Genomic DNA, 45,933 nt, shown 5'->3' on the forward strand with positions numbered 1-45,933 from the left:
GTCAGCGTCGCGTAGTGACAACGGAAACGGACAGAATGCTATCGCTTCACCGCTGAGCAGTAATGCTCAGCAGTGTTCAGCGTAAATGTATCAGCGCGCCGTTGTCAAACTAGCTAAAACCCAAGGCTCTCCATCCGAACGCCCTGCTTCGAACATCAACGGGATCTCCTACCTTTTGTCCGAAGTACCTCTGGAGGAAACCCTTGCCCGCAGCAAAACCCGATCCTCCCTCCCAGCAGGCCGCTGCTGCCGTCAGGCAAGAGGCGGTGGATTGGCAGTTTGCGTTTGAGCGCTCGGAGGTGATGCGCGCCTTTCAGCAGGAGCTGCTCGTCAGCATTGGCCACGAGCTGCGCAACCCCCTCAGCAGCCAGATGGGATCCCTGCAGTTGGTGCTGTCCGATCTGTGCGATTCCCGCGAAGAAGAGCGGGAGTACCTTCAAAGTGCCAAAGAAGCGGTGGAGCGCCTGATCCAGTTGCTCGAGGAGTACAGCCGCCTGGCCCGCCACGACCTGCCCATTCAACCCTTGCAACCGAAGCCGACCCGACTCCGTCCCCTCCTTCAGGATGTGTACAGCCTAACTCGCCTACAGGCCCAGGATCAGGGCATTCGCTACGAATGGCCGATCCTACAACCGCCTTCTGCCTCTGAGCTGCCCGCCCTCCCGGACAGCCTTATGGTTTGGGCGGATCCCCACGGTTTGGTGCAGGCTCTGCTGGGGGTGTGTCGCTGGGGTATTCGCACCCTACGCTATGGTTCGATGGCTCTACACCTCTATCCCATCGCAGCAGCGGAGGGGCGCCTGTGCCTGGAGTGGAATCTGGAAGGGCGGTGCCATGTGCCCATCCAAACAAAGGGTTGCGCTGCTTGGCGGGTGAGCGAACGGCTCCTGAGAGAAATGGGGGGCGATCTGGAGCTTGGCGAAAGCAGCCTCCACCGGGTTGTCATCAAGGTAATCCTGCGCCTCGCCCAGTGATTTGGATCTGGGAGATCTGAAAAGCTTAACCTTCGCGGCGCAAGGCCAGCTCAGCGCGATCCAGTTGCATCAGCACCCGCTCCACCTTCTCTGGGTCAAGAGGCCGCTTGGAGGTGCGGTAGTGGGAGGCCACGGTGTTGAACACGGTGCGCAGAGTCGTAAAGGATTGCAGCTTGTCGTAGCGATGGCCATGGTAGCGCCCTGCAAATTCTTGAATGGCCTCCATCGCTTGCACCTGCGCCTCCTCTGGATTCATCACGGGATCGGCTTCCGAGAGAACGGTGCGCAGGGTTTGGATCAGGGTCATGCTGTCTTCGTAGTACTTGCCGGTGAGGCGGGCCGCCTGAGCGCTTGCGGTCGCCCAGCCCAGCATCAGGGTGACCGAGAGGAGCAGGCCGAGAAAACGTAGAAAAAAAGGTTTCAGCATCGGAAGGTTGCCCAATGTAACTTATCTTTAAGCATAAGTCACAGCGACACCGGAAGAGGAGCCATCGAAAAGATGCTGTCCACTTTCTTCAACCACTTGCTGCCGGAGCTCGCCCGGTACAGATCCCACGCGATCATGTTGGGCATGATCTTGGGGTTTGCCTGTGCTCACAGTGGGCTGGCCCACTTGCGCCCCTGGGGGGAAGCTTGGCTGGGATCCCGTCTGTACCGCCTTCTTTTTGCGCTGGTCAGCCTCAGCTTGGCTCCGCTGTTGCTGATCTACTTTTTGAACCATCGCTACGACGGGGTGATCCTCTGGGATCTCCATGCTGTCCCCGGCATTCACACCACCGTTGTTCTTTTGTCGGCGCTCTCGTTTTTCTTTTTGTATCCGGCTACCTTCAACTTACTGGAGATTGCTGCCATTCACAAGCCGGAGATTCACCTGTTTGAGACCGGGATCATCCGCATCACCCGCCACCCCCAAATGGTGGGCCAGGTGATCTGGTGTGTGGCCCATTCCCTTTGGATTGGCTCCAGTTTTATGCTGGTCACTTCCCTGGGGCTGGTGGCCTACCACCTGTTCGCCGTCTGGCACGGGGATCACCGTCTGGAGCGGAAATACGGCCAGGCCTTCCGCGATCTCAAGGCCCGTACTTCTGTGATCCCCGGCTTGGCCATTCTGCAGCGGCGACAACACCTGCAACCGCGAGAGTTTCTGCGCTGGGCCTATCTGGGGGTGTTCAGCTTTGTTGTGATTCTTTATGCCTTTCATCCGCAAATGGTTTCTGCAGCCAGCGGGGTTGCCTGGTAGCATGATCCCAAACAACTTCTTTAGTCTGGGAGTGATGAACTTGCAAGTTGCTTTAGATGCTTTTAATCAAGAACTTTTGACAAGTGACGGGTTGGTGTTGGTGGATTTTGGTGCCCCTTGGTGTGGCCTGTGTCGCTTCATTCAGCCGATTACCGACCGTCTCGCAGCAGAGTGGGGCGGCGCGGTCAAGGTGCTGCGGGTGAATGTGGACGACAATTTTTGGCTGCCGCGCCGCTATCGGGTGCGCTCGCTGCCGACCTTAATTTTGTTTGAGAAGGGTCAAGAAGTGCAAAGGCTGGAGCACTTCGCCAGCCGCGATGATGTGCTCCGCCGCTGCGAGCAGTTGTTTCTCGCTCGCCTGCGCTATGTGGGTTCGGGTGCCTGCTCCTCCTCGCTGGACCCCCAAGCCCCGCCGCCAGGGGTGTAGAGGGTGAGCACATCGCCGGCTTTCAGGGGGCGGCTGATCTTGCTGGGCAAGGGATCCCCGTTGACGAGGTTGATCCCCAGCTGGCCAGGTTCGCCGCCTTCTTCCCCTTGCGGGGCATGGTGGCGCCGGTCGGTGAGCAGGGAGAGGGTGCAATCTTGCAAGGTCTGGATGGAGCGGATCAGCCCCCACCCGCCCCGCTGGCGGCCATGGCCGCCGGAATCTGGGCGCAACTCGTAGCGCAGCACCCGCAGGGGATACTCCAGCTCCAGGGCTTCGATGGGGGTGTTGAGGGTATTGCTCATGCCCACGTGCACCCCATCCAGGCCTGGTCGCTGCTGGCTGGCCCCCTGGCCGCCCCCCAGGGTTTCGTAGTAGGTGAAGTGGCGGTTGCCCAGCACGCAGTTGTTCATGGTGCCCTGCCCCTGGGCGATGGCACGGGATCCGGCCACCGGGGCCAGGGCTTTGAACACCACATCGGCAATGCGCTGCGAGGTTTCCACGTTGCCGGCCACCACCGCCGCCGGAAATTGGGCATTGACCAGGCAGCCGGGCGGGGCCACAATCTCGATGGGATCCTCCAGGCCGACATTGCTGGGGGCAGTGGGATCCAACAGGCAGCGCAGGGCAAAGAGCACCGCCGAGCGGGTCACGGCCAGAGGCGCGTTCAGGTTCCCCGCGGTGGCCGGGGCTGTGCCGGCGAAGTCCACCCGCAGCCTCTCCCCCTTGACCTCTACCTGCACCCGGATCTCAATGGGCTCAGGCGGATCCCCGTAGCCCTCCAGGTAGTCGCAGGCGGTGTAGATCCCATCGGGCAGAGCGCGGATCTGGGCCTGCATCCGCCGTCGGCTGTAGGCGATCACCCCGGCAATCAACTGCCAGGCCTCCTCTTCCCCGAACCGGGCCAGCAGCTCGCCAAACCGGCTCACCCCCACGGCGCTGGCCCCCACCTGGGCCTGCAAATCTCCCCGCCGCTGCTCAGGGTTGCGCACATTGGCCAGGATCAGGCGCAGCAGATCCTCCTGCCAGCGCAGCTCCCCTGTCGAGGTCATCTGGGCCAGCCGTAGCGGCGGGATCACCAGCCCCTCCTGCCAGATTTCCGTAGAGTCGGCGGGCATGGAGCCGGGGCGCATCCCCCCAATATCGGCATGGTGGGCGCGGTTCACCGCATAGGCACAGACCTGTTCTGGATCCCGCAGGCCGGGGATGGCCGTAACCACCGTGATATCCGGCAGATGGGATCCCCCCTGGTAGGGATCGTTGAGGACGAACACATCGCCGGGCCGCGGGCCGGCTGCCACCACCGCCCGCACCGCCTCCGAGAGAGCTCCCAGGTGAACTGGAATGTGGGCCGCCTGGGCAATACAGGCCCCTTGGGCGTCGAACAGGGCTGTCGAGCAATCCCGCCGTTCCTTGATGTTGGCCGAGTAAGAACCGCGGATGAGGCGCGCCCCCATCTCCTCGGCGATCCCCGCCAGCGCATTGGCCATCACCTGCAGCCGGATGGGATGGGTATCCATGCCCCTCACAGCCTGCGCCCCAGCCAAACAGCCACCCTGCGGATCCCTTGCCAAAACTGCAGACGGCGCTGCCAGCGGTCGAGGGTATGGCGATTCTCCCGCAGCCGATCCCGCAGGCGCAGCAACTCAGCCGGCGTGGGAGCCAAAGCCCGCTCAGCGGCTTCCCGCCAATCAGCCATAGCCCGCTCCGTAACCCAGAGCGCCGACCGCAGGTTCAAGAGGACAGGAATCAGGGCAAGCAAGGCTAAAAACAGCAGCCCATTGAGGCCGCAAACCGCCCAAACTGCCCACTCTGTCCCTAGTGCAGCAGTCACAGAGAGCTCAGCAAGGGATCCCTGGCAACACTCACTGCTGCTGCAGCATCAAGGGGCGCAACACACGGCCATCGCCGACCACAACCACCGTCGATAGCACTTGTCCGCCGCGCCGGAAGGTAATGGGTACCCGCTGGCCCACGGGGGTGTTTTGGATAATTTGCTGCACATGTTGCACCGAGGTGACCCGCTGCCCGTCCACCCCAATCAAAATATCCCCCTGGGCCAGACCCGCTCGTTGAGCCGGGCCATCCTGGAGCAGGCCAACCACCTGCACCCCTTGAACTCGAGGCGCAGGGCCGAACAGGCGACGGCTGATAGCGCCTTGAGCCGGCTGTCCATCCACCGTTTCGATGGCAACCCCGATGAAACCGTTGCCTACGACAGCAGGCGACACCTGAGCCCCGAAACTGTCAACCTGAACCGTGGGGCTGTAGAAGTTGTAAGCTTCACCCCCAACCGAGTCACAGGGGTAGGCCACAACAGCATCTGCCAGCAGGAGGGAGGCGGGCAGGGCGAGGGCAAGCTTGAACAGAGTGTTCGGTTTCTGCATAGTTCGAGCCTGGAAACGGCGAAGAATAACAAGTTGAGATGCGCAAAAGCATTGGGATGGATCGACCAGCCCGAGAGAGACAGCGGAAGCCATCAACCGGGCAGCTTGCACCGCCCTTCCCTCAGTGATAAACCCAAAATCGCCAACTGTCGATAGGCTTGGCCGTGCTTTGGGGCTAGATCCCAAGGTTTTGCCGGCATTTCTGTAGCAATTCTTCAAGCTCTTGGGATCCTCAACCCGGCCTATCTCAGCGGCTCACAGACCAACGCAGCGATCGGTGGCCTGCAGCAGGGCGGTGCGGATCCCGGGCTCGGTGATGGAATGGCCGGCATCGGGAATGAGATGAAACTCCGCCTCTGGCCAGGCCTGGTGCAGTTCCCAGGCGGAAATGGGGGGGCAGACCACATCGTAGCGCCCCTGGACAATGACAGCCGGCAGATGGCGCAGGCGCTCCACCCCCCTGAGGAGCTGATCTTCAGGATCCAGAAAGCCGCCGTGGACGAAGTAATGGCACTCGATGCGGGCAAAGGCCTCGGCAAACTCTTCCCGGCCAAAGCGCTCGATGAGCTCAGGGCTGGGGATCAACTTGCTGGTGCTGGCCTCCCAGATGGCCCAGGCGCGGGCCGCCCTCAGGCGCACCTGGGGATCGGGGTCGTTGAGGCGGCGGTGGTAGGCTGCCAGCAGGTCATCCCGCTCGTTGGGGGGGATGGGATCCAGGTAATGTTCCCAAGCATCGGGGAACAGGTAGCTGGCCCCCGACTGGTAGAACCAGCGGATCTCAAACGAGCGCAGCAGAAAAATGCCCCGCAAGATAAACCCCAGGCAGGATTGGGGGTGGGTTTGCCCATAGGCCAAGGCGAGGGCGCTGCCCCAACTGCCCCCGAACACCCACCAGCGCTCAATGCCCAGGTGCCGGCGCAGCTTTTCGATATCGGCCACCAGATCCCAGGTGGTGTTCTCCCGCAGCTCGGCGTAGGGGCGGCTCTTGCCGCAGCCGCGTTGATCGAACAGCACCACCCGCCAGCGGCTGGGCTCGAAGTACTGCCGGTAAAGGGGATCGATGCCGCCGCCGGGCCCTCCGTGCAAAAACACCACCGGCTTCCCGTCTGGGTTGCCGCACTGCTCGTAGTAGAGGGTGTGCAGGGAAGAGACGGGGAGAAAGCCGTGATCGTAAGGCTCGATGGGCGGGTAGAGGTCGCGCTGCATAACCAGAGATTCTAAGGATCAACGGCCAGCCGCTCAAGGCCTGCGCAGGGCGATGGTGGCCTTGGGCGGGATCCCTTCCTGGAAGGTCTCGCCATCGGCGGCCACGATGACGAACTGCAGCTCTTGTCCCGGCTGGGCGCCCAGATTGCTCCAAGGAATAGCCACCTCCAAACAGGCATCCACCACCGCTTTCACTTGGTGGCTGATGGCGTGCCAGGTGTGGTACTCCCCTGCCTGCAAGAGCTGAGCCTCGACAGGGGCGGGATGCTGGCCGGTGCCGGGGGGCGGCAGCGATAGCTTCAACAGGTGGCGGTAGTGGTAGTTGAGGGGGGCTTCTGCCGGCAACCCTTGGAGGGGAATGGGGCTGTTGACGGTGACGCAGTTGGGGTAAAACCACAGCACCTGCAGTTGCTTGGGCCGCTGCACCACCGAGTTAAAATCCAGCCGCAGGTAGAGGTTGAAGTGATCGAACCCGTACCAGAGGCGGCGGACGACGCTGTTGCGGTGCATGGTGCCGCGGGCGGCGCCGATCTCCACCCGCCCGGCTTGGCTCCACTCCCGTTCGGCGGGGCGGCCGTTGATGGCCGGGTGGATAAATCCTTGCGGCAGGCGATCCCCCAGCCCATCGTGATCCTCGAGAGGGAACTGCAGCACTGCCGGTACGGCCTCTCCCAAAGCGGTGTAGAGGGCCTGCAGATGTTCCCGAAACAACTGGTCGAAAACGGCATCGTGGGCCGAGGAATGGCCCGCCCCAAACCACCAGAACCAGTCTGATCCCTCGGCGGCCCAGAGGGCTTCCCAGGCTTCGGGATTGGCGTGAGGGTGATCCTGAATGACCTGGCGGGCTTGGGCCAGGAGCTCCCAGGCGCGGTTTTTGACGGGATCCCCGATCCAAGTGGTAAAGTCAGCTTCAATCCAGGAGCCGCTGTGCAGTTGTTCGGCTGGCAGAAACTCCGTAGGGGGAAACTGGTCCAAAAACTCCGAAACCGTCACCAAGCGCAGCGCCGGGTGCTGGCTGAGGCGGGCATAGAGGTTCTCCAGGAAGGGCCGGCCATCTTGGGGGTAGTACTCCCAGCAATTTTCCCCATCTAGGGCGATGGTGACCAGCCAGGGCTGTTCCTGGGGCAGGCGGTTGCGGATGCTCTCCAGGTGGCCGATGAGATCCTTGGCGGCAGCATCGGCGGGCATGGCGCTGTAGCTGAAGCCGATCAAATCGGAGAGGCGGTGATCCCGAAAGACAATGGCCAGATCCCCTGCCTCGCTCTCCAGACGGTAGGGCCGATAGAGCTTTTCCGGCTCGAGGATATGGCCCTGCCCGTCGCGATGAAAGGGTTGGCCCAGGCTCCAGCCCAGCACGCCCTCGTCGGAGATGATCCACTCAAAACCCTGCTTTTGCACGATGGGGACAATGGCCGGGCTCACGGATTGCTCCGAAGGCCACAGACCCCGCGGCTCGCGGCCAAAGCGCTCCCGGTAGATCTGCTTGGCCCGCTCCAGTTGGCTGTGGACATCCTGCTCCCAGTGGAAGGGGTAGCGGGGCAGGGGCAAGCCGGGCCGAGCCACCCGCGCCGAGCGCTCGCTCACCAGCAGGGGCAAGATGGGATGGGTGTAGGGGCTGGTGGTCAGCTCCAGTTGGCCGCTCTCTTGCAGCTTGGCGTGCTGGGGCAAGATGGCGGCCAGGATCTGCTGCTGCTTGGCATAGATCCGCTGCCGATCCGCCAGGGTAAAGCCGGATCCCATCTTGATCCAGCCCTCGATCTCGGGATCCTCGTGGAAGAGGGGATCGAACCAGGAGAGGTTGTGCCAGGCCAGCAGGTCGCTGAAGTCTTGCGGTGTCCAGTACTGTAGGCACCAGTTGATCCCCTGCGATTCCCGCTGTTCGTAGAGCTGGCGGTAGCGGGGATAGGGCTCAATCATGGTGGGGTAATGGCTGTCGAAGAAACGCTCGACAATGAAGCGCCGCTGCTCCGGGGTCAGCTTTTCGACAGGAGATAAAGTCAGCTCCAAATAGGGATCGAAGGCGGAGCCGGCCACGTAGTCTTCGATTTGCACAATCAGAGAGGGCACCAGGTTGACCGTTTGGTGCAGGCGAGGATAGCGCTCCAGCAGCAGAACCAAGTCGAGGTAGTCTTTGATCCCGTGTAGGCGCACCCAAGGCATGCGATATTTACCCGCTATCGGACTTTTGTAGAGGGGCTGGTGTTGGTGCCAAACCAAGGCGATATGCAGCGGGTAGGTCATGGGAGGCACGGGATCCGACCATCACCCGGATACTAGCCCATCTGTCCGGCTCCCGATCGTCAGAAACTCTGGAATGTTGAACGGTGGGGATCCGCCTGGATGGTGCCCACTGCGGGAAAACCTTGTCATTCGCCGGATTTCTCAGGACAATGGCGGCAAATGGAAGAGCTAAGTCATGACTGCTGCTACCCACGTCCTGGAACAGTCGATCGTTGTCTTCTCCCAAAACTACTTGCCCATTAGCCGGGTCAACATTAGGCGGGCGATTGTGCTGCTGCTGACGGGCAAGGCAGAGCCGCTGGCGATGATGAATGTGCCGGTATGGAAAGTGCGCTCCCCCAGCCAGGTGATCGAGGTGCCCGAGCACATCCGCCTGACCATCAAGGGCAAAGAGCGGGCCTGGCGAGTGCCCCCTGTTAACCGGCGGGAGGTTCTGCGGCGGGATCACCACACCTGTCAGTACTGTGGCAGCACCCACAACCTAACCCTGGATCATGTCGTGCCTCTTTCTCGCGGGGGATCCCACACTTGGGACAATGTGGTGACTGCCTGCGAGCGCTGCAACCAGCGCAAGGGCAACCGCACGCCCGAAGAGGCGGGCATGGTTCTGCGCAGCAAACCCCGCGCCCCCCTCCACCCGACGGTGGCTTTTGCCGAGCAGTTTTGGCGCGAACAGCAGAGCCGGCAAGAGCCAATCTACGGCTACAGCGCAAGTTAGAATCGGCAAATTTCGGTTGTTATCGAGGAGGATCCGCGTCGGCCATGATGACCGTAATGGAGTTTTTTGCCCTCAGCGCTGGCGAGTGGATGTGTCAGCGTACCAGCCATCACTTGGCCTTTCGCCGCTCTGAGGGGGGGAGATCGCGGATGCAAATTGCTACCCTTTCGCCCGCCGATCCGGCAGTTATCCAGGTTTGTGAGCTGTTCAAGGTGGATCCACGGCGGGCTGTGGGGGCGGCGCGAGTGCAGTGGAATGGGGAGCAGGAGTGGGACAACGAAGAGTACAAAGGCGATGTGGTGCTGGTTCCCATTCCCGATCCCGACAACCCCATGCGGGGGCAACTGTTGCGGGATCAGGGCTATGCCGAGAAAGTGCCGGTGGCCGGCACCTACGTCATGGGATCGGACGGCGCCCTCACCCTCTACACCGAGTACGAGATGACCGAGTCGGAGGAGCGCATCTGGTTTGCCAGCCCCAACCTGCGCCTGCGGGCCAGCACCGTCAAGCGCTTCGGCGGCTTCAGCATGGCCTCTTTCTGCTCCGAGGTGCGCAAGCTCTCCGCCAGCCCTTCCCCCATCTCGGCTGTGGCTGAATCCCGCTCTCTCTAGGCTGTGGGCTGACCAGAAAGCTTGCCGGCGCCGGATCCCTGGCTTACTGGGGAGAGCCTCAGCCGGCAAGGGATGGGCTAAAACCTCTGTTGGTGGGTCATTTGTAGACGGAAAACCCGGGCTGTGGCGGATCTAAGCGACTTTATCCAGGGTATTGAGCAGCTCATCGAGCTAGCCCAGAAGCTGGACGAGAAAAAAAACACGGGGGGGCTGCGAACCGAAGTGCGCATCCAGGCCCGATCCCTGGGCAGCTCCATCCCCCCTTCTGGTTCTATCCCCCGCCGCCGCAGTGCCCAGACGGGGGATCCCTCCTGGAGCAGCGAGCCTCAGGTGATGTCCACGTCAGGCTGGCGCGAGCCGCCCAAGGCTGACCCTACGCCTGAGGCCACTGTCGCCGACCCCCCCGGCAGCCCAGACACCTGGCCGGGACCGCGCCTCAAGGATGTGGGGGGGTTGAAGGAACAACTGCAAGCTTTGCGGGAGCTGGTGGAGATCCCCCTCAAGCGGCCCGATCTGCTGGCCAAGTTGGGTTTGGAGCCGCCCCGTGGCGTGCTGTTGGTTGGCCCCCCTGGCACTGGCAAGACCCTGACGGCCCGCGCTTTGGCCGAGAGCCTGGGGGTGAACTACATTGCCCTCGTCGGCCCGGAGCTGATCGGCAAGTACTATGGGGAGGCGGAGGCGCGCCTGCGGCAGGTATTTGAAAAGGCGGCCAAGTCGGCCCCCTGTCTGGTGTTCATCGACGAAATCGACGCCCTTGTGCCCAACCGCGCCGCCGTCGAGGGAGAGGTGGAAAAGCGCCTGGTGGCTCAAATGCTGGGGCTGATGGACGGCTTTGTGGCCCAAAAAGGTGTTGTGGTGCTGGCGGCCACCAACCGGCCCGAGGCCCTGGATCCGGCGCTGCGGCGACCGGGCCGCTTCGACCGCGAGGTCATTTTCAAGGTGCCGGATCGGGAGGGGCGGCGGGAGATCTTGGCCATCCACACCCGCGGCATGCCGCTGGCAGAAGATGTGGACTTGGACAGACTGGCGGATCAGACGCTGGGCTTTGTGGGGGCAGATCTGCGCGGCCTGTGCCAGACGGCAGCCTATGCGGCCTTGCGGCGGCAGGTGCCGGATCTGGGATCCCCCATCCCCGACTCCTTGACAGTTTCGGCGGCGGACTTTCAGCAGGCCCTGCAACAGGTGAAGCCGGCGGTGTTGCGCTCAGTGGAAATCGAGTCGCCCCAGGTGAGCTGGGATCAGATCGGCGGCCTGGAGCAGGCCAAGCAGGTTCTGCAGGAGGCCATCGAGGGATCCCTGCTGCACCCGGAGCTGTACGAGCAGGCCCAGGCGCAAGCGCCCAAAGGGATCCTCCTCAGCGGCCCTCCCGGCACCGGCAAGACCCTGCTGGCCAAGGCGATTGCCTCCCAGGCCAAGGCCAACTTCATCGCCGTCTCCGGCCCAGAGCTCTTGAGCAAATGGGTGGGATCCTCCGAGCAGGCGGTGCGAGAGCTCTTTGCCCGTGCCCGCCAGTGCGCTCCTTGCGTGATTTTCATCGACGAGATCGACACCCTGGCGCCGGCGCGGGGCAGCTACTCCGGCGATAGCGGCGTCAGCGACCGCGTCCTGGGGCAACTGCTGGCCGAACTGGACGGGATCCGCCCCAGCCAGGGAGTCTTGGTGGTGGCCGCCACCAACCGCAAAGCCAGCTTGGATCCCGCCCTCACCCGCGCCGGCCGGCTGGAGCTGCACCTGAGTGTGGAGCTGCCGGATCGGGCCGGGCGGCGGGAAATCCTGGCCGTGCACAACCGCAGGCGGCCCCTAGGGCCAGATGTGGATCTGGAGGTGTGGGCCGAGCGCACGGAAGGCTGGAGTGGGGCCGATCTGGCTCTCTTGAGCAACCGGGCGGCAATTGCCGCCATTCGCCGCCACCGGGCCACTGCCGAGTCGGTGGATCCCAAGACCCTGGTCATCCGCCAGGAGGACTTTGCCCAGGCCTTTGCCGAGCTGCAGCAGCAGCGCCAGGCCACCTAGAAGACCGGGATCCCTTGCCATTCCGGCTGCCGGTGGGCGTGGGCCGCCTCGCCGCAGGTGCGGGGGGTGGGAAAGATCTTGTCGGGATTGGCGATGTGCTGCGGGTCGAGCACCTGCCGCACCCACTGCATGCTCTCCAAATCCGTGGGCGTAAACATCTCCGACATGTAGCAGCGCTTGTCGGCCCCGATGCCATGCTCGCCAGAGATGCTGCCTCCCAGACGCACGCAGAGCTTGAGGATCTCGCCCCCCAGTTTTTCCACCTGCTCTAGGGATCCCGGCACCGACTCGTCGTAGAGGATTAAGGGGTGCAGATTGCCGTCGCCGGCATGAAACACGTTGGCCACCGGGTAGCCGTACTCGCGGCTGAGGCGCTCGATTTCCTTCAGGACATAGGCTAGCTGGCTGCGGGGGATCACCCCATCTTGGACGTAGTAGTTGGGGCTGAGCTTGCCCATGGCGGCAAAGGCTGCCTTGCGCCCCTTCCACAGACGCGCCCGCTCTTCTGGGCTGGAGGCAACTTGCACCTGGCGCGCCCCGTTTTTTAGGCACAGGGCCTTTACCTGCTGGCTGGCTTCCTCCACCTCCAGCTCCAGGCCGTCCACCTCCACCAGCAAGATGGCCGCCGCATCCCGTGGGTAGCAGCCCGACTGCACCACATCCTCAACGGCGTTGATGCTGAAGTTGTCCATGATCTCCAGGCCAGCAGGGATGATCCCGGCGGCGATGATGTCGGAAACGGCAGCTCCTGCTGCCTCGACACTGTTAAAATCCGCCAGCAAAACCTGCACCTGGGCCGGCGCCTTGAGCAAGCGCAGGGTAATCTCGGTAGCAATCCCCAGGGTGCCCTCGGAGCCGACAAACAGGCCCACCCAGTCGTAGCCGGGCATCTCCGGGATCTTGCCCCCCCAGCGCACCACCTCCCCATCCGGCAGCACCACCGTCAGGCCGAGAATGTGATTGGCTGTTACACCGTATTTGAGGCAGTGGACGCCGCCGGAGTTTTCCGCCACATTGCCGCCGATGGAGCAGACTGACTGGCTAGAGGGATCCGGGGCATAGAAATAGCCTTGGGCAGCCACTGCCTGGGTAATCCAGGCGTTAATCACCCCCGGCTGCACCACCATGCAGCGGTTCTCCAAGTCGATTTCCAGGATTTGCTTCATCAGGGTGGTAGCGATGACGACGCTGTTTTCCACAGGCAGCGCTCCCCCCGATAGCCCAGTGCCGGATCCCCGCGCCACGAAGGGCACCTGGTAGCGGCTGCACAGCTTCACCACCTGCGCCACCTCCTCCGTGGTGCGCGGCAACACCACCAGAGCCGGCCTTTGCCGGTAGCTGGTCAGCCCGTCGCACTCGTAAACCAGCAGCTCCTCCGGCCTGCTGATCACCCGCCGGGGATCGAGAATTTTTTTGAGCTCAGCCCTCAGTTTGAGCCAATCGAAGGTGAGGCCAGCTTGCAACGGGTGAGAGGAGCGAACAGCCATAGGGGGCGGCAGAACATCTCGTGAGGGGGATATCGTCACTATAGTCTGGATAGTCTGGCCGGAGAGCCTATGCAGTCCCGCAACGCCGAACAGATCCTTGAGCAAGTGCGGCAGCTCTACGACCTCTACCCCTTCCCACCACAGCCCATCGGCACCGTTCCCCCGCCGGGGTGGAACTGGCGCTGGAGCTGGCCCCAGGCCTATGCTTTTTGCACCGGATCCCATCCGGGCCGGCGCAAGGTGCGCATCCTGGATGCCGGCTGCGGCTCTGGGGTAGGGACAGAATACATCGCCCACCAAAACCCGGAAGCGGAGATCTGGGCCTTTGACCTAAGCGGCCGCGCCCTGGAGATTGCCAAGGCCCGCTGCCGGGCTTCCCAGGCGCCGCCGGTGCAGTTTTGCCAGCTCAACGTTTACGACATCGACCAACTGCCGGGGCAGTTCGACTTCATCAACTGCGTGGGCATGCTCCACCACCTGCCGGATCCGCTGGCGGGGCTGCAGGCGCTGGCGAGCAAATTGGCCCCTGGCGGGATCCTGCATTTGTTTGTCTATGGCGAGCTGGGCCGCCACGAAATTCGCCTGATGCAAAAGGCCATCCGCCTACTGGTCGCCGGCTCCGAACACCAGCCCCTGGCTTCCGCAGAACACCTGCAACAAGGGCTACAGGTAGGCCGCCGCCTCTTCCGGATTTTGCCGGAGAGCAACCGCATCCAGCAGCAGGAACGCGCCCGCTGGGCCGTTGAGAACGTGGACGACGAATGCTTTGCCGACATGTACCTGCACCCGCAGGAAGTGGACTACAACATTGAGACCCTGTTTGAGCTGATCCGCGCCTCCGGGCTGCAGTTTTTGCGCTTTTCCAACCCCGAGTTCTGGCGGCTGGAACGGGTGTTGGGCCAGGATGAGGCCCTGCTGGCCCAGGCGGCTCAACTGCCAGAGCCGGAGCGCTACCGCCTGATCGAGCTGCTGGATCCGGTGGTGGCCCACTACGAGCTCTTCCTCGGCAAGCCTCCCCTCCCCCGCTGGGAATGGACCAGTCCGGAGGCGGTGGCCTCGGCTGTTGCCCACCTCAGCCCATGTCTAGGCCTGTGGCCGGGCCGGAGCATCTTCAACTACGCCTACGAGGCAATCTCCCTCAGCGAGGAAGCCTTCGCCTTCCTGCAGCAGGTGGACGGGATCCGCACCGTCCAAGCCCTTCAAGACAGCCTGGAGTCTCCCCTGGGCTGGCCGCAGTTGCAGCAGTTGCTGCGCTGGCAAGTGCTGCTCTTGGAGCCACGGGAGGGCTGTCTTTGAGTGCCTCTGAGCAAATGTGGGCAGCCAAGACCGGTGGCAGCATTTGCCTTCTTGGACTTTCCTGCTCTATGCTGGGAGGCTGTGACCTTTTCTCCAGCCCCACCCATTCTGGGGGTACTGCCATGCCCAAAATCAAAACTCGCAAGGCAGCCGCCAAGCGCTTTCGCCTCACCGGCAGCGGCAAGTTTATGCGCCGCCGGGCCGGGCACAACCACCTACTTGAGCACAAAACCAGCAACCGTAAGCGCAAGCTGGCGGGTGTAGCCCTGGTAAGCAAGCAGGATCTGGCCAATGTGCGCCTGATGCTGCCCAACACCCACTAGCTGGGTCCTGTTCGCGCTACGCGCCGCTTCCCCGACGCCTCGGCACGTTGGGGACGGGTTGAAGTCTCAAGGTTTGCCGGGGGCTCGCCAACTTCTATATCCGTCTGTATTGGGTTACTGCCATGAGAGTCAAACGCGGCAATGTTGCCCGCAAGCGTCGTAAGAAGATCCTCAAGCTAGCCAAAGGCTTTCGAGGAGCCGGCTCCAAGCTGTTCCGCACTGCCAACCAGCAGGTGATGAAGGCTCTGCGCAGCGCCTACCGGGATCGCCGGCGCAAGAAGCGGGATTTTCGCCGCCTGTGGATTGCCCGCATCAACGCGGCCACCCGCGCCCAGGGCCTGCGCTACAGCGAGTTCATCGACGGCCTCAAAAAAGGCAATATCCAACTGAACCGCAAAATGCTGGCCCGCTTGGCCTTCCTGGATCCAGAAGCCTTTACCCAAGTGGTGGAAGCAGCTCGCCAGGCCCGCGCCTCCTAAAGAGATGGGGTCTCGGTCTCCGTTGGCCGCAGCAATCCAGAGGTCTTGCATGGCAGCCGGCCTGGCCTTGGCTTGCTTGGGGAGGGGGATCCCTGCGGCTGCCCGCCCCTGGCCAGAGATTGTGCGTTCGGGTCAGGTGCGAATTGCGGTCAAAGACAACCTGAGGCCGTTGGGCTTTCGCGATCCCATGGGCAAGCTGCAGGGGTTTGAGATCGAGCTGGCCCGCGAGCTGGGATCCCGGCTCTTGGGATCCGCGGAGGCGGTGGAGCTGGTGCCGGTAGCCAACGTGAAGCGGCTGCAGGCAGTGGCCGCTGGGGAGGTAGATCTGGCTATTGCCCAGCTTGGCATTACGCCGGATCGGGCGCGACAAGTGGAGTTTACCTCGCCCTACTATCAGGATGGCCCCAGCTTGGTTGTGGCCCGTTCCCACAACTGGGAAAGGTGGTCGGATGTGGGCGGCGCGCGGATTGCCGTCCTGCGCGGATCGGCTGCTATTCCTTACCTCCAGCGCTACCTCCCAGGGGTTGAGTTGGTGGCGGTGGATTCCTACCGGGAAGGGGCGGAATTGCTCCTAAAGGGAGCGGTGCAGGCCTGGGCAGCGGATCGCTCGGTGCTGGCAGGGTGGCTGGCGGAGCACCCCCAGTTTCAGTTTTTGGGATCCCCGTTGGCGGCGGTGGGGCTGGGCATTGCCCTGCCCAAGGGGCTGGAGCATGCTGAATTGCGGCTGCGGGTGCGCCGCGAGCTGGAGAACCTGCGCGCTGAGGGCTGGCTGGCGGAGCGGGCCAGAGCCTGGGGTCTGCCCTAGTGCAAAAAGTGACGGATGCCAGTGCAGACCATGGCGATCCCAGCAGCATTGGCAGCAGCAATGGAATCGGCATCGCGGAGACTGCCTCCCGGCTGGATGATGGCGCGGATCCCAGCACGGGCTGCCGCCTCCACACTGTCGGCAAAGGGGAAAAAGCCGTCGCTGGCCAAAACCGCTCCTGCTGCCTGCGAGCCGGCCTGGCGAAGGGCAATCTCGACGGCGCCTACCCGGTTCATCTGGCCTGCGCCAATGCCGAGGGTCTGCCCCTGCCGGGCAACGACGATGGCGTTGGATTTCACGTGTTTGCAGACCGTCCAGGCAAACTCCAGATCCGCCCACTCTTCCGGTGTCGGCTGGCGCTCGCTCACCACCCGCCAGGACGGGCGGCGGTCGGATCCCTGGGCCAAGTCAGCCTCCTGCACCAGGAAGCCCCCAGCCAGGGTGCGAACGGTTTGGGCCGGCCCAACCGCAAAGTCCGGCAGAACCAAAAGCCGCAAGTTCTTTTTGGCTGCCAGTTGCTCAGCCGCTTCAGGCGTGCAGCCCGGGACGACCACGCACTCCAAAAAAGGCTCCGCCAGCCGCCGGGCAGCCTCCCCATCCAAGGTTTGGTTGAGGGCGACAATGCCCCCGAAGGCGGAAACGGGATCGGCGGCCAAAGCCGCCTCAAAAGCGGCAGCCAGAGTTGGGCGAACGGCTACCCCACAGGGGTTGTTGTGCTTGACAATCACCGCCACCGCTGGCCTAGGGCCGTTGGCCAGCCCTAGGCTCAGTTCTGCCGCCAGGGCGCGGGCCGCCTCTAGATCCAGCAGGTTGTTGTAGCTGAGCTCCTTCCCCTGCAACTGTTTGGCCCGATGCCAGCCGGGAGCAGCCGCATCCACCACATACCAGGTGGCGGCTTGGTGGGGATTTTCCCCGTAGCGCAGGCGTTGCCAAGGGATCCCTTGCAGTTGAAAAACCTGCTCGGCAGCGGTTGCAGGAGCTGGAGCTTGAGAGGGGCGGGACAGCTCTGAGCGAGTTAGGTAGTCGACAATGGCGCGGTCGTAGGCCAGTACCTGCTCGAAGGCGCGGCGGGCACACTGGAAGCGAAAGGCCAGCCGCTCCGCCTCGCTGGAGGGGCTAGAGAGCAATTGCAAATACTGAGGGTACTGGCTGGGATCGGTGAGCACGGTAACGTGGGGATAATTCTTGGCTGCCGCCCGCGCCAGCGTCGGCCCGCCGATGTCGATCTGTTCAAAAGCCTCCTCCAGCGACACCCCTGCCCGGGCCACCGTCTGCTCGAAAGGATAGAAATTGACCACCACCAACTGGATGGGAGGGATCCCCAGCGCCTCCAGATCCGCCCGGTCTTCGCGGCGCTCCAGGCGGGCCAGAATGCCCCCGTGAATGCGGGGGTGCAGCGTTTTTACCCGTCCCCCCAAGATCTCCGGCGCGCCGGTATGCTCCGAAACAGGGGTGACCGGGATCCCAGCTTCTGACAGCGCCTTGGCTGTGCCTCCGCTGCTGAGCAGCTGAAAGCCGTGCTCCTGCACGAGGGCCTGGGCCAGCGGGATCAGGCCGGTCTTATCGGAGACACTTAGGAGAGCCAAAGGTGGGAAGGGCTGAGCAGACATCGGTTGTTAGCGATCTCAAGAGAGCAGAGTTGCCTGGGAGATCCCAACAGGTGGAGATCCCACGCCCCAGCATAGCGCCCCTGCCGGGAGGGGGATAGGAGGTTGTTGCCACTACTGAGAGGTCGGAGAGGTGGCTGGGGTTCACGTGGGATGATCCAGGATGCCAGAAGGTGCAATTCCAGCCACTCAAAAGGGATCCCAGCCCTGCCGAGAAAGTGCTATGACAAGATGAGCGTGAATTGCCGCTAGAAGGGGGTAACTAGGATCGTATGGATAGAGTCTTGCAGCTCCTGATCCAGGGTTGGTACTATTCCATCCCCCTGTTGACGTTCTCAGTCTTCTCGGTGGCCTGTTGCATCGAGCGGGCCTTGTTTTGGTGGAAAGTCACCCACCGGCAGGAGGAGGTGGTGCGGCAAGCCCTGAGCCAGTACCGCCGCAACCCACGCGCTGCCCAGTACCTGCTGGAGCAAAATGCGGATCTCCCCATTGCCCGCATCTTTTTGGCCGGCCTGGAGCTGAACGAAGCCAGCCCCGAAGATTTTAAGCTGGCCCTGGAGACAGCCTTGGCGGCAGAGGTGCCCCTGCTGAAGCGCTTCAATACGGTCTTCGACACCGTCATTACCGTTGCCCCCTTCCTGGGCCTGCTGGGCACCGTTACCGGCATCATCCAGATCCTCAGCTCCATCCAACTGGGGGATATCGGCGGCACCGATACGCAAGGGGTAGGGCAGGGGATCGCCGAAGCCCTCTACTCGACCGCTTTTGGGCTGATCGTGGCCATTCCCACCTTGCTAATCTCCAACGTCTTCCGCTCTCTGTACCTGCGGCAGCTCTCCAAGATCCAGGAGTACGGCGGCGAGCTGGAGTTGCTGCATCGCCAGCGGCAAGAGATGCAAGCCCAACAGCTTTCCCAGTATTCTTACGCCAAGCCCAGCCCCAGCGGCAGCTCCACTCTTCCTCCCTACTCCCCCCTTGAGCCCTCCTAGCCTATGCGCATCCCCGAAGAAAACTTTCGATCCGGCGAGATCAACATCGTGCCCCTGATCGATGTCATCTTCTCGATCTTGGTGTTTTTCGTCATCGCCAGCCTGGTGCTTACCCGCTCGGAGGCCCTCGATGTCAATTTGCCAGAGGCCTCCACAGCCGAAGCCCGCCGCCAGCCAGACGTTACGGTGAGCATCACCGCTGAAGGCCAAATTGCCGTCAACCGCAAGGCGATTGCCAATCTTGCCGCCCTGATCCCAGAGGTGGAACGCGTCCTGGCCGAGAAGCCGGCTGAAGGGCGCCGCCTGGTGGTGATCAACGCCGATTTGGCTCTCTCCCACGGCAAGGTGGTGGAGGTGATGGATACCCTGCAGCGACTGCCCAACGTCAGCCTGGCCATCGCTGCCCGCCGCCCTGCCAATAACCGTTGACAGGCTCCCCTCTGGGGCCGGGGGTAAGGGCCATCACCCTGCCCCCAGCAGTTGGATCAGGAGCGCTTTTTGCACGTGGAGGCGATTTTCTGCTTGATCCCACACCCGGGACTGGGATCCCTCCAAGACCTCGGCGGTGATCTCCTCTTCCCGGTGCGCGGGCAGGCAGTGGAGCACAATGGCCTCGCGAGCCGCCTGTTTCAGCAGCTTAGCATTGACCTGGTAGGGCAGGAAGTCGGCTTTGCGCGCCTCGGCCTGGTCTTCTTGGCCCATGCTGGCCCACACGTCGGTATAGACCACCTGGGCTCCCGCGACCGCTTCGTAGGGATCCCGCAACACCCACACCTGCGATCCCTGGGCCAAGGCTTGCGCTTCTGCTACTACTGCCGCATCTGGCTCGTAGCCGGGGGGGGTGGCGACGCGGATGTGGATCCCGCTCATGGCACAGCCCAGCAGCAGGGAATGGGCAACATTATTGCCGTCGCCGCAATAGGCCAAGGTCAGGCCCGCCAGTTGGCCGAAGTTCTCCTGGATGGTGAGCAGATCGGCCAAAACTTGGCAGGGGTGAAACTGATCCGTGAGGGCGTTGATCACGGGGATCTCGGCATATTCGGCAAAGATTTCCAGCTCCCGCTGGTTGTAGGTGCGAATGGCAATGGCGTCCAGGTAGCGGGAGAGAACGCGGGCCGTATCCTGCAGAGGCTCGCCGCGGCTCATCTGCATCGCCGTCGGCACCAGATCTAGGGTGCTGCCCCCGCACTGGGCCATGGCAGCGGTAAAGCTGACGCGGGTGCGGGTAGAAGCCTTCTGAAACAACAGCCCCAGCACCCGGCCGCGCAGATCCACCCGATAGGGATCCCGCTTCAGTTGCGCCGCTTGGACCAGCAAGGCCGCTAGCTCCGCCGGGCTCAGGTCGCTGAGTTTGAGCAGATCCCGCCCGGCTAAGTTGATGGATCCTACAGCTTGCAACCCCGCCATCGCGCTTCACCGCCTCCGCAAACAACTTCCGGCCCGCGCTGCTGCCTGCTCGCCAGCGCAAGGCCGCTACTCAGCAAGGTCTCGCAGCCTGGGCCCCAACGCTGGCTAGAGGGAAGAGGAACGCATTGGCTCCTTGGCCTGTTGCTGGCGGGCCGAGATCTGCGCCTGGAGGGCCTGGATAGCGGCGGTATATTGCGGGTCGGCGGGAGTCGCCACCAACTCGCGATCCCGGCTGAGGCGATTGAGATCTTCTTCGGACAGTTCCACGACAATGTCAGGGGTGATGCCTTTGTGATCGATATCGGTGCCTTTGGGGGTGCGATAGCGGGCGATGGTCACCGCCAGGCCCGACCCATCGGAGAGGGGATGCACCGACTGCACTAGGCCCTTGCCAAAGGTTTGCGTGCCCACGATCACGGCGCGCCGGTTATCCTGCAAAGCCCCCGACAAGATCTCGCTGGCGCTGGCGGATCCTCCATCCACCAAGACAGCCAAAGGCTTATCGGTGAGGGCGCTGTTGTTGGCCGTGAGGCGATCCTGCTCCCCTTGCCGGTTCACCGTCGAGACAATGCTGCCCTGGTCGATCCACATGCGGGCGATCTCGGCGCTGGAGTAGAGCAGCCCCCCCGGATTGGCCCTCAGATCCAGCACATAGGCGGCCACCCCTTGTTTCTCCAGCTCGCGAATGGCCTGGCGCACCTTGTCGGCGGCATTGCCGGAAAACTGGGTGATGCGGATGTAGCCAATGGGCAGGCCATTTTCCTGGTGAACCGCATAGCGCACGGTGGCCAGCTCAATTCTCTCCCGCACCAGGTCGAACACCTTCAGCCCTTCCCCCTCGCGGCGGATGGTCAGCCGCACCCGTGTGCCCGGCTCGCCGCGAATGAGGCTGACGGCGGTGTTGGTGTCCATCCCTTCGGTGGATTTGTCGTCGATGCGCACGATTACATCTTTGGACTTGATCCCGGCCCGGTCGGCGGGGGATCCTTCGATGGGGGAGATCACCACCAGCTCGTTGGTCTCTTGATCCATGCCCAGCGTGATCCCCACCCCGGTCAGCTCACCGGATGTGTCAATTTGCATGCTGGCGAACTGGTCGGGATCCAAGAAGCGGGTGTAGGGATCGTTCAGTTTCTTCAGGGCTTCGCGAATGGCTGCATAGGCATCTTCTCGGGTGGCATATTCTCGGCTGAGCAGATCCCGCCGCACCGCCTCCCAGTCGACGGAGTTGAAGGAAGGGTCGACGTATTCGCGATTAACAATCTGCCAAACTTCGTCCACCACTTCCTTGGGATCCCGGCGAAACCCTGCCCAACCCGGCATGGATAGCTGCACCCCGACAAGCGACACGGCTGTGACCACTGCAGCCGTTGCACTCACCACAAACCCACGCTTTCTCATTGGCTCTCCTGGAAGACAAGGTCTAAAAGTCGAGGTTAATCTCCAGCTTTTGGGGGTTTCGCCCAGAGGCTCTTCCCTGCCCCAACTTTATCTCAGGGACAAAGCAGTGCTGCCTGCCCCAGCCGGTGGTATCCAAAGTTTGGTAGGCTGCAAATGGTACAGCCCAACTGTGCCCAACGTAGCACAGGGATCCCTGCAAAGGTGCTCTCGCGATCACATTTGCAAAGGCGCTTTTTCTTCTGGAGTCCATGTCTCTTGTAACCGACTCTCCCAGCCTGCCGGAAGCTGCTGCTGACTCGCCCCTGCTGGCCCAGGTGCAGTTGGCTCGCGCTGCCGCTCGACGCACGGCTACCTTGCCCACTGCCATTAAAAATGCCGCCCTAGAGGCCATGGCCACCGCTTTGCTGGAACACCAAGAGGCCATCTTGGCAGCCAACCAGGCGGATTTGGAGCAGGCAGCGGAGCAGGTCAAGGCCGGTGAGCTGTCCGCCTCGGCCTACGCCCGCTTGAAGTTGGACGCCCAGAAATTGGCCGACGCGGTGGCCGGGGTGCGGCAGGTGCTGCGGCTGCCGGATCCGGTGGGGCAGGCCTTGCTGATCTGGGAACTGGATGAGGGGCTGGTGCTGGAGCGGCGCACCTACCCTCTGGGAGTGCTGGGGGTGATCTTCGAGTCGCGGCCCGATGCTCTGGTGCAAATTGCCGCCCTGGCGGTGAAAACCGGCAACAGCGTCCTGCTCAAGGGTGGCTCGGAGGCGCTCTGCTCCTGCCAGGCATTGATGGCGGCCATCCAGGCGGGGCTGCAGCAGATCCCCGAGTTTCCCCAGGGATCTTTGCAGTTGCTCACCAGCCGTGCCGAGGTCAAGGCCCTGCTGCAACTGGAAGGGCTGGTGGATCTCATCATCCCCCGCGGCTCCAGCAGCTTTGTCCGCTACATCATGGAAAATACCCGCATCCCGGTGCTGGGCCATGCCGATGGCCTCTGCCACTTGTACGTAGATCGGGCTGCCGATGTGGACATGGCGGTGAGGCTAACCCTGGACAGCAAAACCCAGTACCCCGCCGCCTGCAACGCCATCGAAACCCTGCTGGTGCACGCAGAGATCGCCCCCCGGTTTTTGCCCCTGGCCGTGCAGGCGCTGCGCGAGAAGGGGGTGGAGTTGCGCGGGGATCCCCGCTGCCGCCAACTGGTGCCCGATCTGATCCCGGCCAGCGAGGCCGACTGGCGCACGGAGTACGCCGACCTGATTCTGGCCATCAAAATGGTGGATTCTCTCGACGAAGCCATTGCCCACATCGAGCGGTACGGATCCCGCCATACCGAGGCCATCGTGACCGAAGATGCCGCCGCTGCCCAGCGCTTCCTCGACGAAGTGGACGCAGCAGGGGTCTTTCACAATGCCTCCACCCGCTTTGCCGATGGCTTTCGCTACGGCTTGGGGGCAGAAGTGGGCATCAGCACCCAAAAGCTGCCGCCGCGCGGCCCGGTGGGTTTGGAGGGCTTGGTGACCTACCGCTACCAACTGCGAGGGCGAGGCCATCTTGTAGCCGACTATACAGGCCCCCAGGCCCGACCTTTTCAACATCGAGATCGCCTGAACACCACCGGTTTGTCTTAGGGATCAGGGCCTGCTGCAGCGGCCGACTGTACAAAGCAATCCATGACGGAAACCGTTCTGCTCGTCTGGGTGGCTCCAAGTTAAGGTAAATTAGAAGATAGCCTTGTGATTTGCAAAGGTTGTGCTTTGTGCCCCGCTGTGGTGCAACAATAGACCACCGAAGGCTACTGGGTTTTGAAATTTGCTGTCGGCTTGAGCGCCTTTGACCTAGCACCTTGCTTTTTGGCTGCCTTTTGTTATTTCGATAGGAGCTTCGCTGCATCATGCCCGTTCGTCTGTATGTCGGAAATCTGCCGGAAGAGGTGGATCGTCAGGCATTGGAGAAGCTCTTTAGCTCTGCAGGTGAGGTCATTTCCACCAAGGTGATTCGGGATCGGCGGACCGGCAAATGTCGCGGCTTCGGGTTTGTAACCGTGAGCACCGAAGAGCAGGCGCAGCAGTACATCGAAAAGTTCAACGGCCACAGCTTTGGCGATGTCAACCTGCGCATCGAGATTGCCCAGCGGCGGGAGAAACGGGAAGACGCCGAAGCCAGGGCAGCAGCCTCCAGCTCCCCAGCTAAGGAGTCTGCCAAAGATGCTGGCAAGGATTCTAGGGCGCCCGGGGATCCTGAGCCCCGAGGTTCTTCCAAAGACTCCAAAGAGTCTGGGGAAAAGTCCGCTCCCAGCAAAAAGCAACGCCAGCGGGGCAACAAAGGGAGTGGAGGCAATGTCGTTGCCGAGACTGAAGGGGCCTTTGAGCCGGATCCCCGTTGGGCCAGTCAGTTGCAGCGGATTAAGGAGCAGCTTCTCCAAGCGACCAACTCCTGATCCCCCCAAAAGCGTGGTGGACATCGCCGCCATCTGGCGTTAGCCTGGTTGAGCTGTACAGCTCTGGGCATACTCGAGAGGGGGTTTTGGGATGGATAGTCTGGCAAGGGTTTTTCGCGCGTGGGGACAGTGCTTGGCCAAAGCTGGGTTCCTCGGCGCGCTGCTGGTTTGGCTGGGGATGAGCAGCGTTGTCCAAGTTGCCCTCGCAGCTCCAGCCGATTTGGAGGAGCAGGTGCTGCAGATCATTCGCAAGCACCCCCAGGTGATCCTGGAGGCGGTGCAGGAGTACCAGCAGCGGCAGTACCAAGAGCAGCAGCAACAACAGCAGAAGTTGGCGGAAGAATTTGGCCGGCAGTTGCGGGAGAACCCGCGTGCCGTCATCGGAGACTCTCCTCAACTGGGATCCGACGCTTTGCGGTTGGTGTTGGTGGAGTTTTCCGATTTTCAATGTCCCTTCTGCGCCCGCGCCCACGACACCCTCAAACAGTTCATGGCCGAGCACGGGAATGAGGTGACCTTGGTGTACAAGCACCTGCCCTTGACCAGCATCCACCCGGAGGCGATGGCGGCGGCTCGCGCGGCCTGGGCTGCCCACCGTCAGGGCAAGTTCTGGGAGTTCCACGACGAGCTGTTTGCCAACCAATCCCAGCTTGGGGATGAATTTTATGTAGCTACCGCCGAGAAGTTGGGCCTAAATGTGGAGAAATTCAATCGGGATCGGCGCAGCCGGGCGGCGGAGCGCGCCATTCAGCGAGATATGGATCTGGCCTCTCAACTGGGCATCGGCGGCACCCCTCATTTCATCTTGAACGGCCTTTCTTTTTCGGGGGCGCAGCCTTTGGAGGTGTTTGAGCAGACGCTGCAACAGGCCAAGCAAGCCCTCTAGCCCGGTTAGAGCCTCAAGTCCAGATGTCGAGTCCCTATCGTTGCCCAGAGTGCGGAGATAGTTTCCTGTTTCGGCCGGATCCCTGCCCCACCTGTGCCAGCCGAGAACGCCAGAAACAGAAGGCTGCCCGCGCCAGGGAAAAACGGGGCAGCTACGACCTGACGGGCCAGGTGGCCGCCGCCGAGTTCTGGCAACTGTTGCGTTGGTACCCCTGCTGCCCTTGCTGTGGCAAGCCCTGGCCGGAGGTGGGATCCGCCCCTGTCCAGGATCACATCATCCCCCTTAGCCGTGGGGGGCCCAACACGGCTGCCAACCTGCAGCCTCTTTGTCCAGCCTGCAACGGCTGGAAGGCGGATTTTCTCATTTGTTTTGACAGAGCCGTGCCGGGGCGGGTGCGACCCTTGCCTCAGCACCTTTGGCCCAGCTTTCGGCGTTGGCTCGGCCTCGGCGGCGTCGAGGAAAAGCAAGCCCGCGAGCGGCAGTTGGATTGGTTGGATCCCGGCCTAGATCTTGGCGGCGGGGATCGCCCCCAACTGGTGCAACAGTTGGCCTATCCCTTGGCCAGCCCAGCCCAATTGCAGGCGGAAACCTTGCGCCTCACGCTGGCGGCGATCTCACTGGAAGAAGGATCCCTGGCGATTCCAACCAGTGGTGCAAAGGGCAGCGAGGCCCAAGCAGCCCGATGGAGCTATTCCCAACAGCCGCGAAACGGTTCCTAATCTCCCCTCTCCCTGAGGGAGAGGGGCTGGGGGTGAGGGAATCCCTGAGGGAGAGGGGCTGAATCCGGCTGCCGCTACTCGACGGGCAGGATGCGGGCGTCAAACCCTGCTTCAGCCAGAGCACGCCGCGCCTGTTCGGCATTGGCCCGTTGCCGGTAGGTGCCCACCTGAATCACTGAGCCGCGCACAAAAGCGTCAGGGGCAAACTGCTGGAGCTTGGGCAGCGCCTCTGCCCCGGCGGATACCACCACCCAAAATCCGCCCGTGCCTTCTGCGCGCAGGGATGCGGCAGAGGGGGTGGGATCCTGAACCAGAAGCGGTCGAGAGCGGCGCAGATCGGCGGGGAAGATCCCGGCTTCGTAGCCTTGGTCGGCCAAGTACCGCACCTGTTCGGCGGCAGCAGCGGGGTCGGCAAACCCGCCGGTGCGCACCACCCGCAGGTCGTCGTAGATCAAGGGCAGGGATCCCTCTAGCAGTTGTTGGAGTGCAGGCCATTTTTCACCGCTGGGATCGGCCACCAACACCCAGTAGCGCTCCCCCTGAGGTGGGTTGGAGTCGGGATCCCCCACAGCTTCCTCTCCTGCCAACGACACCGCCACCGCCGGCAGGCCCTGGGCGGTCAGCCAGCGGGCCTGATCCTGCGCCAGCGACAGGCGGGAGAAGGTGCCCGTCTGCAAAGCCGCCTGGCCGCGGTATTGCACCACAGCAGCCCCTGGAAAGAAGCGGCGCACCCGCTCTTCCAGCCGGGGATCCCCAGTAGGGTTGGGCACTTGGGTGGCAAAGGGCCGCTGCGGATCGAAGGGGGGAGCCGTTGGCGCTGGCGGGGCAGGACTGGGGGAGGGAGCGGGAAAAGCGGGCGGCAGGGGCGGATCCGTCTCTTGGCGGCTCACCACCCGCACCGGCAACCCCAGCCGTTCCAATTCCGCTTGGCGGCGTTGGGCGTGGTTGCGGTTGATGAACGTCCCCGCTAAGATGAACACTTGTCCATCCCCTTGCACGAAATAGGCGTCCGGCACCTGGGCGCGCACCTTGGCCAGCTCGGCTGCCCCATCGGCCAACACGTGAACTTGGTAACGCGTCAGCGCCAGAGCAGCAGGCAGGGCGAGGGCAAAAGCTGCCAGAGATCCGGCCACGAGCGCCGTCGCCATCGCCGGTCGCAGCCAAGGGACGCATGGAAGGAGGCCTGTACAAGTCGTCCCCCCTGAGGCAAGCCACAGGCGAGCAATCCATCTGCGGCGGTTACGCAGCCCAGCGTTCACGGGAGAAGCGCAGATTTAGTGTACCTCTAGTATAGACACGCCGCTGGCCGAGGAGGGTTTGACAACCCCTGTCACCTGCGGTCTTCAGAAGCGACGGCGACGATAGCGCTGGCGACTCGGTCGGCGGAGGGCCGGGGATCCCCCCAGAGCAAAGCGGATGATCTCCGTCTTGTACTGCTGTGAGCCCTCCGTGTAGCGGGCAAGCTGGATGGCGGATCCCTGGCCGGAGGGGAGGGCTGGCAGAGACTGCTCCGGCGTTGCGGCTTCGATGGCGATGAAAAACCGCAAGCGCAGCAGCACCTCCAATTTAGACAGTCGCTCGGTCTGTTCGGGCACGAGGCGGCCCAGAGAGATTTGGAGGCGCGGCCCGCGTCGCCGGGATCCGGGGCGGCTCCAGAGCTGTTGGGCCAACGTCCACAGAGAGGCCTGCTCAGGAGATTTGACCAACAGCTTCAGTCCCGCCAAGGGGTTGAGGCCATAGGTAAGCAGCAGAGAATACATGGGCAGCGGACTGAGGAGCAGAGAGGCGTTTTTGGGTTAGGGTCAAAAGATAGCTCATAGGCCAACTGTAGCACTGCTACCCGCTATCTGAAGACCGATGGCCATGGCCGGGATCCCTGACCAACGCTGGCTGTTTCAGCCTGTGAACCCACTGGCTGTCCAGAGCTTGGCTGAGGCGGTGGGGGTCTCGCCCGTCTTGGCTCAGATCTTGCTCAATCGCGGCCTCTCCAGCCCTGCTGCCGTGCAGCAGTATTTGCAGCCGGATCCCGTCCACCTGCCCCCGCCCAGCCAAGATTTTGCCGATTTGCCGCTGGCGGTGGAATTGCTGGAGGGGGCGATTCGCCGACAAGAGCCCATTGCCATCTGCGGCGATTACGATGCCGACGGCATGACCAGCACGGCTCTGCTGCTGCGGGCGCTGCGGGGCGCTCCAGTGTATTACCGCATCCCCAGCCGCCTCAGGGAGGGCTATGGCCTCAACAACCGCATGGTGCAGGAGCTGCACCGCGAGGGGGTACGCCTCATCCTCACCGTGGACAACGGCATTGCCGCCCATGCGCCCATCCAACTGGCCAAAGAGCTGGGCTTGACGGTGATCGTGACGGATCACCACGACTTGCCCCCCCAGTTGCCCCCTGCCGACGCCATCCTCAATCCCAAACAGCTCCCCCTCTCTTCTCCCTATCGGGGGATGGCCGGGGTGGGGGTGGCCTACCTCCTGGCCCAGGCCTTGGCAGAGCGCCGCGGGGACGAACATTTGGAGCGGGTGGCGCTGGAACTGTTTACGGTGGGCACCATTGCCGATTTGGCGCCGCTGACGGGAGTTAACCGCCTTTGGGTGCGGCAGGGGCTGGCTCTCTTGCCCACTTCCCAGGTGGCCGGGATCCGCGCCCTCTTGGCGGTGATGGGAATGACGGGATCCCCAGAGGAGCTGCGGCCAGAGTGGGTAGGGTTTGGCCTGGGGCCGCGCATCAACGCCATTGGGCGGATTGGCCGACCGGAGCTGGGGATCCAGTTGCTGACCACCGACGATCCGCAGCAGGCAGAAAAACTGGCCCGCCGCTGCGAACGCCTCAACCAGGTGCGGCAGCAGATGTGTGGGCGCATCGAGGCGGAGGCCCTGGAGCAAATCGCCCGGCAAGGGCGGGATCTGCAGCAAGAGCGAGTGTTGACGATTTTGGGATCCCCGCAGCAGCGCTGGCACAAAGGGGTAATTGGCCTGGTGGCCTCGCGGCTGGCGGAGCGTTTTGGCTGTCCGGTGTTTATCGGCAGCCAGTCGCCCCAGGGGGAGATTACCGGCTCGGCGCGGCAGGGGATCCCGGAGTTCGACGTGTTTCAGGCGTTGGAGTTTTGCAAAGATTTGTTCAGCAAACACGGCGGCCACCCGGCGGCGGGGGGATTTAGCCTGAGGGCGGAAAACTGGCCTCTTTTGGAAGAGCGGCTTCGGCAATTTGCCCAACAGCGGTTGCAGCCGGAACAAATCCGTCCCCTGGTGCAGATCGACGCGGAGGTGGCACTGGCGGATCTCACCTTCGACCTCTACCGCGAGCTGCAGCGGTTGCAGCCCTGTGGCATCGGCAATCCGGAGCCGGTCTTTTGCAGCCGCAACCTGCAGGTGTTGCAACAGCAGCGATTTTGCCCACAGCCTGCCCAAAGGGGGGAGGATACCCCCGGCCACCTGAAGCTGCTGCTCCGGGATCCCGTCAGCCGGGGCCTAGACGGGGCAGGATCCTCACTTGCTGCCCCAGCCAAAGCCCGCAGCCGTCCCCTGTGGGCCATTTGGTGGCGAGGGGCCGCCGCCTATCCCCTGCCGGCGCAGATTGACATCGCCTACACCCTCAAGGCCAAAAGGTGGGGGGAAGAAACCCAACTGGAGCTGGAGATTCTTGGGATCCGGCCTGCCGCAGAAGCCAGCTCTGCCGATCTTTCGCCCGCCGCCGTCGCTCCCACCCTCTCCGATGCCAAAGCTGGCGCCCAGGCAGCACCCTCCCCCCTGCTGATCTACCGCCCTGCCCCCAAGCCCACCCAACCGCTGCGTTGGCAGGCTGTATCTCGATTTTCTGCCCTCCTGCCCCAGGCGCGGGGAACGATCCTCCTCTACGGCTTCCGGCGCCCTACGTTTGTCCTGCCACCGAAGCAGCATCCCTCCCTGACCCTCCACTACGACCGCCCCCAAGCTGGCCATCGCTACAACCAACTGTGGCTGTGGAGTTGGCCTCCCTCTTTGGATCACCTCAAGTGGTTGCTCTCCTGCACTCCCGGCGACGCGCTGCTGATTGTCCTGCACCACCAGGCGGTGCCTCTGCCCTCCGCCGCTGCCTTACAACGGCAATTGCGCCACTACCTGCAAAACCAAGCCCAGGTGGATCTGTTACGCTTGGCCCAGCAATGGTGGCTGTCGCCAGCGCTGTTAGTGGCCGGCCTGCGCTCCCTGGGGTATGCCTGTCCAGAGTTTGGCCCGACAGGATCTTTGGAAGAGGAGCTGGAGGCCCAGCGGGCCTGGTACCGCAGCTCTTGGCAACAAGTGGCTGCCCTGCTGCAGGGATCTCGTCCGCAATAGACCCCTCGCTTCCCGCCAGCCTATGGGAATTAAACTGCTCCTCGGCTCCGACTACCACGGCAACGACCGGCTGATCCGGCAGGCCCTTGACCATCTGCCCCAAGTGGATGCTTACATCAACTGCGGCGATTTCTGTTCCAAGGCCGGCAAGCCCTCCTGCAAAGCCACTCAAGGCTTTCACCCCACAGCCCAAGCCGAGGTGGCCCAGTTGCAATCTTTTCTGGCGGCGGTGGACAGTCTGGGCAAGCCCTGGCTCTTTTTGCCCGGCAACCACGATCCGGCAGCCTCTGTTCTGGAGCCGCTGGCTGGCAGTTGGGGGCGGGCGATTACCCAGTCCTGTTGCTTTGAGTGGCTGGGGCTCCAAGTGCTGGCGGTGCCCTGGACTCCCCCCTGTGGTTGGAGCTGGACCCTCACCCGCAGCCATCTGCAGGAGCTGCTCACCCTCTACGGTCAACCTCCTCGCCCCATTGACCTGTTGCTCAGCCACGCGCCGCCGCGGGGCCTGTTGGACGAAGGCGGAAAATGGTACCACCGCCGCATGCCCACCTTGCGCCCCTTGGTGGATCACCTGCAGCCGCGCTACTACATCTGCGGCCACATGCACTGGGACGGGGGCAAGGTGGAGCGGTGCGGATCCACCCTGGTGATCAACACGGCGCTGCACAACATGGTTCTGGAAATCCCCTGAGCCCCTGGGCAGCCCCCCCACTGTCTGCTGGTTTCCCCTAAGATACCCTTATGGCACGCCCCTTGATCTTGGCCAGCAGCAACTCCGGCAAATGGCGGGAGTTCAGCACCTTTTTTCAGCTCCATGCCCCTGCCTGGGAGCTGCGCCCCCTGCCTGCCGAGCTGACTATGGAAGAGAGCGGCAGCACCTTTGCCGAAAATGCCCTTCTCAAGGCCAAGGCCGTGGCAGAATCGCTGGGGGAGTGGGCCATTGCTGATGACTCCGGCCTGGCGGTGGCAGCCCTTGGCGGCGCCCCCGGGATCCACTCCGCTCGCTATGCCCCCGACGATGCCGCCCGCATCCAGCGGCTGCTGCGGGAGATGGAAGGGATCCCCAACCGCCAAGCCAGCTTTCACTGCGCCATTGCCCTTGTCGATCCCCAGGGCCAGGTGCGGGCCTTGGTGGAGGGCATCTGCCACGGGGAGATCCTGGCTCAGCCGCGGGGCAAGGGAGGGTTTGGCTACGACCCCCTCTTTTGGGTGCCCGAAGTGGGGCTGACCTTCGCCGAGATGAGCCCGGCGCAAAAAGAAGCGGTCGGCCACCGCGGCCAGGCCCTGAGAGCCCTGAAAGAACAGCTCCTCATCTTGGAGCGCAGTCTAGGCTAGCTTGAAGGTACGGCTGCATTCTCCACGAGGGGGGCCGAGACAATGGCAGCAGCCTGGGCCAGAAAAGGTTTCACGAGGCCGCGGGGGGGATCCCTTGAACCCTAAGGCTGCAGCTCTGTGGATCCTACCTGTCAAAAGGTTTCCTCGGTACAGGAAGATGGGAGTGCCAGTTTTGCGTTGGGAGCCTGAAGAATGACCTTCTCTGAGGAGCGCGATCCAAGCCGGGATCCAAACCGTATTCCAGACTCAACGGCTGCTGCCGGCGAGGGAAGCCGCGGCCAAGCTCCCAACAGCCCAGAGTCCCAAGGCCGGCGTTCCCCGCCCCCCTTGCCGGAGGACGGCTCTACTCCCTCCACTGGAGGTGCCGAAGACTGGCTAGAGGATGAGGAGAGGCAAAACGATGGCAAGACGTCCGCTGCTCGTCTCTCTGGGCGCGGAGGACAGAGGGCCAGCTCAGCCCGAGAAGCTGCCGCCGGATCTTCGCGGGGTGCCGAGACGGAGTCCTCTCGGCCCCGGCCCAGCCGTGCCGGACAAGCCTTGGTTCCCCGGCACCCTATCTCCAGCAACTGGGGTTACGACGGATCCGCCCGCTCTGCCGCCTATGCCGGCTCCTACCGGAGCGACTCCAGCCGTTCTGCAGCTTACGGCTACACCCCCAGCTACGGGGGCAGGGGGGGATATGGAGGGGGAGGACGCAGCAGCAGCTCTTCAGGGGGAGTCTCCTCCTCAGATCTGACCATCCTGCTGGTGGTGGCCCTGCTGGCCTTCTTCGGCGGGTTTGCCATCCGCAACATCTTTGCCGAGTCGGGCGGCTTTGACGATGAGCGCCCCATCCGCGCTGCCAATGTGCCGGCGGCCTTCCGGGATTTTTGCTTTGCCTACAACGGCACGGCTTCCTTTACCGTGGTGCAACTGACCAGCGTCTCTGCCCTCACCATGGCTTCGGTGCCCATTTACAAGATGGACACCTGCACCATCCCTGTCAGCCAAACGGCCAATGCCCTCCAAGCTTTGGGCATCCGCGGGCGGGCAAACACCTTGGGCCCGCAACTGGGCGGATCCAACCTCACCCTGATCCAGATCCCCTTGGCCAGCAGCTTGGCCCGCGCCGTCTACAACCAGTTTCCCAGCTTAGCCACTCAGGGTAATGAGGCCCAGGTTTTGTCCCAACTGGAAACCGCCGTCAACAACGCGCTCCGCTCCAACGTGGAGGGGCTGGCCCTGCAAAACCTGGAGCCCACCAACATCCCCGACGTGTACGTGATGGTGCCGGGCCACTCCTTTGATTTGCAACCGCAGCTTAATCTGCGCTAGCCCCCTGACGGCGCCGTGTTCATTACTCTAGAAGGCGGGGAGGGGGTGGGCAAAACCACCCAGCAAGCCCTCTTGGCCGAGCGGCTGCAAAGAGAAGGCTACGCCTGCGTGTCTACCCGCGAGCCGGGAGGGACAGCGCTAGGCCGGGCGCTGCGGGAGATCTTGTTGCATGGGGATCCCCTGACACCGCTGGCAGAGTTGTTTCTGTACGCGGCAGACCGGGCTGAGCATGTGCAAAAGTGTATTCTTCCGGCTTTGGCAGCCGGCCAGGTGGTGGTTTGCGATCGCTTCACCGATTCCACCCTGGCCTACCAGGGCTACGGACGGGGGCTGGACCTGGAGAAGATCCGCCAGCTCAACCACTTGGCCACCGGCGGTCTGCAGCCGCATCTCACCCTATGGCTGGATCTCCCGCCTGAGGTGGGGCTAGCTAGGTCTGGGCTTGCCGACAGGCTCGAACAGGAGCGCCTGGAGTTTCACCGCCGCGTCCACCAGGGCTTCCAGACGCTGGCTGCCGCCGAGCCGCAGCGGATTGTCCGCATTGACGCCGGGGGATCCCCCCTGGAGGTGGCTGCCCGCATCTGGTCGGTGGTCCAGCCTCGCCTGCTGGCAGCAGTCCCAAGGCCCTAGACGAAAGGTTAAGATTTGGTTAAAAAGGGGGGAGCAGGGGGCGGCTCAAGCTAGCCTAGGTAGGCTAGGGCAGGGGGGTTTGCCGCTCTTTGGAGTTGTTGTCGTGGGTAGAGGAGACTTGCGGTGGACCTCATTGCTGCTGAATCGGAAACTGAGAGCCTCGGCAAGACGGAGTCCTCGGAGTCACTCTTGCTCTCGTCTTCAAGCTTGCCTCCGCTGGCTGCTTTGGCCCACCAACTGCTGAGCCAGCAATGGCAGCGGCTGCAGAAGCATGTGGGGAGAGTGCTCAAGCACCACCCGGAGGCGGCAGAATCCCTTCATCAGATCCGGGTGAGCTTGCGCCGCATCGGCACCTGGGCGGAAGTGTTTCAGGGATCCCTGCGCCTGCCCAAGCCGCTCAGGCCCAAACGTTTGCGAAAGTTGATCAAGACGCTGGGCCCGCAGCGGGATCTGGACGTGTTGCTGGAAATCCTCCACGAACCCTGTTGGCAAGGGATCCCGGCAGACCAGCAGGCGGAGCTAGAGGAGCTGAAGGAAAAGCTGCAGCGGCGCCAAGCTCAAGCCGAGAAACACTCCCGCCGCATTCTGGCAGAGGAGGACTTCCGGAAGTTCCAGGCTGCTTGCGAAGAGTGGCTGGTTTCTCCTCGCTACCGGCCTGCGGCCCAGCTTCCTGTGCAGGAGAGCTTGCGCCATCTTTTGGCGCCGCTAGTAGCGGCGTGGTTCCTGCAGCCGGGTTGGCGGATCCCGGCCTTCCCCGAAACCGAAGCTCAGGCTGAACAACTGCATGACCTGCGCAAAGCCACCAAACGCCTGCGCTACCAGCTAGAGTTTTTTGCCCCCTTCTACGGAGAGACCCTCCAAAGCTGGGTGAAGGCCCTCAAGCGTCTGCAGGAACAGTTGGGCCGCTTTAACGACTTGCAAGTTCTCCAGGCCCAGCTACCTGCCGACTCAAGCTTGCAGAACTGGCTGCAGGAACAACAGAAGCTGGCTCTCCAAGATTGGCCCACGCAGCAACAGCGTTACTGTAACCCTGCCGAGCAGCAGCGGCTATATCAGTTGCTCTTCTTGGTTGGGGAGAACAGCAACGGGGAAGTCCAGGTGGTAGGCTAGAGCAGGGGTTTGAACCGCAGTTGGCTGGACAGGATCGCTCCAGATCCACGGCTAGGTGTAAGGGCGACGTCCAGCTCCACTAGGTGTGAAAATGCCCATGAAAAAGAGAATTGCCACGGCCGTTGCTTTGCTCTGCTGTCTACTGGCCCTACTTTTCTTTTGGCGCTTAGGAACTGCTGCCCGAAAACCAACCCTCCAACTCTACATCTGGTCGGAATACATTGACCCAGCCATTCTCACGGCCTTTGAGAAAGCCACTAACAGCCGCGTAGTGGTGAGTGTGTACGAGTCCAACGAGGACATGATTGCCAAGCTGCGGGGGGGCGGCGTCAGCCAGTACGACATTGTCGTGCCCACCGACTACGTTGTGCCCAACATGGTGGAGCTGGGCCTGCTGCAGCCTCTCAACAAAAACCTCATTCCCAATCTCCGCAACCTGGACGAGAAGTTTGTCGGCTTGCCCTTTGACCCAGAAAACACCTACACCGTTCCCTACCAGTGGGGCACCACCGGCATTGGCTACCGCAAAGACCGCCTGCCGGAAAACTTTGAGCGTTCCTGGGGGCTGATCTTTGATCCTAAGCAGCAGTACGGCCCCTTTGTGATGATCGACGAGATGCGCTCTATGCTTGCGGCTGCCGCCTTCTACCTGGGCTTTGACCCCAGTACTACCGTTCCCGCAGAGCTGCAGCAGATTCAGGAGCTGTTGATTCAAGCCAAACGCCGCAGCGCCGGTCTCATTGGCGGGGTGGGCGGCAAAAATCAACTGGTCTCCGGGACAGCCAATGTGGCGGTTGTCTACAGCGGTGATGCCCTGCAAGCTGCCGAAGAAAATCCCAACATTGGCTACTTTGTCCCCCGCGAGGGCGCCCACATTTGGCTTGACGTGATGGCTATCCCTGCCAAAGCTCCTAACCCGGAGCTGGCCAACCGCTTCATCAACTTCATTCTGGAGCCGGAAATTGGCGCTCAACTGAGCAACTACAACCGCTTTGCCACCCCCAACGCTGCTGCCCTACCCAGGATCAACCCCCGGGATCGCCAAAACCCAGCTATCTATCCCGATGAGGCGACCTTTGCCAGGCTAAAGTACCTCAAAGTGCTGTCGCAGGAGCAGCTACGTCTGGTTGACGCTGTCTGGACTGCTGTTAAAAGCAGCTAGGGATCCACTGCCTGCGGCTTGTTAGCTCTCGACACAAAACTTGACACTTTTTAATATCTGAGCCACATTGGGAATGTCACCTACTGACGGAGTTGCAGCCATGGAAAACCAAGAAGCTAAGTTTGGCTTTACGCCCTTTGCCGAAAAATGGAATGGCCGGCTGGCGATGCTGGGCTTTGTAATCGGCGTTTTGACCGAGCTGCTCACGGGCCAAGGGATCCTCTCTCAAATCGGCCTGATGTAATCCCAAGCCCTGGCCCAGACCCTTTCTGCTCGGCTGGCAGCCGAGCTTTTGCTTTGCTGAGGCTCTACCCCCTACAAATTCTGCAAGTACTGGCAAATGTCGGCTAGGATGCGCTCCAGCTCCTCCAGGCCCTGGGAAGCCCTGGCCCATTCTGGTGCAGCACTGTCCAGGGATCCCTGCTGGGCCAGTTGCACCCCCAGGTGCTCGAGCTCGCGGGCTGCTTGAGAAAAGGCATGGGCCCCCACGTTGGCGCTGGCTCCCTTGAGGCGGTGGGCAATTTTCCTCAAGTCTTCAGCATTACCCGCTGCAACGGCTTGGCGCAGCCGCGGCAACTGGTTCTGGCAATCCTGGACGAACACCTGCAGCAGCTCCCGCTGAAACTGGCTGTCGCCGCCCGTAACCCGCTCCAAGTAAGCCGAGTCGATGGGATAGGGCAGCGTGGGATCAGAGTTGCCGCTGGCACCCTTAGGAGAAGGCGGAGCGGGCGAAGCCACCTCGGAGGTAGGCCCATTGGCTGCTCCTAGTGCGGAGGAGGCGATCTTGCGGCTCCAGTAGTTGATCACTCTCTCCAAATCCTCCTTTAGCACCGGCTTACTGAGATAGTCGTCCATCCCTGCTTGCAGGCAGCGCTCCCTATCCTCCTGCATAGCGTTGGCCGTGATGGCAATCACCACTGTGCGGTGGCCAGATCCCCGCTCCCGCTGGCGCAGACGGCGGGTGGCCTCGTAGCCGTCCATCACCGGCATTTGGCAATCCATGAGAATAAGGTCATATCTGACCTGCTGTAGGAGATCCAATACCTCCTGACCATTGGCCACCACATCGGCCTTGTAGCCCAAACTCTCGAGCTGGCGCAAAGCCACCTTTTGGTTGACGGGGTTATCCTCTGCCAGCAAAATGCGCAGCGATTGACGGGGACGATCCTCCCTGGGGGTCGTCTGAGGGAGGACGGGCCTCATTCCCAAGAGCGAAGTGGATAAACCAGAAGATTTCCCCAGGGCCATGACCAACGCTTCCTGCAGGCGGCTTTGTTTTACCGGCTTAACCAAGTAGGCGGCAAAGCCGATTTCGGCAGCGCGGCGGGAGTGCTCCCCCAGTCCCAGTGAAGTCATCATCACCAGTTGCGTCTCGGCCAGTTGCGGATCTGCCTTGATCCAGCGGCCCAGAGTCTCCCCATCCACCTCCGGCATCTGCATATCCAAAACGGCCAGGGGGAAGGGTCTGCCTTCCCGAACGGCTTGGCGCAGCTTGTCCATAGCCTGATAGGCATTCTCAGCCTCTTCCACCACCATTCCCCAAGCCGTGGCCTGGCAGCGCAGGATCTTGCGATTGGTGGCGTTGTCGTCCACCACCAACAGCCGCTTGCCCTGCAAATCCACCGGGATGCGAACAGCAGGCTGGGAAAGCTGCTGGGCATAGGGCTGCCGCTCCAGAGTCAGCTCGACGCTGAAGGTGCTGCCGCGGCCCTCCTCGCTCTCCAGGAAGATCCGACCTCCCATCAGCTCTGTCAGTTGCTTGCAAATGGCCAGGCCCAGCCCTGTGCCCCCGTATTTGCGGGTGGTGGAAGCATCCACCTGGGTAAAGGGCTGAAATAGCTTGGTTTGAGCATCCTTGGGGATCCCGATCCCTGTATCCCTGACCGAGAGCCGCAGTTGGACGTGGGTGGCTGTTTTTTGCAGCAGCTCGGCCTGGATGACCACCTCCCCTTGGTGGGTGAACTTGATGGCGTTGCTGACCAAATTGTTGAGGATTTGGCGCAGCCGCGACGCATCCCCCCGCAGATAGTGGGGCACTTCCGGCGGCATGAGCACCGCCAGCTCCAGGCCCTTGGCGTGGGCAGTGGGGGCAAACAGATCCGCCACCTCTTCTAGACACGAGCGGAGATCGAAATCCAGGATCTCCAGCTCCATTTCCCCGGCCTCCAATTTGGAGAAGTCCAGGATGTCGTTGATGAGAGTCAGCAGCGCGTCGCCACTGACGCGGATAGTCTCCACAAAATCCCGCTGCTCTGGGGTAAGGGGCGTCTCCAGCAACAGGCCCGTCATCCCCAACACCGCGTTCATGGGGGTGCGGATCTCGTGGCTCATGGTGGCTAAGAAGCTGCTTTTGGCCTGTGCAGCCTGCTCAGCTGCTTTGCGGGCCTGCTCCAGCTCCAGGCTGCGCTTTCTCTCCCGTTCCAAAAGGGCTGCCTGGGTGAGGGCAATGCCAATTTGGTTGGCCAACTGCGACAGCAGCTCCATCTCAAACGGCTGCCACTGACGCGGGCCAGAGCACTGGTGGGCCAGCAACAACCCCCACAACTGCTGCTCCAAAAACAGCGGCACCACCAAGTTGGCCCTGACCTGCATTTTTTGCAGCAGCTCTAGGTAACAAGGCTCCAGTCCTTCACTTTCCACATCGCTAACAACGCGAACGCGGCCCTGGCTGTAGAGCTGGGCGTACTTTTCCTGAAAACAGGGATCCTCGATCACCTCTCCCAGCAAGGAGGGGATCCCCGGCTGAGTTTTCTCTTTGGAGATGATCCCAGAACCATCCGGCTGGAAGCGGTAGACCAAGACTCGGTCGGCTTTGAGCAGGGCTTGGATTTCTGTTACCGTCGTCTCTAGGATCTCGGCGATATCCAAAGATTCGCGGATCTTCAAGCTGAGATTGGCTAGCAACTGAGCCCGGCGGTTTTGCCGCTCCAATTCCTCTGCCGCTTTCTTCTGCTCAGTAATGTTGCGGAAGATGCCTCGCGTAGCCACCATCACTCCATCTTCAAAGCGGCAGTTGACATTGCCCTCCAACCAAACAGTTTCACCAGTGGCCGTGAGGAAAGCTGTCTCTACCCTCTCCAGTTTCTCCCCCGATAGAAGCTTCTGGAAAAGAGCCTGGCAGTGCTCCCGGCAGTCGGGATGGAGAATGTCGAAGAGGGTCATTTGATAAACTTGAGCTTCGTCATAGCCCAAGGTCTCTTTCCAAGCGCGGTTGACATATAAAAAGTGCCCTTCAGCATCCACGCTCTGGATGAGGTCGCTGGCATTTTCAAAGAGATCCCGGTAGCGCTCTTCGCTTTCTTTCAAGGCCAGCTCCGCCAGCTTGCGGTCGGTGATGTCGATGCCGGTGCTCATGAGAAACTCTGCCTCACCGTTGGCACCGATTAAGGCGGTATTGGTCCAGTCAATCAGCCGCAGTGCCCCTTGCTTGGTGCGCCAAAAATTCTCATGGCGATTCAAAAAGAGGGAATAGTTGCCCTTGAGCTGTTCAAAAGCTTGCTTTACACTGGGCACGTCCTCCGGTGGGATCAAACCTAAGTCCCATAGCAGCCGGCCCTTGACCTCTGCCAGCGAGTAGCCAGAAAGCTGCTCGGCAGCGCGGTTGAAGCGCAAAATGTGTCCCTCAGGATCCAGAACCACCACCAGCGCCCCTGCCGTATCGATAACCGCGTTGGTAAAATCTCGCTCTTGCTTGAGGGATCGCTCTGCCTTTTCCCGCTCAGCACTTTCTCGGCGAATGAGGGAGTAAACAGCAGCCAAGATGCAGTAGGTAAACGTTAGACCCGCTAGCAGGATGGCATTGGTGCGGCTCCAGGCTAGCTGAAACTGATCGCTACTTTGCTGCAGCCAGCGGTGATCTTCCTCTTCTAGCGACGCTACCACGTCGACAATCCGCTGCCTCAATTTTTCCTCTTCCTGACTTTGCAGCGCTTCTTGAACCGCAGATAGCTCCCCTTGCTTCCTCAGCTCAATCAAATCATGGTTGAGTTTCAGCCACGGCGCCAGCAGCAGCTCTAGCCGGCTCAGGTGCTCTTGCTGCACGGGATCCAAGGCCGCAAATTCCTGTAGCCGATTCAGAAGAGCAAACAGCGAATCGGTGCTTGTCTGATAGCTCCGTAAGAAGCTCGCATTGCCTGTAAGGAGATAGCTGCGCTTGTGGACTTCTGCGGCCTGCACTTCTCTTAGCAGCTTCTCTAGAACCTCGTGCTCTTCTAGAAGCTGGGTTACCTCCCTGTTGATCTGGGGCAGACGGGAAGCAGCGCGGTGGGCGGAGTAGGCGATCCCTGCCAAGATCAGGGCAGCCAGGCCAAAACCAGCGGTAACTTTGAGGAGAAAGCGGTTTTTGCGGGCAGGTTTAGTATCCCCCGACTTAGGCAGCAGACGCGTCTGAGCCAGTTCCCTCAAAGTACGGCGCAGCTCCAACTGAGCTACTACCTGATGGGCCAGAGCCTTGAGCTGCTCCAATTGCTCCGGCCTAAGCTGCCGAGGCTGATAATCGATAACGCAAAGCGTGCCTAAGGCTTGCCCTTCTGGAGTTACCAGAGGGATGCCAGCATAGAAGCGGATGTGGGGCTCTTGCGTAACAAACGGGTTATCGGCAAAGCGGGGATCCTGAGTGGCATCGGGCACCACCAGCGGCTCTTTAGGCGACAAGATGGCGTGGGCGCAGAAGGCCACATCCCGTGGGGTCTCCTGCACATCGACGCCGAATTTGGCTTTAAACCACTGGCGGTGTTCGTCGATAAGGCTGACCAGAGCAATGGGCGTGCCGCAGATGTGGGCAGCCAGCCGCACGAGTTCGTCAAAGCTGTTCTCAGGAGCGGTGTCCAAAATCTGATACTGCCGCAGGGCAGCCAGCCGCTGCTCTTCGTTGGGAGGGAGGGGGGCCTTAGGCATAGGTCAAACTAAGCGGAGAGGAAGGGTTCCGATCCACCGATCTCGGAGGTCGATAGTCTCAAGGTAAAAGAGGTAACCCCAGCATAACTTCCAAGCCTCTCCACCGGAAGCTACAGGGATCCGATCCCCAAACCAGCTTCCCGTTGGTTCGGTTCGCTACATTTTCACCACGCCTGCGTCAGCTACTCTAGCTCCTGCAAACGAGCCAAAATAAGGGTCTGAGCCGTGGCCCGTCCAGAGCCGCCGCGGGCAGAAGGGAAAAAGACTTACCGGATCCCAGTTTCAGTATTTATACTGATGTCAAAGATGAGAAAGCTTAATAAGCTTCCTCTAATGCATTTGGTTTCACTTACCCTATAAATAATCAAATCCTAACATTTTTAAGCAAGCTTCGAGTTGAAATTTCTCAACGGAAGACTTACTATAGAGCGACGAGCTTTGTAAAGGGGGAATACTCTCAGTCATGCAAAAACTCCAAGACAGTTTGGTAAAAGCTCTGAGCATCGATGGAGCACTGGGGTAGCACTGGGGGATTGGAAAACCGGGATGTGCCTGGGATACAAGGGTACCAACAGCCCTGCCTTTCCCGAAGCTAATCTAGAGCTGGCTGTTGCCGGAAACACAGAGGTGATCCGCGCCAAAATGCGAGTTGCTGAGTCTCTTAAGCTTACTGACAAAATCGAGGAGGTTCTTATCCTGCTGGAGACTCAGTACCACCTAATGCATCTAGTCCAGCACATCTCTGGTTTGTTTTTCTATCTGGTTCTGGATCGAGAGAAAGGCAACTTGGCCCTTGCCCGCATCAAGCTTGGCCAAATCGAAAAGGAGCTGGCCCTCTAGAAGTGGAGGTGAAGCCGGACAACCTGGCAGTATCCCCTGAAACCCATTTTGGGGGAGTGCGGAACCGGGGACTTGAACCCCGATGGCATTGCTGCCACTAGAACCTGAATCTAGCGCGTCTACCATTCCGCCAGTTCCGCGGTGATCTATAAGGATGCCCAAGGAAAGGGATCCTTGTCAAGGTCTGAGGCGGGCTTTGGAAGGGGATCCTGCCCTTATGCTAAGCTCGGCTGCGCACGCACTGGATCCAGAGCGCTAACTTTGGCAGCTTTTACCTTTGTTTGCGAGGGCACTTGTCCCAATACCCAGGCGCGGGCAGGATACTTCATTACCCCCCACGGGGAGATCCCCACCCCCTGCTTCATGCCGGTGGGGACTTTGGCCAATGTGAAAACCCTCACCCCTGCCCAACTCAAGGAAACCGGCGCCCACATTATCCTCAGCAACACCTATCACCTCCACCTCCAGCCTGGCGAAAGCATCATCCAAGAGGCCGGGGGGCTGCACCGCTTCATGGCTTGGCCGGGCCCCATCCTCACGGATTCGGGCGGCTTTCAGGTCTTCAGCCTCAGCGCCATCCGCCAAATCGACGAGGAAGGGGTAACGTTTCGCTCGCCCCGCGATGGCCGTCTCATCCGTTTCACCCCGGAGCTGTCTATCCAGATCCAAAATGCCCTGGGGGCAGACATCATCATGGCCTTTGACGAGTGCCCGCCCTATCCTGCTAGCCCTGAGGCGGTGGCGGCAGCGGTGCGGCGGACTACTCAATGGCTGAAGCGCTGCGTGGAAGCCCATCGCCGCTCAGATCAGGCTTTGTTTGGCATTGTGCAGGGGGGAGTTTACCCTGAGCTGCGCCGGCGGGCAGTGGAAGAGGTCTGTCGGTTGGATCTGCCGGGCTATGCCATTGGCGGGGTGAGTGTGGGGGAGCCGGTCGAGTTTATGCACGCCGTTGTGCGGCAAACAGCCCCTCTACTGCCGGCAGATCGCCCCCGTTATCTCATGGGGGTGGGCACCTATGCCGAGATGCGGGCCGCCGTGGCCGCCGGAGTGGATTTGTTTGACTGCGTGATCCCCACCCGCTATGCCCGCCATGGCACGGTGATCAGCCGGGGCAAACGCTGGAACATCAAAAATGCCGAGCACCGCCGCAGCCTGGATCCCATCGATCCCGACTGTCCCTGCTACACCTGCCGCCACTTCAGCCGAGCCTACTTGTGTCACCTCATCCGCGCGCAAGAGATCCTGGGCTACACTCTGCTCTCCATCCACAACATCACAGAGCTGATGCGCTACACCCAGAAGATGCGTCAGGCCATCTTGGAAGGCCAATTTCATGAGCACTGGGATCCCTGGAGCTAAGCCGGCCGGGAGATTTGTCTGGAAGCATCTGATCCATTTTGGTAGAATAAGTACATGGGATAGTACGTGCATTTAAGCTATCCCATGTAGCCGCAGGAAGGAGTCAGATCATGGCTATCCGAACCCTCAGCAGCGTGATTGAACAGCACATCGCCGGCCTTCCGGGCGTGGTTGCTGTTTTGATAGGGCGGGCCACTGATGGTACCACAGTAGCCAAAGTAACCTACGTCAGCGATTCCCAAGAGGAGCAGGCCCTAGAACTTTTGGGCACCTATGCCAGCGACCTAGTCCAGGCCAACAGTCGTCTATGCCAGCTTGTCAGCTCTGACCAAGAGGCGGACTACCTTTTGGCCGGCACTTCGGCGTTGCGGGTTGTCATCAAAGCGTTTCCCAAAAGCCCCTACTTTGTGTTATTCCTGACCCGTTCCATCACCGACCTGAAAGCGATTTCAGACCGGATTAAGGCCATCTTGATCGACGGAAAACCGCTGCTGCCCCCTGTGCAGGACAGCGCTATGTCTGTGGCTCAGGCTTTGATGGACTATGCCAAGCGCTACGCTCCGGATCCTAACTTTGTGGCTCTGCGCCTGTCTTTGAAAACGGGCCTAGACCGCAACCGTCTCGAAAAGGGCACCCTGACCCGACAGGAGCTGCGCATTCTTTACAAAGCGGTAGCAGATCTTTTGGGCCGAGAGCGTCTGCCTATTGCCATGCCGGCCTGAGTAGTTCAAAATAGCTAGCAAGCTTTGTCCAGGGGTAGTTGCTACACCTGGAAGGCTTTTTTAGGTTTACTTTAAGTTTATTTGCTCGCGCTTAAACCCTTTCATCTCGACTGCGACCGCAGGCTCGTCTCTTGAAGGCTGAGTTTGGGGGACGGGCAATCTCTTGCAATCTCAATCTCTATCTGGAGGCAAACTGGTGACCATACGTACCCTTATCAGTGTGGTTGAGCAGCACATTGCCGGTCTTCCGGGCTTGATCGCAGCTTTGGTGGGGCGAGTAACCGATGGCGTTGCAGTGGCTAGGGTTGCGTATACCAACGATGTGCAGGAGGAAATCTCTCTGGAACAGTTGGGCAACTACGCGGCTGACTTGATACAAGCCAACAATCGCCTCTGCCAGTCGGCAAGCGCTGACCAAGAGGGGGACTACCTTTTGGCAGGTACTTCGGCGTTGCGGGTTGTCATCAAAGCGTTTCCCAGAAGCCCCTACTTTGTCTTGTTTCTTACCCGCTCCACCACCGACCTTAAGGCGATTTCAGAGCGTATCAAAGCCATCCTAATTGATGGAAAACCATTGTTGCCCCCTGTTCAGACACCACTGCATCCACTGCTCAGGCTTTGATGAGCTACGCCAAGCGCTACGCCCCGGATCCTAACTTTGTGGCCCTGCGCCTCTCTTTGAAAACGGGTCTGGATCATAGCCGCCTCGAAAAGGGCGCCCTGAGCCGTCAGGAGCTGCGCATTCTCTACAAAGCAGTGGCAGATCTCTTGGGCCGAGAGCGCCTGCCTATTGCCATGCCGGTCTGAGTAGTCGAGAATAGCTGGCGAGGTTTGTCTGAGGGCAGTTGCTGCGCTTGTGGGATCCCCTATTGTTTATCTGAGTTCACTTGCCTATGCTTGAGCATCTACATCTCGACCGCGACCGTAAGCTCATCTCCCTGTTTGGAGAGCCGGTTATCTTCCACTGCCATCACTACAACCTATTCCTGCAGCAGACTATTGAAGATCCCGACTGGATCGATGGAGTAGGGATCCTGCGCACGGCAGCCCAGGAGATCTTTTACAGTCTTCTGTACGGAGCTTTCAAGGCTCTTGGCATTCAGGAGACCCAAGAGCGCCTGGCAGTAGCAGCTCAGATCTTCAGTTTTTTAGGATTTGGGCGGCTGGCGTTTGAGGTGACACCTTCAGGCGGGGAAGTGCAGCTTACCCATTCTCACTATGCAGAAGGTTGGCTGAGCAAGTACGGGGATCAGGTCAACCGCACACGTCCCATTGACCACTTGGCGGTGGGCTATGTGGCGGCAGCTCTGGATGCCACGTTTGGCGAGCTGGGAAGCTACGGGGCAGAAGAAACGGAGTGTATGGCCGTTACGCGCAAGGATCACTGCGTGATCCAGGCCACTCGGCTGCCGCGGCCCCAGTTGTTGACTCCCAGTCCAGGGATGGGCAAGTTGATCGAGCAGCCGCTCCAGTTCCCCCGGCCCACAACAGCAGTGGACTACGATGCGGTCAACGAAGCTCTGTGGGGCTTGCCTTTGGCCGGAGATGAGCGGGGGCAAATTCGCGCGTTTAACGTGTTGCTAACGCGCATGCCTGCCAACTACTGCAACCGCATTCAATATCGCTTTTTACAGGAGCTGAAGGCGGTGCGGGCTGAGCTGATGGGGGTGGGGGAAGCTCTCATCCGCGAGTCGGGGCATGTTTGTGTCTTCTACACCTTCGGCAACATCATGGAATCGGTGGAGTGGGAAACCCTGGTGGGGCCGATGCTGGAGAAGGACACGGACTGGATCCACGGCGGCTATGCGGTGGCCAGCAGCCTGGGGTGGGGTCGCTGGCAGGCTTTGGAGGTGGTGAGTGGCCAGTCTTGCCGGGTGGCCATTGATGGCAACTACGAAGCCAACTACTTTTTGGCTTCCTACCCACGGGCAGAAGATCCCGCCTGCTATTTTGCTCAAGGGGCGGTGCCGGCGATGATGAATTTGGTCTACAACGGCAACATTCAGCAGAAGCCGGTTTTGGATCAAGTCTTCTACAACCGCCTCTTCCAGCGGGGTGGGCTCTTCCACGGCCAGGAGACCAAGGCCAGAGAGAAAGGGGATCCCTGGTGTGAGTTCTACGCTGAGCGGATTTAGGGATCCATGCAGGTGCGCATCCTCAGGCGGCGGGAGTGTGGAACGGGCTGGGCCACAGACCTGCTGCTGCCGCGCTGCCTGAGCTGGCCGGAGGTGGAAGAGCTGGCCCGGGAGATAGGGGCCACCTGCCGCTGCTTTCAAAAGCAACTGGTGTGGTTGGATCTGCCGGCAGGACGGATTACGGCTTCTTTGCGGGTGCCTCGCCTAACTTTGCGGCTCTACGACGCCGCTGTTGAGGCCCAGATCCTAAACCACTTGCAGCAGTTGGTGAAGTCGGTTGATCCTAAGATCCAGGGGCCATAGCAAGCCCTCTACAGTACTCTCTCGATACAGCTTGTTAAAGAATTAAGGGGTATAGAACGTAATCCCGGCGCCTAGACAGGTACAGCCTTTTAATTTAAAATAGGGTACAGGTATTCAAGAGGAAGGAGAGAAAGGAATGCCGACTCATTCTTTGGATTTGCGGCAAAGAGTT

The 45,933-nt window shown here is 61.4% G+C and carries 44 protein-coding genes and 1 tRNA gene; 31 read left to right on the forward strand and 14 right to left on the reverse strand.

Going from position 1 to position 45,933, the window contains the following annotated elements:
* Positions 1–203 precede the first annotated feature (203 nt).
* Complete coding sequence (locus ACVW0R_RS09325) at positions 204–974, forward strand: sensor histidine kinase (RefSeq protein WP_011431569.1); 771 nt, start codon at positions 204–206, stop codon at positions 972–974.
* Between the two features lie 25 nt (positions 975–999).
* On the opposite strand, the gene psb27 is transcribed toward ACVW0R_RS09325, so the two are convergent.
* The gene (gene psb27 / locus ACVW0R_RS09330) at positions 1,000–1,401 is read right to left on the reverse strand and encodes a photosystem II protein Psb27 (RefSeq protein WP_457501967.1); all 402 of its coding nucleotides are present in this window, start codon (positions 1,399–1,401) and stop codon (positions 1,000–1,002) included.
* Between the two features lie 72 nt (positions 1,402–1,473).
* Between psb27 and ACVW0R_RS09335 the strand changes: the two genes are divergently transcribed.
* Positions 1,474–2,214 (forward strand): NnrU family protein, encoded by a 741-nt coding sequence (locus ACVW0R_RS09335; protein WP_049749798.1) that lies wholly within the window; start codon positions 1,474–1,476, stop codon positions 2,212–2,214.
* 34 nt (positions 2,215–2,248) lie between these two features.
* Positions 2,249–2,641: a thioredoxin family protein gene (locus ACVW0R_RS09340; protein ID WP_011431572.1), complete on the forward strand. Its 393-nt coding sequence runs from the start codon at positions 2,249–2,251 to the stop codon at positions 2,639–2,641.
* Here ACVW0R_RS09340 and ACVW0R_RS09345 read toward each other — a convergent pair.
* From ACVW0R_RS09345 to ACVW0R_RS09365, 5 genes are all read right to left on the reverse strand, one after another.
* Positions 2,578–4,158 carry a hydantoinase B/oxoprolinase family protein gene (locus ACVW0R_RS09345; protein ID WP_041439269.1) on the reverse strand — a complete coding sequence of 527 codons (1,581 nt, stop codon included), beginning with the start codon at positions 4,156–4,158 and terminating at the stop codon, positions 2,578–2,580. The two genes, ACVW0R_RS09340 and ACVW0R_RS09345, sit on opposite strands and share 64 nt — an antisense overlap.
* A gap of 5 nt (positions 4,159–4,163) precedes the next feature.
* Entirely contained in the window at positions 4,164–4,472 is a 309-nt protein-coding gene (locus tag ACVW0R_RS09350) for a hypothetical protein (RefSeq protein WP_099812695.1), read from the reverse strand.
* 31 nt (positions 4,473–4,503) lie between these two features.
* Positions 4,504–5,025, reverse strand: a complete 522-nt coding sequence (locus ACVW0R_RS09355) for a PDZ domain-containing protein (RefSeq protein WP_414388904.1) — start codon at positions 5,023–5,025, stop codon at positions 4,504–4,506.
* A gap of 255 nt (positions 5,026–5,280) precedes the next feature.
* On the reverse strand, positions 5,281–6,231 hold the full coding sequence (gene pip / locus ACVW0R_RS09360; protein WP_011431576.1) for a prolyl aminopeptidase: 951 nt from the start codon (positions 6,229–6,231) through the stop codon (positions 5,281–5,283).
* A 33-nt stretch (positions 6,232–6,264) separates the two neighbouring features.
* Complete coding sequence (locus ACVW0R_RS09365) at positions 6,265–8,472, reverse strand: glycoside hydrolase (RefSeq protein ID WP_099812693.1); 2,208 nt, start codon at positions 8,470–8,472, stop codon at positions 6,265–6,267.
* Positions 8,473–8,647: 175 nt separating this feature from the next.
* Between ACVW0R_RS09365 and ACVW0R_RS09370 the strand changes: the two genes are divergently transcribed.
* From ACVW0R_RS09370 to ACVW0R_RS09380, 3 genes are all read left to right on the forward strand, one after another.
* Positions 8,648–9,190, forward strand: coding sequence for an HNH endonuclease (locus ACVW0R_RS09370; protein WP_011431578.1), 543 nt, complete (start codon positions 8,648–8,650; stop codon positions 9,188–9,190).
* A 47-nt stretch (positions 9,191–9,237) separates the two neighbouring features.
* Entirely contained in the window at positions 9,238–9,801 is a 564-nt protein-coding gene (locus ACVW0R_RS09375; protein WP_011431579.1) for a phycobiliprotein lyase, read from the forward strand.
* A 123-nt stretch (positions 9,802–9,924) separates the two neighbouring features.
* On the forward strand, positions 9,925–11,814 hold the full coding sequence (locus tag ACVW0R_RS09380; protein ID WP_457501968.1) for an AAA family ATPase: 1,890 nt from the start codon (positions 9,925–9,927) through the stop codon (positions 11,812–11,814).
* Here ACVW0R_RS09380 and glcD read toward each other — a convergent pair.
* Positions 11,811–13,301, reverse strand: a complete 1,491-nt coding sequence (gene glcD, locus ACVW0R_RS09385) for a glycolate oxidase subunit GlcD (protein ID WP_457501969.1) — start codon at positions 13,299–13,301, stop codon at positions 11,811–11,813. The two genes, ACVW0R_RS09380 and glcD, sit on opposite strands and share 4 nt — an antisense overlap.
* A gap of 69 nt (positions 13,302–13,370) precedes the next feature.
* Between glcD and ACVW0R_RS09390 the strand changes: the two genes are divergently transcribed.
* From ACVW0R_RS09390 to ACVW0R_RS09405, 4 genes are all read left to right on the forward strand, one after another.
* The gene (locus ACVW0R_RS09390) at positions 13,371–14,597 is read left to right on the forward strand and encodes a class I SAM-dependent methyltransferase (RefSeq protein ID WP_049749799.1); all 1,227 of its coding nucleotides are present in this window, start codon (positions 13,371–13,373) and stop codon (positions 14,595–14,597) included.
* 122 nt (positions 14,598–14,719) lie between these two features.
* On the forward strand, positions 14,720–14,920 hold the full coding sequence (rpmI, locus tag ACVW0R_RS09395) for a 50S ribosomal protein L35 (RefSeq protein WP_011431583.1): 201 nt from the start codon (positions 14,720–14,722) through the stop codon (positions 14,918–14,920).
* A gap of 122 nt (positions 14,921–15,042) precedes the next feature.
* Entirely contained in the window at positions 15,043–15,399 is a 357-nt protein-coding gene (gene rplT / locus ACVW0R_RS09400; protein WP_011431584.1) for a 50S ribosomal protein L20, read from the forward strand.
* 49 nt (positions 15,400–15,448) lie between these two features.
* Positions 15,449–16,204: a transporter substrate-binding domain-containing protein gene (locus tag ACVW0R_RS09405; RefSeq protein WP_071813541.1), complete on the forward strand. Its 756-nt coding sequence runs from the start codon at positions 15,449–15,451 to the stop codon at positions 16,202–16,204.
* Here ACVW0R_RS09405 and purH read toward each other — a convergent pair.
* Positions 16,201–17,814 carry a bifunctional phosphoribosylaminoimidazolecarboxamide formyltransferase/IMP cyclohydrolase gene (gene purH, locus ACVW0R_RS09410; protein WP_457501970.1) on the reverse strand — a complete coding sequence of 538 codons (1,614 nt, stop codon included), beginning with the start codon at positions 17,812–17,814 and terminating at the stop codon, positions 16,201–16,203. The genes ACVW0R_RS09405 and purH overlap by 4 nt on opposite strands.
* Positions 17,815–18,083: 269 nt before the next feature.
* Here purH and ACVW0R_RS09415 point away from each other — a divergent pair, with 269 nt between their 5' ends.
* Together ACVW0R_RS09415 and ACVW0R_RS09420 are read left to right on the forward strand one after the other, a co-directional pair.
* Positions 18,084–18,800 carry a MotA/TolQ/ExbB proton channel family protein gene (locus ACVW0R_RS09415; protein WP_011431587.1) on the forward strand — a complete coding sequence of 239 codons (717 nt, stop codon included), beginning with the start codon at positions 18,084–18,086 and terminating at the stop codon, positions 18,798–18,800.
* 3 nt (positions 18,801–18,803) lie between these two features.
* Positions 18,804–19,229, forward strand: a complete 426-nt coding sequence (locus tag ACVW0R_RS09420) for an ExbD/TolR family protein (protein ID WP_011431588.1) — start codon at positions 18,804–18,806, stop codon at positions 19,227–19,229.
* Between the two features lie 33 nt (positions 19,230–19,262).
* Here ACVW0R_RS09420 and argF read toward each other — a convergent pair whose 3' ends face one another.
* The gene (gene argF / locus ACVW0R_RS09425; protein WP_187147178.1) at positions 19,263–20,180 is read right to left on the reverse strand and encodes an ornithine carbamoyltransferase; all 918 of its coding nucleotides are present in this window, start codon (positions 20,178–20,180) and stop codon (positions 19,263–19,265) included.
* Between the two features lie 132 nt (positions 20,181–20,312).
* Positions 20,313–21,608, reverse strand: a complete 1,296-nt coding sequence (gene ctpC, locus ACVW0R_RS09430; protein WP_457501971.1) for a carboxyl-terminal processing protease CtpC — start codon at positions 21,606–21,608, stop codon at positions 20,313–20,315.
* A 248-nt stretch (positions 21,609–21,856) separates the two neighbouring features.
* On the opposite strand from ctpC, the gene ACVW0R_RS09435 reads away from it, so the two are divergent.
* The 4 genes from ACVW0R_RS09435 (at position 21,857) to ACVW0R_RS09450 (ending at position 25,638) form a co-directional block, all read left to right on the forward strand.
* Positions 21,857–23,224: a glutamate-5-semialdehyde dehydrogenase gene (locus ACVW0R_RS09435; protein WP_457501972.1), complete on the forward strand. Its 1,368-nt coding sequence runs from the start codon at positions 21,857–21,859 to the stop codon at positions 23,222–23,224.
* A gap of 263 nt (positions 23,225–23,487) precedes the next feature.
* Positions 23,488–24,033 carry an RNA recognition motif domain-containing protein gene (locus ACVW0R_RS09440; RefSeq protein ID WP_099812689.1) on the forward strand — a complete coding sequence of 182 codons (546 nt, stop codon included), beginning with the start codon at positions 23,488–23,490 and terminating at the stop codon, positions 24,031–24,033.
* Between the two features lie 91 nt (positions 24,034–24,124).
* Entirely contained in the window at positions 24,125–24,919 is a 795-nt protein-coding gene (locus ACVW0R_RS09445) for a DsbA family protein (protein WP_011431594.1), read from the forward strand.
* 23 nt (positions 24,920–24,942) lie between these two features.
* Positions 24,943–25,638, forward strand: a complete 696-nt coding sequence (locus tag ACVW0R_RS09450) for an HNH endonuclease (protein ID WP_099884437.1) — start codon at positions 24,943–24,945, stop codon at positions 25,636–25,638.
* A gap of 74 nt (positions 25,639–25,712) precedes the next feature.
* Here the strand turns inward: ACVW0R_RS09450 and ACVW0R_RS09455 are convergent, their stop codons facing one another.
* Positions 25,713–26,786, reverse strand: coding sequence for an SPOR domain-containing protein (locus ACVW0R_RS09455; RefSeq protein WP_187147160.1), 1,074 nt, complete (start codon positions 26,784–26,786; stop codon positions 25,713–25,715).
* Between the two features lie 195 nt (positions 26,787–26,981).
* The gene (locus ACVW0R_RS09460; protein WP_011431597.1) at positions 26,982–27,398 is read right to left on the reverse strand and encodes a hypothetical protein; all 417 of its coding nucleotides are present in this window, start codon (positions 27,396–27,398) and stop codon (positions 26,982–26,984) included.
* A gap of 97 nt (positions 27,399–27,495) precedes the next feature.
* Here ACVW0R_RS09460 and recJ point away from each other — a divergent pair, with 97 nt between their 5' ends.
* The 8 genes from recJ to ACVW0R_RS09500 all read left to right on the forward strand — a co-directional run bounded on the left by recJ (position 27,496) and on the right by ACVW0R_RS09500 (position 35,750).
* A complete protein-coding gene (gene recJ / locus ACVW0R_RS09465; protein ID WP_457501973.1) occupies positions 27,496–29,958 on the forward strand; it encodes a single-stranded-DNA-specific exonuclease RecJ in 2,463 nt (820 codons plus the stop codon).
* A 22-nt stretch (positions 29,959–29,980) separates the two neighbouring features.
* Positions 29,981–30,646, forward strand: coding sequence for a metallophosphoesterase family protein (locus tag ACVW0R_RS09470; protein ID WP_011431599.1), 666 nt, complete (start codon positions 29,981–29,983; stop codon positions 30,644–30,646).
* A 50-nt stretch (positions 30,647–30,696) separates the two neighbouring features.
* Complete coding sequence (gene rdgB, locus ACVW0R_RS09475) at positions 30,697–31,290, forward strand: RdgB/HAM1 family non-canonical purine NTP pyrophosphatase (protein ID WP_457501974.1); 594 nt, start codon at positions 30,697–30,699, stop codon at positions 31,288–31,290.
* A 192-nt stretch (positions 31,291–31,482) separates the two neighbouring features.
* A complete protein-coding gene (locus tag ACVW0R_RS09480) occupies positions 31,483–32,604 on the forward strand; it encodes a hypothetical protein (RefSeq protein ID WP_457501975.1) in 1,122 nt (373 codons plus the stop codon).
* 15 nt (positions 32,605–32,619) lie between these two features.
* The gene (tmk, locus tag ACVW0R_RS09485) at positions 32,620–33,234 is read left to right on the forward strand and encodes a dTMP kinase (protein ID WP_457501976.1); all 615 of its coding nucleotides are present in this window, start codon (positions 32,620–32,622) and stop codon (positions 33,232–33,234) included.
* A gap of 123 nt (positions 33,235–33,357) precedes the next feature.
* Positions 33,358–34,344, forward strand: a complete 987-nt coding sequence (locus ACVW0R_RS09490; RefSeq protein ID WP_457501977.1) for a CHAD domain-containing protein — start codon at positions 33,358–33,360, stop codon at positions 34,342–34,344.
* A 97-nt stretch (positions 34,345–34,441) separates the two neighbouring features.
* A complete protein-coding gene (locus ACVW0R_RS09495; protein WP_414412237.1) occupies positions 34,442–35,506 on the forward strand; it encodes a polyamine ABC transporter substrate-binding protein in 1,065 nt (354 codons plus the stop codon).
* A 100-nt stretch (positions 35,507–35,606) separates the two neighbouring features.
* Complete coding sequence (locus ACVW0R_RS09500; RefSeq protein ID WP_414346668.1) at positions 35,607–35,750, forward strand: high light inducible protein; 144 nt, start codon at positions 35,607–35,609, stop codon at positions 35,748–35,750.
* Between the two features lie 71 nt (positions 35,751–35,821).
* On the opposite strand, the gene ACVW0R_RS09505 is transcribed toward ACVW0R_RS09500, so the two are convergent.
* Positions 35,822–40,402, reverse strand: a complete 4,581-nt coding sequence (locus ACVW0R_RS09505) for a GAF domain-containing protein (protein ID WP_457501978.1) — start codon at positions 40,400–40,402, stop codon at positions 35,822–35,824.
* 546 nt (positions 40,403–40,948) lie between these two features.
* Here ACVW0R_RS09505 and ACVW0R_RS09510 point away from each other — a divergent pair.
* Complete coding sequence (locus ACVW0R_RS09510) at positions 40,949–41,242, forward strand: hypothetical protein (RefSeq protein ID WP_457384858.1); 294 nt, start codon at positions 40,949–40,951, stop codon at positions 41,240–41,242.
* A gap of 57 nt (positions 41,243–41,299) precedes the next feature.
* Here the strand turns inward: ACVW0R_RS09510 and ACVW0R_RS09515 are convergent.
* Positions 41,300–41,382, reverse strand: a tRNA-Leu gene (locus tag ACVW0R_RS09515).
* 121 nt (positions 41,383–41,503) lie between these two features.
* Between ACVW0R_RS09515 and tgt the strand changes: the two genes are divergently transcribed.
* The 6 genes from tgt to ACVW0R_RS09545 all read left to right on the forward strand — a co-directional run bounded on the left by tgt (position 41,504) and on the right by ACVW0R_RS09545 (position 45,761).
* On the forward strand, positions 41,504–42,601 hold the full coding sequence (gene tgt, locus ACVW0R_RS09520) for a tRNA guanosine(34) transglycosylase Tgt (RefSeq protein WP_457384859.1): 1,098 nt from the start codon (positions 41,504–41,506) through the stop codon (positions 42,599–42,601).
* Positions 42,602–42,711: 110 nt separating this feature from the next.
* Entirely contained in the window at positions 42,712–43,323 is a 612-nt protein-coding gene (locus ACVW0R_RS09525) for a hypothetical protein (protein ID WP_457384860.1), read from the forward strand.
* 196 nt (positions 43,324–43,519) lie between these two features.
* On the forward strand, positions 43,520–43,945 hold the full coding sequence (locus tag ACVW0R_RS09530) for a hypothetical protein (protein WP_457384861.1): 426 nt from the start codon (positions 43,520–43,522) through the stop codon (positions 43,943–43,945).
* Positions 43,945–44,130 (forward strand): hypothetical protein, encoded by a 186-nt coding sequence (locus tag ACVW0R_RS09535; RefSeq protein ID WP_414390867.1) that lies wholly within the window; start codon positions 43,945–43,947, stop codon positions 44,128–44,130. The genes ACVW0R_RS09530 and ACVW0R_RS09535 overlap by 1 nt, the downstream gene beginning before the upstream one ends.
* Positions 44,131–44,216: 86 nt before the next feature.
* Positions 44,217–45,458: a hypothetical protein gene (locus tag ACVW0R_RS09540; protein WP_457501979.1), complete on the forward strand. Its 1,242-nt coding sequence runs from the start codon at positions 44,217–44,219 to the stop codon at positions 45,456–45,458.
* Positions 45,459–45,464: 6 nt separating this feature from the next.
* Positions 45,465–45,761: a hypothetical protein gene (locus ACVW0R_RS09545; protein WP_011431615.1), complete on the forward strand. Its 297-nt coding sequence runs from the start codon at positions 45,465–45,467 to the stop codon at positions 45,759–45,761.
* Positions 45,762–45,933 lie beyond the last annotated feature (172 nt).

This window comes from Thermostichus sp. MS-CIW-15 (genome assembly GCF_054060575.1).

Coding starts and splice junctions, on each gene's coding strand:
- psb27 (WP_457501967.1), bottom strand. CDS start 1,401: ATGCTGAAACCTTTTTTTCTACGTTTTCTCGGCCTGCTCCTCTCGGTC.
- ACVW0R_RS09335 (WP_049749798.1), top strand. CDS start 1,474: ATGCTGTCCACTTTCTTCAACCACTTGCTGCCGGAGCTCGCCCGGTAC.
- ACVW0R_RS09340 (WP_011431572.1), top strand. CDS start 2,249: ATGAACTTGCAAGTTGCTTTAGATGCTTTTAATCAAGAACTTTTGACA.
- ACVW0R_RS09345 (WP_041439269.1), bottom strand. CDS start 4,158: ATGGATACCCATCCCATCCGGCTGCAGGTGATGGCCAATGCGCTGGCG.
- ACVW0R_RS09355 (WP_414388904.1), bottom strand. CDS start 5,025: ATGCAGAAACCGAACACTCTGTTCAAGCTTGCCCTCGCCCTGCCCGCC.
- pip (WP_011431576.1), bottom strand. CDS start 6,231: ATGCAGCGCGACCTCTACCCGCCCATCGAGCCTTACGATCACGGCTTT.
- ACVW0R_RS09365 (WP_099812693.1), bottom strand. CDS start 8,472: ATGACCTACCCGCTGCATATCGCCTTGGTTTGGCACCAACACCAGCCC.
- ACVW0R_RS09370 (WP_011431578.1), top strand. CDS start 8,648: ATGACTGCTGCTACCCACGTCCTGGAACAGTCGATCGTTGTCTTCTCC.
- ACVW0R_RS09375 (WP_011431579.1), top strand. CDS start 9,238: ATGACCGTAATGGAGTTTTTTGCCCTCAGCGCTGGCGAGTGGATGTGT.
- glcD (WP_457501969.1), bottom strand. CDS start 13,301: ATGGCTGTTCGCTCCTCTCACCCGTTGCAAGCTGGCCTCACCTTCGAT.
- ACVW0R_RS09390 (WP_049749799.1), top strand. CDS start 13,371: ATGCAGTCCCGCAACGCCGAACAGATCCTTGAGCAAGTGCGGCAGCTC.
- rpmI (WP_011431583.1), top strand. CDS start 14,720: ATGCCCAAAATCAAAACTCGCAAGGCAGCCGCCAAGCGCTTTCGCCTC.
- rplT (WP_011431584.1), top strand. CDS start 15,043: ATGAGAGTCAAACGCGGCAATGTTGCCCGCAAGCGTCGTAAGAAGATC.
- ACVW0R_RS09405 (WP_071813541.1), top strand. CDS start 15,449: ATGGCAGCCGGCCTGGCCTTGGCTTGCTTGGGGAGGGGGATCCCTGCG.
- purH (WP_457501970.1), bottom strand. CDS start 17,814: ATGTCTGCTCAGCCCTTCCCACCTTTGGCTCTCCTAAGTGTCTCCGAT.
- ACVW0R_RS09415 (WP_011431587.1), top strand. CDS start 18,084: ATGGATAGAGTCTTGCAGCTCCTGATCCAGGGTTGGTACTATTCCATC.
- ACVW0R_RS09420 (WP_011431588.1), top strand. CDS start 18,804: ATGCGCATCCCCGAAGAAAACTTTCGATCCGGCGAGATCAACATCGTG.
- ctpC (WP_457501971.1), bottom strand. CDS start 21,608: ATGAGAAAGCGTGGGTTTGTGGTGAGTGCAACGGCTGCAGTGGTCACA.
- ACVW0R_RS09435 (WP_457501972.1), top strand. CDS start 21,857: ATGTCTCTTGTAACCGACTCTCCCAGCCTGCCGGAAGCTGCTGCTGAC.
- ACVW0R_RS09440 (WP_099812689.1), top strand. CDS start 23,488: ATGCCCGTTCGTCTGTATGTCGGAAATCTGCCGGAAGAGGTGGATCGT.
- ACVW0R_RS09445 (WP_011431594.1), top strand. CDS start 24,125: ATGGATAGTCTGGCAAGGGTTTTTCGCGCGTGGGGACAGTGCTTGGCC.
- ACVW0R_RS09450 (WP_099884437.1), top strand. CDS start 24,943: ATGTCGAGTCCCTATCGTTGCCCAGAGTGCGGAGATAGTTTCCTGTTT.
- ACVW0R_RS09455 (WP_187147160.1), bottom strand. CDS start 26,786: ATGGCGACGGCGCTCGTGGCCGGATCTCTGGCAGCTTTTGCCCTCGCC.
- ACVW0R_RS09460 (WP_011431597.1), bottom strand. CDS start 27,398: ATGTATTCTCTGCTGCTTACCTATGGCCTCAACCCCTTGGCGGGACTG.
- recJ (WP_457501973.1), top strand. CDS start 27,496: ATGGCCATGGCCGGGATCCCTGACCAACGCTGGCTGTTTCAGCCTGTG.
- ACVW0R_RS09470 (WP_011431599.1), top strand. CDS start 29,981: ATGGGAATTAAACTGCTCCTCGGCTCCGACTACCACGGCAACGACCGG.
- rdgB (WP_457501974.1), top strand. CDS start 30,697: ATGGCACGCCCCTTGATCTTGGCCAGCAGCAACTCCGGCAAATGGCGG.
- ACVW0R_RS09480 (WP_457501975.1), top strand. CDS start 31,483: ATGACCTTCTCTGAGGAGCGCGATCCAAGCCGGGATCCAAACCGTATT.
- ACVW0R_RS09495 (WP_414412237.1), top strand. CDS start 34,442: ATGAAAAAGAGAATTGCCACGGCCGTTGCTTTGCTCTGCTGTCTACTG.
- ACVW0R_RS09500 (WP_414346668.1), top strand. CDS start 35,607: ATGGAAAACCAAGAAGCTAAGTTTGGCTTTACGCCCTTTGCCGAAAAA.
- ACVW0R_RS09505 (WP_457501978.1), bottom strand. CDS start 40,402: ATGCCTAAGGCCCCCCTCCCTCCCAACGAAGAGCAGCGGCTGGCTGCC.
- ACVW0R_RS09510 (WP_457384858.1), top strand. CDS start 40,949: ATGTGCCTGGGATACAAGGGTACCAACAGCCCTGCCTTTCCCGAAGCT.
- ACVW0R_RS09525 (WP_457384860.1), top strand. CDS start 42,712: ATGGCTATCCGAACCCTCAGCAGCGTGATTGAACAGCACATCGCCGGC.
- ACVW0R_RS09535 (WP_414390867.1), top strand. CDS start 43,945: ATGAGCTACGCCAAGCGCTACGCCCCGGATCCTAACTTTGTGGCCCTG.
- ACVW0R_RS09540 (WP_457501979.1), top strand. CDS start 44,217: ATGCTTGAGCATCTACATCTCGACCGCGACCGTAAGCTCATCTCCCTG.
- ACVW0R_RS09545 (WP_011431615.1), top strand. CDS start 45,465: ATGCAGGTGCGCATCCTCAGGCGGCGGGAGTGTGGAACGGGCTGGGCC.